Source organism: Flexivirga alba (assembly GCF_042661025.1).
GTDB lineage: Bacteria > Actinomycetota > Actinomycetes > Actinomycetales > Dermatophilaceae > Flexivirga > Flexivirga alba.
The window spans coordinates 341,400-397,780 of record NZ_JBHSWH010000001.1 but is presented as its reverse complement, the minus strand read 5'-3'; the positions used below and the strand labels follow the sequence as shown (position 1 = coordinate 397,780).

Annotated in this window: 52 protein-coding genes and 1 pseudogene (2 of these 53 cut by a window edge); 19 read left to right on the top strand and 34 right to left on the bottom strand. The window is 67.1% G+C overall.

Annotation, left to right across the window (positions count from 1 at the left end):
* The 3 genes from ACFQDH_RS01905 to ACFQDH_RS01895 form a co-directional block, all read left to right on the top strand.
* On the top strand, positions 1 to 308 hold the 3' portion of the coding sequence (locus ACFQDH_RS01905; protein WP_382397945.1) for a cold-shock protein. Its footprint begins 76 nt before the window's first position; the window shows 308 of its 384 coding nt (coding positions 77–384); its start codon lies off the left edge, out of view; it ends in the stop codon at positions 306 to 308.
* A 3-nt stretch (positions 309 to 311) separates the two neighbouring features.
* The gene (locus ACFQDH_RS01900) at positions 312 to 1,064 is read left to right on the top strand and encodes a DUF3027 domain-containing protein (RefSeq protein ID WP_382397943.1); all 753 of its coding nucleotides are present in this window, start codon (positions 312 to 314) and stop codon (positions 1,062 to 1,064) included.
* Positions 1,065 to 1,288: 224 nt separating this feature from the next.
* Positions 1,289 to 2,428 (top strand): hypothetical protein, encoded by a 1,140-nt coding sequence (locus tag ACFQDH_RS01895; RefSeq protein WP_382397941.1) that lies wholly within the window; start codon positions 1,289 to 1,291, stop codon positions 2,426 to 2,428.
* Here ACFQDH_RS01895 and ACFQDH_RS01890 read toward each other — a convergent pair.
* The 4 genes from ACFQDH_RS01890 to ACFQDH_RS01875 all read right to left on the bottom strand — a co-directional run bounded on the left by ACFQDH_RS01890 (position 2,409) and on the right by ACFQDH_RS01875 (position 6,094).
* The gene (locus tag ACFQDH_RS01890; protein WP_382397939.1) at positions 2,409 to 3,569 is read right to left on the bottom strand and encodes a sensor histidine kinase; all 1,161 of its coding nucleotides are present in this window, start codon (positions 3,567 to 3,569) and stop codon (positions 2,409 to 2,411) included. The genes ACFQDH_RS01895 and ACFQDH_RS01890 overlap by 20 nt on opposite strands.
* Position 3,570: 1 nt before the next feature.
* Positions 3,571 to 4,263 (bottom strand): response regulator transcription factor, encoded by a 693-nt coding sequence (locus ACFQDH_RS01885; RefSeq protein ID WP_382397937.1) that lies wholly within the window; start codon positions 4,261 to 4,263, stop codon positions 3,571 to 3,573.
* 69 nt (positions 4,264 to 4,332) lie between these two features.
* Positions 4,333 to 5,775, bottom strand: a complete 1,443-nt coding sequence (zwf, locus tag ACFQDH_RS01880) for a glucose-6-phosphate dehydrogenase (RefSeq protein WP_382397935.1) — start codon at positions 5,773 to 5,775, stop codon at positions 4,333 to 4,335.
* A gap of 64 nt (positions 5,776 to 5,839) precedes the next feature.
* Positions 5,840 to 6,094 carry a DUF2530 domain-containing protein gene (locus ACFQDH_RS01875; RefSeq protein ID WP_382397933.1) on the bottom strand — a complete coding sequence of 85 codons (255 nt, stop codon included), beginning with the start codon at positions 6,092 to 6,094 and terminating at the stop codon, positions 5,840 to 5,842.
* 56 nt (positions 6,095 to 6,150) lie between these two features.
* Here ACFQDH_RS01875 and ACFQDH_RS01870 point away from each other — a divergent pair, with 56 nt between their 5' ends.
* The 3 genes from ACFQDH_RS01870 to ACFQDH_RS01860 all read left to right on the top strand — a co-directional run bounded on the left by ACFQDH_RS01870 (position 6,151) and on the right by ACFQDH_RS01860 (position 9,990).
* Positions 6,151 to 7,614, top strand: a complete 1,464-nt coding sequence (locus ACFQDH_RS01870; protein ID WP_382397931.1) for an NCS2 family permease — start codon at positions 6,151 to 6,153, stop codon at positions 7,612 to 7,614.
* Between the two features lie 424 nt (positions 7,615 to 8,038).
* Positions 8,039 to 9,343, top strand: a complete 1,305-nt coding sequence (locus ACFQDH_RS01865; RefSeq protein ID WP_382397929.1) for a sensor histidine kinase — start codon at positions 8,039 to 8,041, stop codon at positions 9,341 to 9,343.
* Between the two features lie 5 nt (positions 9,344 to 9,348).
* Entirely contained in the window at positions 9,349 to 9,990 is a 642-nt protein-coding gene (locus ACFQDH_RS01860) for a response regulator (protein ID WP_382397927.1), read from the top strand.
* Positions 9,991 to 9,997: 7 nt separating this feature from the next.
* Here the strand turns inward: ACFQDH_RS01860 and ACFQDH_RS01855 are convergent, their stop codons facing one another.
* The 4 genes from ACFQDH_RS01855 to ACFQDH_RS01840 form a co-directional block, all read right to left on the bottom strand.
* Complete coding sequence (locus ACFQDH_RS01855) at positions 9,998 to 10,126, bottom strand: hypothetical protein (RefSeq protein WP_382397925.1); 129 nt, start codon at positions 10,124 to 10,126, stop codon at positions 9,998 to 10,000.
* Between the two features lie 21 nt (positions 10,127 to 10,147).
* Positions 10,148 to 10,768 carry a vWA domain-containing protein gene (locus ACFQDH_RS01850; protein ID WP_382397923.1) on the bottom strand — a complete coding sequence of 207 codons (621 nt, stop codon included), beginning with the start codon at positions 10,766 to 10,768 and terminating at the stop codon, positions 10,148 to 10,150.
* 212 nt (positions 10,769 to 10,980) lie between these two features.
* On the bottom strand, positions 10,981 to 12,630 hold the full coding sequence (locus ACFQDH_RS01845) for a DNA repair helicase XPB (RefSeq protein ID WP_382397921.1): 1,650 nt from the start codon (positions 12,628 to 12,630) through the stop codon (positions 10,981 to 10,983).
* Between the two features lie 119 nt (positions 12,631 to 12,749).
* The gene (locus ACFQDH_RS01840) at positions 12,750 to 13,289 is read right to left on the bottom strand and encodes a YbaK/EbsC family protein (RefSeq protein WP_382397919.1); all 540 of its coding nucleotides are present in this window, start codon (positions 13,287 to 13,289) and stop codon (positions 12,750 to 12,752) included.
* A gap of 293 nt (positions 13,290 to 13,582) precedes the next feature.
* Here ACFQDH_RS01840 and ACFQDH_RS01835 point away from each other — a divergent pair, with 293 nt between their 5' ends.
* From ACFQDH_RS01835 to ACFQDH_RS01825, 3 genes are all read left to right on the top strand, one after another.
* Positions 13,583 to 14,512 carry a hydroxymethylglutaryl-CoA lyase gene (locus tag ACFQDH_RS01835; RefSeq protein ID WP_382397917.1) on the top strand — a complete coding sequence of 310 codons (930 nt, stop codon included), beginning with the start codon at positions 13,583 to 13,585 and terminating at the stop codon, positions 14,510 to 14,512.
* 90 nt (positions 14,513 to 14,602) lie between these two features.
* Positions 14,603 to 16,549, top strand: coding sequence for a M13 family metallopeptidase (locus ACFQDH_RS01830; protein WP_382397915.1), 1,947 nt, complete (start codon positions 14,603 to 14,605; stop codon positions 16,547 to 16,549).
* 251 nt (positions 16,550 to 16,800) lie between these two features.
* Positions 16,801 to 17,388: a GNAT family N-acetyltransferase gene (locus ACFQDH_RS01825; protein WP_382397913.1), complete on the top strand. Its 588-nt coding sequence runs from the start codon at positions 16,801 to 16,803 to the stop codon at positions 17,386 to 17,388.
* Positions 17,389 to 17,483: 95 nt separating this feature from the next.
* Here ACFQDH_RS01825 and ACFQDH_RS01820 read toward each other — a convergent pair whose 3' ends face one another.
* Entirely contained in the window at positions 17,484 to 19,550 is a 2,067-nt protein-coding gene (locus tag ACFQDH_RS01820) for a putative Ig domain-containing protein (RefSeq protein WP_382397911.1), read from the bottom strand.
* A 144-nt stretch (positions 19,551 to 19,694) separates the two neighbouring features.
* Between ACFQDH_RS01820 and ACFQDH_RS01815 the strand changes: the two genes are divergently transcribed.
* Positions 19,695 to 19,892, top strand: a complete 198-nt coding sequence (locus tag ACFQDH_RS01815; protein WP_382397909.1) for a helix-turn-helix domain-containing protein — start codon at positions 19,695 to 19,697, stop codon at positions 19,890 to 19,892.
* On the top strand, positions 19,889 to 20,527 hold the full coding sequence (locus tag ACFQDH_RS01810; protein WP_382397907.1) for a hypothetical protein: 639 nt from the start codon (positions 19,889 to 19,891) through the stop codon (positions 20,525 to 20,527). The genes ACFQDH_RS01815 and ACFQDH_RS01810 overlap by 4 nt, the downstream gene beginning before the upstream one ends.
* Positions 20,528 to 20,740: 213 nt before the next feature.
* Here ACFQDH_RS01810 and ACFQDH_RS01805 read toward each other — a convergent pair whose 3' ends face one another.
* The 3 genes from ACFQDH_RS01805 to ACFQDH_RS01795 form a co-directional block, all read right to left on the bottom strand.
* On the bottom strand, positions 20,741 to 21,031 hold the full coding sequence (locus tag ACFQDH_RS01805) for a hypothetical protein (RefSeq protein ID WP_382397905.1): 291 nt from the start codon (positions 21,029 to 21,031) through the stop codon (positions 20,741 to 20,743).
* 8 nt (positions 21,032 to 21,039) lie between these two features.
* Entirely contained in the window at positions 21,040 to 21,624 is a 585-nt protein-coding gene (locus tag ACFQDH_RS01800; protein WP_382404793.1) for a helicase-associated domain-containing protein, read from the bottom strand.
* Between the two features lie 341 nt (positions 21,625 to 21,965).
* Positions 21,966 to 22,940: a hypothetical protein gene (locus ACFQDH_RS01795; protein WP_382397903.1), complete on the bottom strand. Its 975-nt coding sequence runs from the start codon at positions 22,938 to 22,940 to the stop codon at positions 21,966 to 21,968.
* A 140-nt stretch (positions 22,941 to 23,080) separates the two neighbouring features.
* Here ACFQDH_RS01795 and ACFQDH_RS01790 point away from each other — a divergent pair, with 140 nt between their 5' ends.
* Positions 23,081 to 24,718, top strand: coding sequence for an AMP-binding protein (locus tag ACFQDH_RS01790; RefSeq protein WP_382397901.1), 1,638 nt, complete (start codon positions 23,081 to 23,083; stop codon positions 24,716 to 24,718).
* Positions 24,711 to 25,640, top strand: coding sequence for an aldose 1-epimerase family protein (locus ACFQDH_RS01785; RefSeq protein WP_382397899.1), 930 nt, complete (start codon positions 24,711 to 24,713; stop codon positions 25,638 to 25,640). The genes ACFQDH_RS01790 and ACFQDH_RS01785 overlap by 8 nt, the downstream gene beginning before the upstream one ends.
* A gap of 52 nt (positions 25,641 to 25,692) precedes the next feature.
* On the opposite strand, the gene ACFQDH_RS01780 is transcribed toward ACFQDH_RS01785, so the two are convergent.
* The 14 genes from ACFQDH_RS01780 to ACFQDH_RS01715 form a co-directional block, all read right to left on the bottom strand.
* Positions 25,693 to 26,460: a 3-hydroxybutyrate dehydrogenase gene (locus ACFQDH_RS01780; protein ID WP_382397897.1), complete on the bottom strand. Its 768-nt coding sequence runs from the start codon at positions 26,458 to 26,460 to the stop codon at positions 25,693 to 25,695.
* Positions 26,453 to 27,160 carry an ABC transporter ATP-binding protein gene (locus tag ACFQDH_RS01775; RefSeq protein ID WP_382397895.1) on the bottom strand — a complete coding sequence of 236 codons (708 nt, stop codon included), beginning with the start codon at positions 27,158 to 27,160 and terminating at the stop codon, positions 26,453 to 26,455. Before ACFQDH_RS01775 ends, ACFQDH_RS01780 begins: the two co-directional genes overlap by 8 nt.
* Positions 27,157 to 27,909 (bottom strand): ABC transporter ATP-binding protein, encoded by a 753-nt coding sequence (locus ACFQDH_RS01770; RefSeq protein WP_382397893.1) that lies wholly within the window; start codon positions 27,907 to 27,909, stop codon positions 27,157 to 27,159. Before ACFQDH_RS01770 ends, ACFQDH_RS01775 begins: the two co-directional genes overlap by 4 nt.
* On the bottom strand, positions 27,902 to 28,951 hold the full coding sequence (locus ACFQDH_RS01765; protein ID WP_382397891.1) for a branched-chain amino acid ABC transporter permease: 1,050 nt from the start codon (positions 28,949 to 28,951) through the stop codon (positions 27,902 to 27,904). The genes ACFQDH_RS01770 and ACFQDH_RS01765 overlap by 8 nt, the downstream gene beginning before the upstream one ends.
* On the bottom strand, positions 28,948 to 29,817 hold the full coding sequence (locus tag ACFQDH_RS01760; protein WP_382397889.1) for a branched-chain amino acid ABC transporter permease: 870 nt from the start codon (positions 29,815 to 29,817) through the stop codon (positions 28,948 to 28,950). The genes ACFQDH_RS01765 and ACFQDH_RS01760 overlap by 4 nt, the downstream gene beginning before the upstream one ends.
* A 38-nt stretch (positions 29,818 to 29,855) precedes the next feature.
* Positions 29,856 to 31,085 (bottom strand): ABC transporter substrate-binding protein, encoded by a 1,230-nt coding sequence (locus ACFQDH_RS01755; RefSeq protein WP_382397887.1) that lies wholly within the window; start codon positions 31,083 to 31,085, stop codon positions 29,856 to 29,858.
* 23 nt (positions 31,086 to 31,108) lie between these two features.
* Positions 31,109 to 32,524, bottom strand: a complete 1,416-nt coding sequence (locus tag ACFQDH_RS01750) for a PucR family transcriptional regulator (protein ID WP_382397885.1) — start codon at positions 32,522 to 32,524, stop codon at positions 31,109 to 31,111.
* Positions 32,525 to 32,777: 253 nt separating this feature from the next.
* Positions 32,778 to 34,529, bottom strand: a complete 1,752-nt coding sequence (gene menD, locus ACFQDH_RS01745) for a 2-succinyl-5-enolpyruvyl-6-hydroxy-3-cyclohexene-1-carboxylic-acid synthase (protein WP_382397883.1) — start codon at positions 34,527 to 34,529, stop codon at positions 32,778 to 32,780.
* Positions 34,530 to 34,555: 26 nt separating this feature from the next.
* Positions 34,556 to 35,884: an MFS transporter gene (locus ACFQDH_RS01740; RefSeq protein WP_382397881.1), complete on the bottom strand. Its 1,329-nt coding sequence runs from the start codon at positions 35,882 to 35,884 to the stop codon at positions 34,556 to 34,558.
* A gap of 33 nt (positions 35,885 to 35,917) precedes the next feature.
* A complete protein-coding gene (locus ACFQDH_RS01735; protein ID WP_382397879.1) occupies positions 35,918 to 36,394 on the bottom strand; it encodes a flavodoxin family protein in 477 nt (158 codons plus the stop codon).
* Entirely contained in the window at positions 36,391 to 37,740 is a 1,350-nt protein-coding gene (gene treZ, locus ACFQDH_RS01730) for a malto-oligosyltrehalose trehalohydrolase (RefSeq protein WP_382404792.1), read from the bottom strand. Before treZ ends, ACFQDH_RS01735 begins: the two co-directional genes overlap by 4 nt.
* Positions 37,725 to 38,105 (bottom strand): hypothetical protein, encoded by a 381-nt coding sequence (locus ACFQDH_RS01725; RefSeq protein WP_382397877.1) that lies wholly within the window; start codon positions 38,103 to 38,105, stop codon positions 37,725 to 37,727. Before ACFQDH_RS01725 ends, treZ begins: the two co-directional genes overlap by 16 nt.
* Entirely contained in the window at positions 38,102 to 40,510 is a 2,409-nt protein-coding gene (gene treY, locus ACFQDH_RS01720) for a malto-oligosyltrehalose synthase (RefSeq protein ID WP_382397875.1), read from the bottom strand. Before treY ends, ACFQDH_RS01725 begins: the two co-directional genes overlap by 4 nt.
* A gap of 114 nt (positions 40,511 to 40,624) precedes the next feature.
* On the bottom strand, positions 40,625 to 41,398 hold the full coding sequence (locus ACFQDH_RS01715) for an NAD(P)H-dependent oxidoreductase (RefSeq protein WP_382397873.1): 774 nt from the start codon (positions 41,396 to 41,398) through the stop codon (positions 40,625 to 40,627).
* 83 nt (positions 41,399 to 41,481) lie between these two features.
* Between ACFQDH_RS01715 and ACFQDH_RS01710 the strand changes: the two genes are divergently transcribed.
* Complete coding sequence (locus ACFQDH_RS01710; protein WP_382397871.1) at positions 41,482 to 41,835, top strand: winged helix-turn-helix transcriptional regulator; 354 nt, start codon at positions 41,482 to 41,484, stop codon at positions 41,833 to 41,835.
* Between the two features lie 3 nt (positions 41,836 to 41,838).
* Here ACFQDH_RS01710 and ACFQDH_RS01705 read toward each other — a convergent pair whose 3' ends face one another.
* From ACFQDH_RS01705 to ACFQDH_RS01690, 4 genes and pseudogenes are all read right to left on the bottom strand, one after another.
* Positions 41,839 to 42,864, bottom strand: a complete 1,026-nt coding sequence (locus ACFQDH_RS01705; protein ID WP_382397869.1) for a GNAT family N-acetyltransferase — start codon at positions 42,862 to 42,864, stop codon at positions 41,839 to 41,841.
* On the bottom strand, positions 42,861 to 43,274 hold the full coding sequence (locus ACFQDH_RS01700) for a VOC family protein (protein ID WP_382397867.1): 414 nt from the start codon (positions 43,272 to 43,274) through the stop codon (positions 42,861 to 42,863). Before ACFQDH_RS01700 ends, ACFQDH_RS01705 begins: the two co-directional genes overlap by 4 nt.
* Positions 43,275 to 43,417: 143 nt before the next feature.
* The gene (locus ACFQDH_RS01695) at positions 43,418 to 43,930 is read right to left on the bottom strand and encodes a CapA family protein (protein ID WP_382404791.1); all 513 of its coding nucleotides are present in this window, start codon (positions 43,928 to 43,930) and stop codon (positions 43,418 to 43,420) included.
* 44 nt (positions 43,931 to 43,974) lie between these two features.
* Positions 43,975 to 44,424 (bottom strand): annotated as a pseudogene (locus ACFQDH_RS01690) (CapA family protein); the annotation flags it as partial.
* A 22-nt stretch (positions 44,425 to 44,446) separates the two neighbouring features.
* On the opposite strand from ACFQDH_RS01690, the gene ACFQDH_RS01685 reads away from it, so the two are divergent.
* Positions 44,447 to 44,842: a hypothetical protein gene (locus tag ACFQDH_RS01685; protein ID WP_382404939.1), complete on the top strand. Its 396-nt coding sequence runs from the start codon at positions 44,447 to 44,449 to the stop codon at positions 44,840 to 44,842.
* 54 nt (positions 44,843 to 44,896) lie between these two features.
* On the opposite strand, the gene katG is transcribed toward ACFQDH_RS01685, so the two are convergent.
* Both katG and ACFQDH_RS01675 read right to left on the bottom strand, forming a co-directional pair.
* A complete protein-coding gene (gene katG / locus ACFQDH_RS01680; protein ID WP_382397865.1) occupies positions 44,897 to 47,095 on the bottom strand; it encodes a catalase/peroxidase HPI in 2,199 nt (732 codons plus the stop codon).
* A 24-nt stretch (positions 47,096 to 47,119) separates the two neighbouring features.
* Positions 47,120 to 47,557: a Fur family transcriptional regulator gene (locus ACFQDH_RS01675; RefSeq protein WP_382397863.1), complete on the bottom strand. Its 438-nt coding sequence runs from the start codon at positions 47,555 to 47,557 to the stop codon at positions 47,120 to 47,122.
* Positions 47,558 to 47,738: 181 nt separating this feature from the next.
* Between ACFQDH_RS01675 and ACFQDH_RS01670 the strand changes: the two genes are divergently transcribed.
* From ACFQDH_RS01670 to ACFQDH_RS01655, 4 genes are read left to right on the top strand one after another with little or no spacing between them, the layout of a single operon-like run.
* Positions 47,739 to 50,318, top strand: coding sequence for an FtsX-like permease family protein (locus ACFQDH_RS01670; protein WP_382397861.1), 2,580 nt, complete (start codon positions 47,739 to 47,741; stop codon positions 50,316 to 50,318).
* Positions 50,315 to 52,987 (top strand): FtsX-like permease family protein, encoded by a 2,673-nt coding sequence (locus tag ACFQDH_RS01665; RefSeq protein ID WP_382397859.1) that lies wholly within the window; start codon positions 50,315 to 50,317, stop codon positions 52,985 to 52,987. Before ACFQDH_RS01670 ends, ACFQDH_RS01665 begins: the two co-directional genes overlap by 4 nt.
* Positions 52,984 to 53,889, top strand: a complete 906-nt coding sequence (locus ACFQDH_RS01660) for an ABC transporter ATP-binding protein (RefSeq protein WP_382397857.1) — start codon at positions 52,984 to 52,986, stop codon at positions 53,887 to 53,889. Before ACFQDH_RS01665 ends, ACFQDH_RS01660 begins: the two co-directional genes overlap by 4 nt.
* Positions 53,886 to 54,488 (top strand): ATP-binding cassette domain-containing protein, encoded by a 603-nt coding sequence (locus ACFQDH_RS01655; RefSeq protein ID WP_382397855.1) that lies wholly within the window; start codon positions 53,886 to 53,888, stop codon positions 54,486 to 54,488. Before ACFQDH_RS01660 ends, ACFQDH_RS01655 begins: the two co-directional genes overlap by 4 nt.
* Positions 54,489 to 54,644: 156 nt before the next feature.
* Here ACFQDH_RS01655 and ACFQDH_RS01650 read toward each other — a convergent pair whose 3' ends face one another.
* Positions 54,645 to 55,907: a cytochrome P450 gene (locus tag ACFQDH_RS01650; RefSeq protein ID WP_382397853.1), complete on the bottom strand. Its 1,263-nt coding sequence runs from the start codon at positions 55,905 to 55,907 to the stop codon at positions 54,645 to 54,647.
* Between the two features lie 138 nt (positions 55,908 to 56,045).
* Positions 56,046 to 56,381, bottom strand: partial view of a bifunctional phosphatase PAP2/diacylglycerol kinase family protein gene (locus ACFQDH_RS01645; protein ID WP_382397851.1) — the 3' portion only. Its footprint extends 1,086 nt past the window's final position; the window shows 336 of its 1,422 coding nt (coding positions 1,087–1,422); its start codon lies off the right edge, out of view; its stop codon occupies positions 56,046 to 56,048.

The following is a 56,381-nucleotide window of genomic DNA, read 5'->3' as shown; positions in this document are numbered from 1 at the left end:
TCTTCCTGCCCTCCAGTGCGCTGCCGGCCGGCGTGACCACAGTCAAGAGCGGCACCCGCATCGACTACTCGGTCGCCGAGGGCCGACGCGGCGCGCAGGCGCTCAGCGCCACCCTGCGCGACTCCTCGCCCTCGCTGGCTGCTCGACACCGCAAGCCGGCCGACGACATGGCGATCATCGTCGAGGACGTGATCAAGTTGCTGGACGACCTGGGCAACGGCTTGCGCCGCGGCCGCTACCCCGACAAGCGCCACGCGGAGAAGGTCGCCTCCGTGCTGCGCGCCGTCGCCGACGATCTCGAAGGCTGACTCATGGCAGTGAAGAAGGACAGCAAGCCCAAGGCCGACAAGGTCGCGCTGGCCGCGATCGAGCCGGCGCGGGAGGCGGCCATCTCGATCGCCGAGCCCGGCACCGTCGGTGAGCACGTGGGCTCGGTCATGATCGGTGACCGCCTCGCGATGCAGTACTTCGCCTGCCTGTCACCGGGTTACGTCGGTTGGCACTGGGCGGTTTCGGTCGCGCGAGCGCCGCGTCAGAAGTTCGCCACCGTGTGCGACACCAACCTGCTGCCGACCGATGAGGCCGTGCTGGCTCCCGACTGGCTCCCGTATGTCGACCGCATCGCGCCCGGAGACATCGGCGCCGGCGACGAGCGCCCGTATGTCGAGGACGACGACTACCTCGAGGCCGGTTTCGAGGCGACCGGCGACGAGGACGTCGACCAGGTGGGTTTCTTCGAGCTCGGCCTCGGTCGCCCGCGTGTGCTGTCCGCGGAGGGTCGCGACGCTGCCGCACAGCGCTGGTATGACGGTGACGCCGGCCCCAACACCGCAGTCGCGATGCAGGCCAAGGCGCACTGCTCGACCTGTGGCTTCTTCGTGCCGATGCCGGGTGTGCTGCGCCAGGTCTTCGGTGTCTGCGCCGGCGAATGGTCGCCGTCCGACGGCAAGGTCGTCTCACTGGACCACGGCTGTGGCGCGCACAGCGAGACCGAGGCGCCGGCTACTCCGCCCGAGGTTCTGGACGCTCCCGTCCTCGACGAGTTGGCTCTCGACTTTTCCTAATTCTTAGTCCTAGGCGCCCTACGACTAACGACGAGTCGGCTCTCGATTTCTCGTAAACCTTGGTCCTAGACCCCCTACGACTGTGGCGTGTTTGCGCCCGAAACCATTGTCGCAGAGGGGTTTTCGCGGTTGAGTCTCCGTCAGGGGGACGAGCTGTTCCGACCGCCCGGCATACGCCGAGTGGGCAGTCCGTCACAAAGCCCCACCTGACATAGGGGATCAAAATGTCTCGTACACGACGCGCTGCGGCGCTGCTCGCCATTGCCGCCACCGCCACCGGTGTCGCCACCACCGTTGCCGCATCGCCGCGTGCGACGGCGGTCACCACGGCCGGCATACACACTCGGGCCCAGGTGCCGTGGTCGCAGGTGGGCGACGGCTGGACGGCAGTCTCGGTCACCAAGAACGGTCACACCAACCTCGTGCTGGTCTCGCCGGCCGGCCAGTCCTACCAGATCGCGACGCTCGCAGCGTCCGAACGTGTCGACAGCATCTCGCACGACGGCAAGCACGTCCTGACCGACTATTCGGTCAGCGGCAGCTGGCGGATGCGGGCGTGGGACCTGCGCGCCGGCAAGGTCTCCACGACCCTGCCCGTCAACGCCTGGGCCAACTTCACCCGGCCGACCGGGTCAGCGCTGAACGTCCAGCTGTCCAGCAACACCTTCCAGCGGGTGACGGTCACCGGCAGAAAGGAACTGAGCCTTGCGCACCGCCCCGATCTTGCGGACCTCCTGCCGCACCCCGGCGGCCTGTATGACGCAGCGACGGCACTCGCCGGCAAGCCCGTCACGCTCTACAGCCACGTGACGATGCGGGCGATCCGCACCTACGGGATGCCCAAGGGCGCCAAAGGTTGCTCCCCGGTCGGCTGGGCGAACTCGTCGACGTTGTTGGAGGCGTGCACGATGAAGCAATTGGGGGAGATCAGCCAGCTGGAGGTATATCGGCAGAACATCAAGGGTGGGGCACCGCAGGCGGTCACCACGGGCAGCTGGGCGGGGGACATCACCAACCCGTTCGGACAGGGCTTCCTGGACGCGGACCAGACCGTGCTGGGGACGGTCGCGACGGCGCATAACGACGACATTGCCGGAAAGCGAAGCACGGTCTACCGGGTGAAGTCCGGCCGCGTCGTCGGGTCCATCAAGGCGCCGCTGGCCGCGGATGTCGCGCGGAGCGTCGACACCGCGAAAGTCGTTGGTAACACGGTCTTCTACACGCACACCAATCCGCCGATGGGTGACAACGGTGCCGTCGCGGCATACAACCTGGCGACCAAGAAGGTCACTTACCTGGTCGGCCCGCACTCGCAGTATGCCGGCAAGGCGACCAGCTCCGCCGTCATCGACCCGGCGTACTGACCTGCGGCTCCGGCTCAGCGATCGGGAGGGTGACGCTGAGCCGGAAGCCGTCGGGCACATGCTCCGCGTGGATCTCGCCGCCATGCGCCTCGACGATGCCACGCACGATCGCCAGGCCCAGCCCGGCGCCGTGCGTGCCGTGGTCGGTGGTGCGGGCGGCGTTCGCGCGCCAGCCCACGTCGAACATCCGGCCCAGGTCCTCGACATCGACACCGCTGCCGTGGTCCATGATGCTCAGCACCAGGTGCTTCTCGTCGCTCGTGTGGGCCGAGACGACGATCTCGGAGTTGTCCGGGGCGTGGCGCACCCCGTTGACCAACAGGTTGCCGATCGCGCGGGTGAGCTCGCGCGGATCGGCCCACAGCAGATGCCCCTCGACACCGCGTTCGACGATCGAGACCCCGCGCTCCGCGGCGGTCGGCTGTATGTCGGAGACGGCGTCCGAGACCAGGTCGAGCAACTCGACCAGCTCGCGCTGCAGCCGGAGCGTGCCGCTCTGCAGGGTGGACAGCTCGAAGAGGTCGTCGACCATGCCGGTCATCGTGTCCACCTTCGCCCGGATGGTGCGGATGTAGGCGTCCCGGTCCGGAGCGATCCCATCGTCCAAAGCCTCTGTCATGGCACGCATTCCGGCCAACGGAGTGCGCAGGTCGTGCGAGATCCAGGCGAAGAACTGTCGGCGGGCAGCGTCCAGTTTGTCGACCTCCGCGCGTGCGCCGGCAAGCCGGGTGGAGGACTCGGCGAGCTGGGAGTGCAGCTCGTTGAATTCCTTCAGACCAGGTGTCTGCGGCTGGAGGACGTCGCCGTCGCCGATCCGCCGGGCCGACTCGACGAGGGTGCGCACAGACCGGCCCACCGTGTGGTTCATCGTCACCCAGGCGGCGGTGAGGCTGACCACCGCGGAGACACCGACGACCCAGCACAGCACGGTCAGGTCGTGGGTCGAGACGAACATCTCGATCACGACCGCCACGACGGACGCGACGATCGACAGCACTGCCGCGGCGACGACGACCGTGACCTGCGAGGCGACCGAACCCCTTGAAGTCCAACGCAATACCGCCAGGGCCAGCGCGGTGACCACGGCCGTGCAGATGGCAGCGGTGAGCACGATCAGTGCAAGATTCGGCACGGTGAGCATGTCAGCCCTTTCCGTATGGCGTGAAGCGGTAGCCCGCACCCCACTCGGTACGCAGGTAGACGGGGGAGCGAGGTTCCGGTTCGATCTTCTCCCTGAGCCGCCGGACGTGAACGGTGACCGTCGAGGCGTCGCCGAAGGTCCAGCCCCAGACCTCGCCGAGGATGTCGTTGCGGGTCAGGACTTCGCCCGGTCGCTGCACGCAGAACAGCAGAAGCTCGTATTCCCTTGTGGTGAGTGCGATTTCGTCGTTGTCCCGCCATACGCGACGGTGGCCGGGGTCGATCCGGAAGGCTCCGACGGTGAACGGGTCGGCGGGTGCCGACGGAGAGTGGCGGCGTAGCTGCGCGGCCACCCGGAGCTGAAGCTCCTTCATCGAGAAGGGTTTTGCGATGTAGTCGTCGGCTCCGAATTCGAGACCGGCGATGCGGTGGTCGACAGCGCCCAACGCCGTCAGCATGATCACGGGTATGTCGGACCGGCGGCGCACATCCCGGCACAGGTCGTCGCCGCTAACGCCGGGCAGCATCCGGTCGACGATCAGCACGTCGGGCAGGTTCTCCTCGAGCGCGCTGCGTGCGCGAGCGCCGTCGCTGAACGACGAGACGTCATAGCCGCTGGAGCGCAAGTAGTCGCCGACGACCCCGCGCACCGTCGGGTCGTCCTCGACGATCATCACCCGCGCCCGGCTGTCCATACCGATGACGGTACCTACCACCTGGTCCGGCGCCCGATTTCCTTACGGAGCTGAAACAACCGAGAGCGGTCAGGCCGTCGGCTCGCGCCACTTGCGCTCGAAGGGGAGTCGCCACGCGCTTGGTGCGACGAGCTGGTGGATCTGGTTGGGACCCCACGATCCGGGCGCGTAGGGCCGCACCGGCGGCGGGTTCTCCAGCAGCGGCTGGCTGATCTCCCAGAGGCGTTCGATGCCGTCGGCCGTGGTGAAGAGGGTGTGGTCGCCGCGGACGGCGTCGTAGATGAGGCGCTCGTAGGCTTCGAGCACCGACCCTGCCCAGTCGGTGTCTTGCACCGCGAACTGCATCGAGACCTTGTCCATCCGGAAACCAGGTCCGGGGCGTTTTCCATAGAACGACAACGAAACTCGCGCCTCGTCGGCGAGGTCGAAGGTCAGGTGGTCCGGACCTTGCTGGCCGACGCCGGACCCGGACGGGAACATCGACTTCGGCGGCTCCTTGAACGCGATCGAGATGATGCGCTGTCCCTCGGCGAGCTTCTTGCCGGTGCGCAGGTAGAACGGCACGCCGGCCCAGCGCCAGTTGTCGATGCGGCATTTCAGTGCGACGAAGGTCTCGGTCTCTGACTCCGGGTGGACTCCCTTCTCGTCGCGGTAGCCCTGGTATTGACCGCGCACCACTTCGGTGGGCACCAGCGGCACCATCGAGCGGAAGACCTTGTTCTTCTCCTCGGTGATCGACTCCGGGTCGAGCGAGGTCGGCGGCTCCATGGCGGTGAACGCCAGCACCTGGAAGAGGTGCGTCACGACCATGTCGCGGTAGGCGCCGGTGCCCTCGTAGAAACCTGCGCGGCCCTCGAGGCTGAGCTCCTCGGGCACGTCGATCTGGACGTGATCGATGAAGTTGCGGTGCCAGATGGGCTCGAACAGGCCGTTGGCGAAGCGGAACGCCAGGATGTTGAGCGCCGCTTCCTTTCCGAGGAAGTGGTCGATGCGGTAGATCTGCGACTCGTCGAAGACTCGGTGCAGGGCGGCATTCAGTGTCACTGCGCTGGACAGGTCGGTGCCGAACGGCTTCTCCATGATGACGCGGGAACCCTCGACGAGGCCGGCCGCTTCGAGGGTATGGATGACGTCCAGCGCCGCCTTGGGCGGGACGCTCAAGTAGTGCAGGTGTCGGATCGGCGGCGCCATGTCCTTCTCCGCCTCGGTGACGCAGTTACGAAGCGCAGCCGGGCCCTCGGAGCCGGGCACGTAGTGCAGCCGCTTGGCGAAGGCGTTCCAGACCTTCGGCTCGATGGGGTGCTTGCTGAACTCCTGGATCGCCTTCTTGGCGAAGTCGACGAACTCCTCGCGCGACATTGCCTCCAGTGAGGTGCCGATCACTCGCAGGTCGGCGAGCAGATGCGTGTCGAAGAGATGGAACAGTCCGGGGAGCAGCTTGCGCCGGGACAGGTCACCGGTCGCACCGAATAGGACGAATGTGGTCGAATCCTGCATGGCGTCTGGCGTCATACCCCCACCTTCTACCCTTGTGCGACTTTGAGGAAAGTCGCCCCGAACATTTGAGTGCTCCGTTTCATGCTGCGCTGGCGTTGCCACGGCCGCGCTTGATGTAGGCCCAGCCGGTGCCGCCCAGCACGGCGCCCGCCACGCAGGTCCACGGCCACCAGTCTCGTCCGTCACCGTGCAGCGCCGGTATGACGAGGGTCAGCACCAGTGCGAGCACCCACAGGCCGACGCCGATCTCCACCACGCGCAAGACATCGACCTTCACCGGCAGCAGGTCATCGGCAGAGAGCTCGGTGGCGTCGTCGGGCTCGGAATCGGTCACGGGAGTAAGCGTAGTGCGGTCACCGCCCCGTGGCCGATACCCCTACGCTGCTGCCCATGAGTTCACCCGCCATGGCGCCGAATGCGCTGGACCGGTACTTCAAGATCACCGAGCGAGGCTCGACCATCAGTCGGGAGATCCGTGGTGGGTTGGTCACCTTCTTCGCGATGGCCTACATCATCGTGCTCAACCCGCTGATCATCGGCACCGTCAAGGACGACGGCGGTCACGGGTCGTTCCTCGGCGGCGGGTCGGACCCGCAACTGGCCAAGATCGCCGCGGCGACCTCGCTGGTGGCCGGAGTGATGACGATCCTGATGGGCGCCATCGCCAACTTCCCGATGGCCATCGCAACGGGCTTGGGGCTCAATGCCTTTGTGACCTTCTCGATCGCGGCGCTGCCTGGCATGACGTGGGCCGACGCAATGGGTCTGGTTGTCCTCGAAGGCATCGTGATGCTCGTGCTGGTGCTGTCCGGATTCCGGGTCGCGGCGTTCAAGGCGCTGCCACCGCCGATGAAGATCGCGATCAGCGTGGGCATCGGCCTGTTCATCACCTTGGTCGCATTCTTCGACTCCGGCTTCATCCGCGCCGGGGCCGGTACGCCGGTGCAGTTGGGCGTCAACGGCGAGCTCAACGGTTGGCCGCTGCTGGTCTTCTGCGTCGGACTGATCCTGGTGATCGGGCTCTACGTGCGAAAGCTCAAGGGCGCCATACTGATTGCGATTCTGGCGACCACGGTGCTGGCAGTGATCGTGGAGGCGATCGGCCACCAGGGCGCGCAGGGCGCCAAGAACCCGACCGGGTGGGCCCTGAGCGTCCCGAAGCTTCCGTCGCACTGGGTGGCGACGCCGGATTTCGGGCTGATTGGTCACATCAGCCTCTTCGGCTCGTTCGGCAAGATCAGCGTGATCACCGCGCTGCTGTTGATCTTCTCGCTGGTGCTCGCCGATTTCTTCGACACGATGGGCACGATGGTCGCGATCGGCAGCAAGGCCGACCTGCTCGATGAGGAGGGCACGCCGGAGGGTGCGCAGACGATCCTGGTGGTCGACTCGATCGCGGCCGCAGCCGGAGGTATGGCGTCAGTCAGCTCCAACACCGGCTACATCGAGTCGTCGGCCGGTGTCAGCGAAGGCGCGCGTACCGGCTTGGCGGCGATTGTGACCGGCGTGCTCTTCCTGCTCGCGACATTCCTGTCGCCTCTCGTCGCGGTCGTCCCCTATGAGGCTGCGACACCGGCGCTGGTGCTGGTCGGCTTCCTGATGATGCAGCAGGTCGGCGGAATCGACTGGCACGACTGGGATATCGCGATCCCAGCGTTCCTGACCATCGTGCTGATGCCGTTCTCCTACTCGATCACCGTCGGCATCGGCGCCGGTTGCATCGCGTTCGTCGTCGTGAAGCTCGCGCGCGGACGGGTGAAGCAGGTGCCGCCGCTGATGTGGCTGATCGCCGGACTCTTCGTGATCTATTTCGCGATCGCCCCGGTCCAGGACATCCTGCACAAGATCTTCTGACCCCAAGTTGGTTGAGTAGGGCGGGGGAGCGCAGCGGAGGAGCCTGTATCGAAACCCGTCAAGGTGATCGAGTGCATGAGGGACGAGCAGTGTTGTGACGTCAAGGTGATCGAGTGCCGTGAGGGACGAGCGGCGTATCGAGATCTCGGCGTCGATTCGGTAGGTCTCGATACGCGGCTCGTTCCTCGCCCTGCTCGACCACCTTGGGGTGGGTGTCACCAAGGTGGTCGAGTGCCAGAGGAGCGCAGCGGGGGAGGTGTATCGAGACCAGGTGTATCAAGATCCCGGCGTCGATTCGGTAGGTCTCGATGCGCGGCTCGTTCCTCGCCCCTGCTCGACCAGCTTTGAGGTGGGGGTAGCCCGACATACCTTTGGCCGGTTCACGGGATCGGTTTCCTGACGCTGCATTCCTAACGTTGTGGGCATGGCATATTCACAGGTGATGAGTGACGACGCGCAGGCCGGAACGCACCCGGTCGGGCAGCTCGGCAACGGCCGGCCCGGGCTGGTCCGCCGCACTCTGACCAGCTCCCTCTATCTACTGCTCGCGTGGCCGTTCCAGCTCACGGTTTTCATCGTCAACGTCACGCTGGTGTCGACAGCGTTCTCGATCCTGTTGGCACCATTGTCGATCCCGCTCGCCATCGGCTGCGCCTCCGGTGCCGCCGCTGTCGAGCGTCGGATGGTGTCTCGCTGGGTCGGGCTCGACGCTCCGCCAGCACACCGGCTGGCACGCGCACCGCAGGAGCGTTGGGCGAACTATTTCGTGCGCGTGGTCAGCAGTCCGAGTGTCTGGCTCGAGGTTGTATGGACCCTCGTGTCGTGGATCGTCTCCACCATCACGTGGGTGCTCGCCATCACCTGGTGGTCGATCGCGATCGCGGCGACGACCTGGCCGGCATACGGGTGGATCATCCACGGGCGCAACGGAAACCAGGACCTGGCGGACATCGTTGGGGCGCACTCTTTCGCGGCCGCGGCCGCCCTGAACGTCCTGATCGGGCTGATCTTCCTCGTCACGCTGCCGGTAGTGATGATCGGGCTGGCGCGCGCGCAGGGCCTGATGTCGACGGCCCTGCTGGGCCGGGCCCAGCAGGAGGCGAAGATCGTCGAGCTGACGCAGTCGCGCGCCGCCGGTCGGGTGGCGGAGTCCACGCAACTGGCGCGCCTGGAGCGCGACATCCACGACGGCCCGCAGCAGCGGCTGGTCCGGCTCAAGATGGACCTGGCCCGGATGGAGCGACAGGTGGGCGACGACTCGCACGCCATACTCGGGCTGCGTGCGGCGATTGCCTCGACCCAGGAGACGCTGGACGAGCTGCGCGCACTCTCCAAGGGCATCGCGCCGCCGGTGCTCTCCGACCGCGGGTTGGTCGCCGCGGTCCGCGAAGCTGCCGGGCGCGCGACGATCCCGGTCACGGTGGAGGCGGAGCTGCACGAGGTGATCCTGCCGCCGCACCTGGAGCAGGCGGCATACTTCGTCGTCTCCGAGGCGCTGACCAACACCGCCAAGCACAGCGAGGCGCGTAGCGGGCTGGTTTCGTTGCAGGTCAACGGTATTGACCTGGTGGTGTCGGTCACCGACGACGGGCAGGGCGGTGCCCACTTGTCGAAGGGCAGCGGCCTGGTCGGCCTGCAGAACCGGGTGCGTTCGGTGGGCGGCACGTTGACGATTGACTCTCCGGTTGGTGGACCGACCACGGTGCTGGCGGTAATTCCCCTAACCTGAGCTTTGTGCGAATTGTGGTGGCCGACGACTCGACGCTGCTGCGAGAGGGAGTGCAGCTGATCCTCGGCGACGCCGGACACCAAGTGGTGGCCGGCGTCGGTGACGGAACCACACTGGTCGAAGCCGCACTGCGCGAGCGCCCCGACCTGATCATCACCGACGTGCGGATGCCGCCGAGCGGCACCGACGAGGGTCTGCGTGCGGCGGTGCGGATTCGGCAGGAGTGGCCGGACGCCCCGATCCTGGTGCTGTCGCAGTATGTCGTCGAGGCGTATGCCGACGAGCTGCTCGCAGCCGGCACCGGGGGCATCGGCTACCTGCTCAAGGACCGTGTCGGCGACATCGACGAGTTCCTGGCCGCAGTCGATTCCGTTGCCAGTGGTGGCACGGTGCTTGACCCGCAGGTCGTCGCTCAGCTGATGACCAGGCGACGGGATCCGTTGGCATCGTTGACACCTCGCGAGCGCGAGGTGTTGTCCCGTATGGCGCAGGGGATGTCCAACGCAGCGATCGCTGCGCGGCTGGTCGTCACCTCTGGTGCTGTCGAGAAGCACACCCAGCGGATCTTCGCCAAGCTGCAGCTCTCGCCCGACGACACCGCCGGCCACCGACGAGTGTTGGCCGTGCTGGCGTTCTTGCGCGACTGACGGCCGCTCAGCCGAACAACGCCTTCTGGAAGACGTTAGGTGCTTCTGACATGGTCCGGAGCGTCGTCGCGCTGCCCTTGGTCACGGCGGCCACTTGCTCCAGTCCCTTGTAGTTCTGTCCCGGGTTGAGCAGCACCATGCTGAGCGTGACGGGCTTCTAGGGGTCGAATCGCTTGGCGACATACGCCTTGACCTGGGCGAGGGTGACTTTGTTGCCGGTGTCCTCGTTGGCGCCGTCGGACAACACGAGCACCCGATTGACCCGGCCCGGCACGTAGTGCTCGACGGCGTAGCCGTACGCGCGCTCGATGGCCAGATAGACGGGGGCGCCGCCGCCCGGTTTGGCATGGTCGAGTGCCGCGTTGATCGCCTTGATGTGCGCCGGACTGCCAAGTGCGAGTGGCACATCGTCGAAGACTGGCCCACCTGGCCGGTTGGCGAAGAACCACATGGTGGATCGCTGCTGCGGCGAGGCGAGGGTGAAGGCGAGGGTGAAGGCGAGCTTGAGTAGCTGCTGCATCATCGCCACCTTCGGCGTCTTGGTGCCCGGGAAGTCCTCGGTCATTGATCCGGACAGATCCAGCATCGCCACCGTGGAGTTGCGTTGGTGTGCCGTCTGCCATGCGGTGCGGCTCGCTTTGAACGAGTCCGCTGTGACAGCAACGGGTTTCGCGAGATCGGTGCCTCCGGTGGTCTCCGGTCGCGCTCCGGTGATGCCCCGATAGCCGCTCGCACGCAGAGCCTCTTGGTCGGCTGCCGCCCCGCCGAGCAGTGGCACCCCGACGAGCTGGTCGGCGCCGGCTCCCGAGTTGTGGTCGACGACGGCCCGCTCCGTGGTTGAGCACTGCGCTCGCGGTCTTGGCGAATGCCGTGACCTCGGGTGCGTCCAGCAGGGTACGTGCCGCGGAGTCGGACTTCTCCACTACCGCGCGTTGTTCGACATGGACCATGGCGTACGTCGAAGGCGTTCGTCCCGAGCAGGCCGCGGTTTCAGCTGGATTGTGCGCCCATCTGGTCGGCGTCGACGATCCGATAGGCGTAACCCTGCTCGGCCAGGAAGCGCTGGCGGTGCGCGGCGAATTCGGCGTCGACGGTGTCGCGGGTGACCACGGTGTAGAAGTGCGCGGTGCGGCCGTCGCCCTTGGGACGCAGGACGCGGCCGAGACGCTGGGCTTCCTCCTGGCGCGAACCGAAGGTGCCGGAGACCTGGATCGCGACGCTCGCCTCGGGCAGGTCGATCGAGAAGTTGGCGACCTTGCTGACCACCAACTTGTTGATCTCACCGTCGCGGAACTGCTGAAAGAGCTTCTGCCGCTGGGTGACTCGCGTCTGGCCGGTGATCAGGTCCGCGCCGAGCCGCTCGGAGAGTGACTCGAGCTGGTCGAGGTACTGCCCGATGACCAGCGTCGGCTGACCGTCGTGTTGGCGCACCAACTCCTCGACCACCGATTCCTTCACCGGCGCGCAGGACGCGAAGCGGTAGCGGTCCTCGGGCTCGGTCGTGGCGTAGGCCATCCGCTCACCGTCGGAGAGGGTCACCCGCACCTCGACGCAATCGGCCGGTGCGATGTAGCCCTGAGTCTCGATGTCTTTCCACGGGGCGTCATACCGCTTGGGCCCGATCAGCGAGAAGACGTCGGACTCGCGGCCGTCCTCACGCACGAGGGTCGCAGTCAGCCCGAGGCGGCGGCGGGCCTGCAGGTCGGCCGTCATCCGGAAGATCGGTGCCGGGAGGAGGTGCACCTCGTCATACAGGATGAGGCCCCAGTCGCGAGCGTCGAGCAGCTCCAGGTGCGGGAAGACGCCCTTGCGCTTGTGCGTGAGGACTTGGTATGTCGCGATCGTGACCGGGCGGATCTCCTTGCGGGCGCCGGAGTATTCGCCGATCTCGTCCTCGGTGAGGGTCGTGCGGGCGAGCAGTTCGTCGCGCCACTGACGAGCCGAGACGGTGTTGGTGACCAGGATGAGAGTGGTCGCCTTCGCCTCGGCCATGGCGCCCGCGCCGACGAGGGTTTTGCCTGCGCCACAAGGGAGTACGACGACACCGGACCCGCCGTGCCAGAAGCCGTCGACCGCCTGCTGCTGGTAGGGACGCAGCGACCAGCCGTCCTCCCTGAGCGCGATCGCGTGGGCCTCGCCGTCGACATACCCGGCCTCGTCCTCGGCCGGCCAGCCGACCTTGATCAGCTGCTGCTTGATCGCACCGCGCTCGGACGGGTGCACGATGACGGTCGAGTCGTCGATCCGGTCGCCGATCATCGGCGCAATCTTCTTGTGCCGCAACACTTCTGTGAGGACGGCGGTGTCTGTCGTGGTCAGCACGAGGTTGCCCTCGTCGTCCTTGCTCAGCCGCAGGCGGCCGTAGCGGTCCATCGTCTCGGCGATGTCGATGAGCAGCGGATTGGGCACCGGGTAGCGGCTGTAGCGGATCAGCGCGTCGACGACCTGCTCGGCGTCGTGGCCGGCGGCGCGGGCGTTCCACAGGCCGAGCGGGGTCACCCGATAGGTGTGCATGTGCTCGGGTGCGCGTTCCAGCTCGGCGAAGGGTGCGATGGCGCGCCGTGCCTCCGTCGCCAGGGGATGGTCAACCTCCAGCAGCACGGTCTTGTCGCTCTGGACGATCAGTGGTCCGTCGGTCACGCGGGTGTCCCTTCGAGAAGTAGCCAACTAACCGTAACGACCGGAGTGGGCCACTTCTTCCGCCATACCCCGGGCCCTTTCGGCGTGGGTGCGGCCGCGGCGCCTTGGCTCCGTTGGGGTCAGTTGGCGAACGTGCCGACCTCTGCAGTCGGCAGCGCAGCGAGCTCGGCGGGCGAGACCAGGCATTTGCTGGCCCGTAACCCGGAGCCGATGACGACCGTTGCAGGTGCGTTCGCTACCCGTTCGTCGATCAGCACCGGCCAGTCGGCAGGCAACCCGATCGGCGTGATTCCGCCATACTCCATGCCACTGAGTCGGACTGCGTCGTCCATCGGCGCGAAGGAGCACTTGCGTACGTCGAGGAATTTGCGGACCGCTTTGTTGACGTCGGCGCGGGTGGTGGCGAGCACGACGACGGCGGCATACCGGGTGATCTCGCCGCGGCGACCCGCCACGACGACGCAGTTGCCCGACAGCTCAGGCGCCGAGCCGTATGCCGAGCAGAAGGCCGCCGTGTCGGCGAGTTCCGGGTCGATCTCGCTGACCTCCAGGCTCGGCACAGCGCCGAGTATGGCGGCGACCGGCGCGGCCAGCAGCTCTGTGCGATCAGCGGCCGCGTGCCAGGTGAGCGTGCCGCGTCCATCGGGTGTGTCAGGCATGGCGCGAGCCTAGGACGACGCGTCGAGTGTGGTACCGCCAACCCCGCGCCCCCTTTGCCGAGAGGACAGGCGATGCATCGACAGGACAGGGGATTTGCGCCGAAATCGGCTGAATCGCCTGTCCTGTCGATAAACGGGTGTCCTGTCGGTGAATGGGTGGGCGGGTTGGGGGTGAATGGGTGGGCGGGGTGTGCGCGGAGGGTGGTGGGTGTCGGCGGGGTGGGGCGTGGGGTGGATCGGCGTGGGTCGAGGCGCCATACGTGCGCCGGATCACACGGTGCGACCATGGAGCCATGGAGCTGCCACAGGTTGCGTCGATGCCGTCGATGCCCGACTCGATCACGATCTACGAGGTCGGAGCACGGGACGGCTTGCAGAACGAGAAGACCGTCGTGCCGACCGAAGCGAAGGCGCAGTTCATCGAGCGGCTGATCGACGCCGGGCTCGAGACCGTCGAGCTGACGTCGTTCGTGCCGCCCTCGTGGATCCCGCAGCTCGCGGACGCACCTGCGCTGCTGGAGCGGCTGGGCGACCTCAGCAAGGGCGCGAAGCGTCCGGTGCTCGTGCCCAACGAGCGCGGCCTGGACAACGCGCTCGCCGCCGGCGTCGGTGCGGTCGCGGTCTTCGGGTCGGCGACCGAGACCTTCGCGCGCAAGAACCTCAACCGATCGGTCGACGAGTCGCTGGCGATGTTCGCGCCCGTGGTGTCCCGGGCGCAGGACGCCGGCCTGTGGGTGCGCGGCTACGTCTCGATGTGCTTCGGCGACCCCTGGGAGGGGCCGGTGCCGATCGAGCAGGTCGTCGACGTATGCCGCAAGCTGATGGACCTCGGGTGTGACCAGCTGAGCCTGGGTGACACCATCGGGGTCGGGACGCCCGGCCACGTGACGGCCCTGCTGGCGGCGCTCGATGCAGGGGGCATCGGCACCGACCGGATCGGCGTCCATTTCCACGACACTTACGGTCAGGCGCTGTCCAACACGGTGACCGCGCTCGGCCACGGCGTCCGCGTCGTCGACGCCTCGACCGGCGGCCTGGGCGGTTGCCCCTACGCCAAATCGGCCACCGGCAACCTCGCCACCGAGGACCTGGTCTGGATGTGCCGTGGTCTCGGCATCGAGACCGGCGTCGACCTGGAGAAGCTGGTCGAGACGTCGGTGTGGATGGCGCAGCAGCTCGGTCGGCCGTCGCCCTCGCGTGTCGTGAAGGCGCTCGCAAGTTGATCGGACCCGGCCACAGACCGCGCTCGGCCGCGTAGGTTGAGCATCAGTCAGCCATCCGCGGGGGCGGAGCAAGATATGAGGAGTGCACACATGAAGTCTGGTCTCACCACCGACAACTTCGACCGATCGGTGCGGCCACAGGACGACCTGTTCGGCCACGTCAACGGCGCCTGGATCGAGAAGACCGAGATCCCTTCGGACAGAGGGCGATACGGCACCTTCGACCAGCTGCGGGAGGACGCCGAGGCGGCTGTCCACGCGTTGATCGAGGAGGCCGCCGAGTCCGCGTCGGAGCCCGGCACCCCGCGCCGTCAGGTGGGGGACCTCTTCGCCTCCTTCATGGACACTGATCGCATCGAGAAGGCCGGCGCAAGCGCACTCGCCGAGGACCTGGCGATCATCGACAAGGTGGCGTCGGCGTCCGACCTGCTCCGCGCCTGCGGCCAGCTGAGCCGCCGCGGTGTCGACACCTTCATCGGCTTCTATTCCATTGCGGACGCAAAGGATTCGGCGCACAACATCCTCTACGTCATGCAGGCTGGCATCGGTTTGCCGGACGAGTCCTACTACCGCGAGGACGAGCACGCCGAGGTTCGTGAGCAATATGTCGCCCACGTCGGGCGACTGCTCGGGCTGGCCGGTCTGGACGTGTCGCAGGCCGACACGATCATGGCGCTCGAGACGCGTTTGGCGAAGGCGCACTGGGATCGGGTTGCCGCACGGGACGCGGTCAAGACCTACAACAAGCTCACTCGCGCGGAGTTGGAGGCGCTCACCCCTGGCGTCGACTGGGACGCCTGGCTCGACGGTGTCGGCGGCGAGGCCCGCATCCTCGACCCGGTCAACGTCGAACAGCCTTCATTCCTCACCGGATTCGCGGAGGCACTGACCGACGAGCCGCTCGACGCCTGGAAGTCGTGGCTGACCTGGCGGCTCGTTTCGGACCGGGCGCCATACCTGAACCAGGCGATGGTCGAGGAGCGCTTCGACTTCGCGGGACGCACCCTGTCCGGCATACCCGAGAACCGTGAGCGCTGGAAGCGCGGCGTGTCCCTGGTCGAGTCACTGATCGGCGAAGCCGCCGGCCAGCTGTATGTCGAGCGGCATTTCCCGCCGCACGCGAAGGCGCGCATGGAGAAGCTGGTCGCCAATCTTGTCGAGGCATACCGTCGCGACTTCGAGACGTTGTCCTGGATGAGCGAGACTACGCGGGCCAAGGCGCTGGAGAAGCTGGCGAAGTTCACGCCCAAGATCGGCTACCCGGAGCGATGGAAGGACTACTCCGACATCGAGATTCGCCCCGACGACCTGATCGGCAACCTCGCTGCGGGCACCGCGTGGGAAGTCGACCGGATGCTGCGTCGCGTCGGCGACGAGGTCGACAGCAAGGAGTGGTTCATGACTCCGCAGACGGTCAACGCCTACTACATGCCGGTGATGAACGAGATCGTCTTCCCGGCAGCGATCCTGCAGCCGCCGTTCTTCGACGTCGACGCCGAGGACGCCGTCAACTACGGCGGCATCGGTGGTGTCATCGGTCACGAGATCGGGCACGGCTTCGACGACCAGGGTTCGCGGTATGACGGCGACGGCAACCTCGTCGACTGGTGGACCGACGAGGACCGGGAGCGCTTCGATGCGTTGTCGCAGAAGCTGATTGAGCAGTTCAACGGTCTCGAGGGGCGCGACGCACCGGGTAACAAGATCAACGGTGCGCTGACGATCGGCGAGAACATCGGTGACCTCGGCGGCCTGACGATCGGCTACCAGGCGCTGCAGATCGCCCAGGAGACGCAGAAGTCGCCCGAGCTGGACGGGTTCACGCCCGAGCAGCGGTTCTTCCTCGGCTGGTCGCAGGTCTGGTGTGGCAAGGCGCGTGAGGCGGAGGCCAAGCGGCTGCTCACGATCGACCCGCACGCGCCTGCCGACGCACGCGCCAACGTCGCTCGCAACCTGCACGAGTTCTTCGAGGCGTTCGACGTTTCGGCGGACGACGGCATGTACCTGCCCGAGGACGAGCGAGTCCGCATCTTCTGAGCCCTGGAGCTGGCGGAGGAGCCGGCGGCGGCGCATTGAGGAGCTCGTGAGGCACGAGCGAGCGTCTCGAAATGAGCGAAGCGGGGGAGGCGTCTCGAGGTCAAAGCAATCGGGTTGGGTTGTGGTGTCGAGGAAGCCGCTCTGCCGGTCTCACTCCACTGCGCTCCGCTAGCGCTCCGCTCCGCTGCATAGGCCCGGCAGAGCGACCACCTCGACACCGCGTGGACCTCACCTTTTCGTCAGGATGAGATATGAGCCAGCCTGTGTTGCGGACCGAGCGGTTGCTGATGCTCCCGCTTGCCGACGAGCACTTCGAGCTCGAAGTCGAACTCGACTCCGACGCAGAGGTATTGCGATACCTCTGGGGTCGGGCACGAACTCGCGACGAGGTCGTTTCGTCGCACGCGGAGCGGATGGAGCTTGGCCGCCAGGTGGACGGGCTCGGCTACTGGATGGCGTTCCTGCATGATGGCGAAAACAGCAGTGCCGCAGGAGAATTCGTCGGACTGATGATGCTCCCGCCGGACCATGCGGATGGCCGGGACTGCGACCCGGGCGACGCGGCGCTGGGTTACCGGATCATGCGCAAGCACTGGCGTCGGGGCTACGCGAGCGAGGCATCCGCTGAGTTGCTGCGGCATGCCTTCGAGGGCGTCGGTGTCGCGAAGGTCGTCGCGGACACGATGGCGGTGAACACCGGATCACGTGCGGTCATGGAGAAGGTCGGGATGCGTTATGCCCGAACGTATTTCGTGGACTTCGACTTTCCGTTGCCTGGCGCTGAGCAGGGCGAGGTGCTCTACGAGATCACCCGCAAGGACTGGTTGCGCGGCGCGTGAAACCGGCCCGACCAGCAATGCTGGCCGGGCCGGTCTTCATGTGCGATCCGGCGCAAGTGGGGGCAGGCGCCGAATCACGTTTCAGGACAACGCGATCAGGAGAGCGTTGTCGTGACGTCATCCAGCACGAAGGACGTCTGCAGTGAGGAGTCCTCGGTGCCGGTGAAGGTGAGCGTCACGGTCTGGCCGGCGTATGCCGACAGGTTGATCGTGTGCTTGGTGTAACCGCTGGCCGCGTTGGCGTTGGAGTAGGTCGCCAGCGTGGTCGAGCCTGCCTTCACTGCCAACTTGTCGTATGCCGTGGAGCCGTACTCGTCGGTGTCGATGTGCAGGTAGAACGACAGGCTCGCGGTGCAGCCGGACGGGATCGCGATGCTCTGCGACAGGGTGTCCGTGTGCGACTGGCCGTAACCGTCGAGCCAGGCGTCATACGAGCCGGCGTGCGTGGCCTCGTAAGAACCCCACTGGCCGATGATCTGGTTGTTGCTCTGGGTCCAGCTGGTCGTGCCCGACTCGAAGCCGGGGTTCTTCACGATCTGCCCGGAGCAGGAGCCACCGGTACTGCCGGTGATCGTCCAGGTGAAGGTCGCCGTGCCGGTCTTGCCCGCGGAGTCCTTCGCAGTTGCGGTCACTGAGTAGCTACCGGCCGCAGTCGGAGTGCCCGAGATCAGACCGGCGCTGCTGATCGACAGGCCTGTGGGCAGGCCGGTCGCGCTCCAGCTGTATGGCGAAGTGCCGCCACTCGCCGCAAGTTGCAGCGACGCCGCGGTGTTGACCGGGCTGCTCTTGCTGCCCGGATTCGTCACGGACACACCGGAAGTGGTGCCGGCGCCGAAGCCCGCGACGCCGTTCGGGGTGCCGTTTCCGCTCGGACCGTCCCAACCGACTCCGGCGTTGCACAGCACGGTGCCGCAGCTGCCGTTGTTGCCGCTGGTGACGTCGTTGAAGTCACCGGTGTGCGAGTAGGACAGGTCGTTTCCGTAGGTCGAGTTGCCTGCCGCGCCGGCGACTGCCGCGGTCGCGGCCAGCAGCGGGGAGGCGAGGCTGGTGCCGCCATACACGCTCCAGCCGCTGCCGCCGTACGTCTGGTAGACGGCCAGACCGGTGGCGGGGTCGGCGTCCATCGACACATCGGCCTCGGCGCGGTTGCTGCAGCTGGTGCTGACGCCGCTCTGGAAGGACGGCTTGGCGACATACGCCGAGCAACCGGAGCCGGTGCCCTCGGTCGTGCTTGTCTTCCAGACCGTTTCACTCCAGCCACGGCTGGTGCCGCTGTTGCGGGAGAGCGCCGTGCCGCCGACCGCGGTCACGTACGCCGACGTCGCCGGGTATGCCGCGCCGTAGTCGCTGTCACCGGTGCTCGCGGTGATGAACGTCCCGGCGTGCTTGAAGTACTGGTTGTCGGCCGTGGTGGTGGTGCTGTCCTCGCTGCCGCCGTAGCTGTTCGACACGTATTTCGCGCCCTGGGCGACCGCTTGGTTCACCGCTGCGCCGAGGTCGTTCATGCTGGCGGTGTTGGCCTCCACGAGCAGGATGTGGCAGGCGGGGCACGCTGCGCTGACCGCGTCGAGGTCCAGGGAGATCTCGCCGGCCCAGCCCTGGTCGGGTGCCGGGAAGCTGTTCGTCGAGCCGCTCTGGCTCATCTTGGTGAAGCAGCCGTTCGCGGTGGTGCAGGCCGGCAGACCGTACTGCTGACGGTAGGCCGCCAGGTCCGACTCGGCGTTCGGGTCGTCGTTCGCATCGACGATCGCAACCGTCGTACCGGCACCTGCGGCCGGCAGGTTGTATGCCGACTGGATGTCGCTCGGGCCGTAGCCGGACGGGGTCGCGTTCGGGGTGACTGCGTGGGGCACGATGCGGTTGGGCTCAACCGGATTGGTCTGTTTCAGCGCGAAGCAGGTGGCCCAACCCTTCGAAACCTTCTGGGAACACACGTGTTCCGACTTCACCGCCGCCTTGATCGGCGATCCGGTCATGGTGGAGGTCGGCGCCGCCGCCGTCTTCTTGGATTGAGCGTGCGCAAGGTGATGCGCGGCCGTCCCGTGGTTCGGGTGTGCGTAGGCCGTACCGCCGGTCATCGCGAGCGGTAGCGCCGCGACGACCCCGAAAAGTGCGACCCCGGCGGCTTTTCGCCGCGGGTGGCGCAGCTTGGATGACGACATCAGGTGTCCTTTCAGATAACATTCAGAGTTGTCACCACTAGCAGGTGGTGGCAACCGGCGAACTTACTCCGGTGTGTCACCAGCACGGGGTCAAGAAATGGCAATAGTTTGGTCAATTACGCGAGCGGCCCGATGATGGACGGCATGTCACCTGACCTCGAGGACATCTGCCGCGTCTTGCGAGATCTGGGCCTCACGTCATACGAAGCCAAGGCGTATGCCGTTCTGGTGCAACGCAATACGTCGACCGCGGTCGAGCTCGCACGGGGGCCCGGATCCCTCGACAGCGCATCTATGACGTCGTCGACGGCCTGGTGCAGCGAGGGCTGGCGCGACCGGTGAGCGGGGAGGTGGTGTCGTTCGCTGCCACCGATCCCCGGGTCGCGATCTCCGGGTTGGTGGCCGAGCACCGGCAGCGGTTCAGCGCTCTGACCGTGCACGCCGACAACGTCTCCGAGGAGCTCTCAGGGCTCTGGAACAGCGGCCAGCAGGAGCAGGCGCCGTTGGCCTTCGTGGAGTTCCTACGTGACCCGGCGAGCCTCGGCACCCGGTTCCTGGAGCTGCAGCGGCGCGCGACCGACTCGATGCTGCTGTTCACCCGCAAGCCGTACGTCGTCGACAACAACGAACCCGGCTTGGACGCGACCCGGCGGATCGCCGAGTCGGGCGGTGATGTGCGCTGTTGCTACGAGAAGGAAGTCCTGGATTCGACCGAATCTGTCGAGACGCTCAAGGAATTCGCCGCAGCGGGCGAGCAGGGCCGCATCGTCGACAGGGTGCCGATGAAGCTGTGCCTGGTCAACGGAACGCATGCGCTGTTCTCGCTGACCGATCCGGTCGCCGGTGGCCTGACCGCTACGAACGTGCTGGTCGAGCACCCAGACCTCGCGGCGTCGTTGACCTACGCCTTCGAAGCGCTGTGGGACTCCGGTCGCCCGGTGCTCGAAGTCGCGCGCGAGGCCGGCTTCGACGTCTGAGGAGAACGCTGGTCGAGTGCCGGGGGCGGCGCATTGAGGAGTTCGTGAGGCACGAGCGAGCGTCTCGAAATGAGCGAAGCGGAGGAGGCGTATCGAGACCGAGTGCGCAATTCACCTGGTCTCGATACGCGGCTCGTACACTTCGATACGTTCGTTCGTCCCTCGCGAACTACTCAGCACGACGCCTCGCCGCTACTCGACCCGCTTGGGTCGCTATGCCGGGGCTACGCCGGTGATGCGGTGGATCGAGAAGGTGCGCGACTCGGAGCCGTCGCTTACGACGCCGGTGACCCGGCCGCCGTCGGCCCGGCGGGGCTGGAAGAGCGTCCGGTGCAGCGCACCGTCGATGTCGGAGTAGCCGATCCACACGCTCGACCGGTCTGCAGCCGCGTCCTGAAGCATCGCCAGAGTCACGGTGGGGTCGGTCGAGGGGATGCGTGGCCCAGAGTTGTTCGCGGCACGACCGGCGGACGCCTGCTCGCCGCGGCGGGCGTGCGCGATCACCTGCTCAATCACCTCATCGGTGACGGCATCGAGCCGTGGCGGCTGATTGATGCGTGGGGCCGGAGCGCGTGTGCGCTCACTTCCGACATGCACGACGTGCCCGTCCTGTCCCTCGGCAACCGGCGAATACCCGTGCTGGCGCAGCATTTCCAGCACCGTGGCCGGGTGCGCGGGGAAATCACGACGGTGGGCGCGATCTTTCGCAGTTGCAGAGCCGACAGGTTCCGGTCGCCGCTCATCGCGTCGAGCATGGCCGTGTCGTCGTTGCGTAGATAGCAGCCGGCCGTGCCGACCCGGGTCTGGCCGTGCCGCCTGGCGACATCCGAGATCAGGTATTCCAGCGGCTGGGGCAACGGCGTCGGACTGGCGACGTTGAGCTGTTCGATCAGCTCGGTCGCCGACCTGCCGGTATCCAAGGCTCGCCGGATGCTCTTGTCCGTGAATCGGTAAACCGTTGCGCCACCACGGGATTCGACATCGGCGGCCGCCTGCATCAGCGCATGCAGCTCGTCGGTCAACGGGCCGGGAGCCACGGCCGTGAGGTCGGCCTGCAGCAACAAGTGGTCGACCGGTGCCGGTAGGGCGGTGGTCATCGCCGCTGCGGCATCCTGCCCGGCGAGGAGCGCACGGCCCGGTGTCGACAGCACGCCACGGCCGGTCACTCCGAGCCAGGCCGCCTCGCGCAGCACCTCGCCGGCCCGAGTTGGCGCACCGGCGGGCAGCCTCAGCGGCCGCTGCCAGTGCAGCATTGCCTCGACGTATTCCGTTGGCACTGCGGTCGATTGGTCGACATCCGCCATGACCGTCAGAACATCTTGTCGCCGGGATCGCATCATCGGCCAGTCCACTTCGGTGCTCAGCACGTTGATCGTGCCCTGACCGGTGGACGTGCCGGCGAGCGACGGGGCGCGGGAGCTGTCCAGCCACGCGGAAGCTATCGCGGCCCAGCGCGCCGCGGTGTCCGAGTCGGCCCAGTCGTCATACGCCGTAGTTGGCAGCCAACTGGGTTCGAAGTCGCCGTCATTGGCGATGAGGCGGGCGGCATACGCGATCTCGATGACGAACGCTGCCCGCTCGAGATCGGCATCGAGCGCCGTCGCCGCGGCGCGGTGGTCGCGGACACTGAGTCCACCGGATCGCAGCACCCGCGGCGGGCTCCGGTCCCAGAGGCGTACCAGGGCGTCGACCCGCCAGAGGATGTCGAGGGCAGCTCCGGCGGCATCCGCGTCGACGTCGTGCGCGACGAGCCGCTGGGTAGGTGGTGCCGGAGGGTGATGCCGTCCGCGTAGAGCCGGCCGCCGCGCAGCGCGAGGCCCACCTCGCGCGGGATCACGCCGCCGTCTTCGGTGCGGACCACCAGCCCGGCGGTCACCAGCTCGTCCAGCACACCAGTCGCCGACGCCCCCTCGAAACTGGCACGTGGGTGCCGCCACATCAGCCGATCGATCGCGGATCGCGCTGCGGCACTGAGCTTTTCGTATGCCGCGGGGGCTTCCGCGCTGCGGTCGGTCGCGCCGAGATCACGCGCGGTCGGACCGAGCCGGGCGGGGTTGCTGAGGATCTCCGAGACCGCCCGCGACGCGCGGTAACCCTCCGGGCTGCGCCAGAGCAGGCCGCGGTCCCACAAGAAGCGGCAGGACGCCTGAACAGCGCGTTTTGTGGTCGACAGGAGCTTCGGTGCCGCATCGGCGCCATCGACGAGAACCGCTTCAAGCACCCGCAGGTGGTCCGCCGACAGACTGTCCAGGGCACGCTGCGCGCTGCCTCTGGTGGCCGCACGGGCAGCGAGCGAGGTCAGGTCCGCCGGCGCCGGGCGGGTCAGGTCGGGGCGCGCAGCCAACAACACGCGCAGCTGCTCGTCGCTGCGCGCGCGCATGTCGTCTGCGAAGCTACGGGCGGATTTCGGCACCGGCCCAGGATATGCCGCCGCCAGAGCCGACTCTGCAACACCGCAACCGGGTTCGGAGTCGATTGCGCAACACCTCGTCACCGCACAGAGCGCTGACCTAATGTGAGAGACGTCACGATGCCAGCCCGCAGGAGGTCCCGATGCCCGTTGCAAGCCACCCGTCATACGCCAGTGGCACCTCCGAGGTGCCACTGCTCGGTGACACGATCGGCGACAACCTGCGCCGCACCGCCGAGCGTTTCGCCGACCGGGACGCGATGGTCGACCTGCCGAGCGGTCGCCGCTGGACGTATGCCGAGTTCGACGCCGCTGTTGACGAGGTTGCACGCGGCCTGATGGCCGCAGGCATCGACAAGGGTGACCGGGTCGGCATCTGGTCGCCGAACTGCCCCGAGTGGACGCTGGTGCAATACGCCACCGCCCGTATCGGGGCGCTCATGGTCTGTGTCAACCCGGCATACCGCTCGCACGAGCTGTCGTACGTCCTGAAGCAGTCCGGCATGCGGATGATCGTCAGCGCGCAGACCCACAAGACGTCTGACTACCGATCGATGGTCGAGCAGGTCCGCGATGAGTGTCGGGAGCTGCAGCAGGTGGTCTACATCGGTGACCCGTCCTGGGACGACCTGGTCGCCGGTGCGACTCGCGTCACGACCGACGAGCTGGTGCGTCGCTCCGACGGGCTCTCCACCGACAACCCGATCAACATCCAATACACTTCGGGGACAACGGGATTCCCCAAGGGCGCGACCCTTTCGCACCACAACATCCTCAACAACGGCTACTTCGTCGGCGAGTTGATCAACTACACGGAGCATGACCGCATCTGTCTTCCGGTGCCTTTCTACCACTGCTTCGGGATGGTGATGGGCAATCTCGCAGCGACCTCGCACGGCGCGTGCATGGTGATCCCGGCGCCGTCCTTCGAGGCCGAGGCGACGCTGAAAGCCGTTGAAGCAGAACGCTGCACGTCACTGTATGGCGTCCCCACGATGTTCATCGCCGAGCTGGCGCTGATAGACAAGGGCGAGCAGACCTTCGACCTCAGCAGCCTGCGCACGGGCATCATGGCCGGCTCACCGTGCCCGGTCGAGGTGATGAAGCGAGTGATCGCGGAGATGAACATGAGCGAGGTCGCGATCTCCTACGGCATGACCGAGACCTCGCCGGTGTCGACGATGACGCGAACCGACGACACCCTCGCCCGGCGCACCGAGACGACAGGTCGTGTCATGCCGCACTTGGAGGTCAAGATCGTCGACCCCGCAACAGGTTTGACGGTTCCGCAAGGCGGGACCGGGGAGCTTTGCACGCGCGGTTACAGCGTGATGCTGGGATACTGGGAGCAACCGGAGAAGACCGCCGAGGCGATCGACAGCGCGCGTTGGATGCACACGGGTGACCTGGCGATCATGGACGATGCCGGCTACGTCAACGTCGTGGGGCGCATGAAGGACCTGGTCATCCGCGGCGGCGAGAACATCTACCCGCGCGAGGTCGAGGAGTTCCTCTACACGCACCCGAAGATCGCCGACGTGCAGGTGATCGGTGTGCCGGACGAGAAGTATGGCGAGGAACTCATGGCCTGGATCGTGATGCGTTCGGGGGAGGACCCGCTGGACGCCGGCGCCATACAGGAGTTCTGCAAGGGTCGGCTCGCGCACTACAAGATCCCGCGCTACGTGCACGTCACCGAGGCCTTCCCGATGACGGTGACCGGCAAGATCCGCAAGGTGGAGATGCGGGAAGCTGCGCGTAAGATCCTCGGCAATGACTGAGACAGAACAGATTTCACCGTCCGGGCAGCAGTGGGAGATCAGCCACGGCGACCAGCGGCTCACCGTCGTCGGAGTCGGCGGTGGCATACGTTCGTATGACGCAAACGGACGTCCCGTGCTTTTCGGCTACCCACCGGATGCCAAGGCGGACGCCGGCCGCGGCCAGCTGCTCATGCCGTGGCCGAACCGCATCGCCGACGGTCGCTACACCTTCGACGGTGCCACGCAGCAGTTGCCGCTGACCGAGCCGGCGCGACTCAACGCGTCGCACGGGCTGGTCCGCTGGGAGCAGTGGTCGCTCGTCGAGCGGACGGATTCGACTGTGACTGTTGGCTTTCGGCTGATGCCCAGCCCGGGGTGGGGCGCCATACTCGACCTGCGCGTTCGTTACGAGGTCGGCGACGACGGCCTGACTGTGACGCCGAGTGCGACGAATGTCGGGTCGACGCGTGCGCCGTTCGGCTTCGGTGCACACCCCTACCTGACCGTCGGTGAGGAGACGGTCGACGAGTTGACGCTGACGCTGCCGGCCATCGACTACCTGACGGTCGACGACCGCCTGCTGCCGACCGGGACGAAGCCGGTGGACGGCACCGACTACGACTTCCGCGAGCCGCAGGCAATCGGAAACACCGTGCTGGACACAGCTTTCACCGGGCTCGGTGCGGACGAGGATGGCCGCTGGCGGATCACTCTGGGCAACGGCGAACGCAGCACCACACTCTGGGCGGAGGCCGAACACTTCGGTTACACACAGGTTTTCACCGGCGACTCACTGCCGGCAGGGCGTGCGCGTCGCACCGGCGTCGCGGTCGAGCCGATGAGCTGCCCGGCCGGAGCCTTCGCCACCGGTGAGGCGCTCGTCGTCCTGGAGCCCGGTGACACCTGGTCGGCGTCCTGGGGCATCACCCACGAGGGATAGCGGGGGAGACCGCCCCAAAGCACCGACGGCCGTGCCGTTGGGGCGCCGGTCGTCAGTGCGCGAGCCAGCCCGCGTCAAGGGTGAGCGCTGAACCGCTCATCGACCACGCACCGTCCCGACACACATAGCGGACGGCCTCGGCGACCTCCTCGGGTTCGATGAGCCGGCGTACGGCGTTCGACGAGAGCATGACCCGCTCGAGCACCTCGGACTCGGTCACCCCGTGCGCCCGAGCCTGGTCGGCAATCTGCCTCTCCACCAGCGGTGTCCGAACATAGCTCGGACAGATGGCGTGGGTCGTGACGTCCGGGCAGCGGCCTCCCGCCTCGAGCGCCAGCGTCTTGGTGAAGCCGACCAGCGCATGTTTGCACGCGACGTAACAACTCTTGTACGGCGACGCCACCAGGCCGTGCGCAGAGGCCACGTTGATCACCCGGCCCCAACCGCGTTCATACATGCCCGGCAGGCACAGCTTGGTGAGCAGGTATGGCGCCGTCAGCATGATCGCCACCATGGTGTTCCACTCGTCCTCGGGAAACTCCTCCACCGGGTGGACCCGTTGGATGCCGGCATTGTTGACGAGGATGTCGACGTCGTTTACCCGTTCGACGAGCTGGTGGATCTGCTCCGGAAGGCCCAGGTCGCACGCCTCGATCCGGATCTCTGGGTGACTCGCGGCCAGGCCCGCCAATGGTGGGCCGGTGAGGTCGACCGCAATCACCGAGCAGCCGTCGTGCGCGAGTCGTTGCGCCACGGCCAGCCCGATGCCCGAGGCGGCGCCGGTGACAACGGCCCGCTTGCCCTGCAACGTGTCAGACACCGGCGGACACGCCCAAGTAACGCTGGATCTCCGCGCTCTCGCGCAGCTGTGCCGCCGGTGCCTCGTGCCGGACGAGGCCCTTCTCGATGATGTAGCCGCGGTCGGCGTATTTCAGTGCGAACAAAGCGTTCTGCTCGGTTATCAGCACGGTGATGCGCTCCTCCTTCAGAATGGCGAGCCACCGGCCGAGGTCCGACACGATGGCGGGCGAGAGGCCCTCGGTCGGCTCGTCCAGCAGCAGGATCCTGGGTGCGCTGAGCAACGCCCGGCCGAGCTTCAGCATCTGCTGCTCACCACCGGAGAGGTGCCCGGCACGACGGTCGCTGAGTTCGTTGAGTTTGGGGAACGTCGTCAGCACCCGGTCGAGGGACCAGCCCTTCGGGTCGTTGCCGCGCGTAGCGAGCGCGAGGTTCTGTCGGACCGTGAGTGACGCGTAGGCCCGGCGACCGCTCGGCACGAAGGCGATCCCGCGCCGCGCGATCCGGTGGGCAGGCAGACCGCTGATGTCGGTGCCGTCCCACTCGACGCGACCGCGGCGGGCAGGTGTCAGCCCGACGATGCTGCGCATCGTCGTTGTCTTGCCCGCCCCGTTGCGACCGAGCAGTGCGACTGTCTCGCCGTCCTCCACCTCCAGTGAGATTCCTTGCAGCACATGGCTTCTCCCGTAGTAGGTGTGTATGTCGTGCACGGACAGCGTCATGCTTCGCTCCCGAGGTAGATGGCCATCACTTCGTCATTCGCCCGGACATCGGCCGCAGGGCCGTCGGCGATGACCCGTCCCTGATGCATGACGGTCACCTCGTCGGAGATCCCGAACACGGTGTCCATGTCGTGTTCCGAGAGGATGACGGTCAGCCCCATGTCGCGCGACAGCCCTTGGACCAGGGACACCATTCGCCGTGACTCGAAGGGCGACATACCTGCGGTCGGCTCGTCGAGCAGCAACAGGCGTGGCCGCATCGCCAGGGCGAGTGCGACCTCCAGGGCGCGCTGATCGCCGTGCGACAGCGTCTGCGACTCGACGTCGGCGAGATCGGATAGGCCCACTCGATCGATCACCTCCATCGCCTCGTCCGTCAGGCGCGAGTGGAACCAGCTGAACATGTCGCGAGTGCGGTGATGTCTGCTGACCAGCGCGGCACGGACCGACTCCAGCACGCTCATCCGGGGGAAGATGTTCGTGGTCTGGAAGGCTTGCGCCAAGCCGAGTCGCGCGACGACGTCGGGCCGCTTGCCGCCGATCTGGTCGCCGTCGAACACCAGCGTGCCCGACGTCGGCCGCAGGATGCCGGTCAGCAACCGGAAGAGCGTCGTCTTGCCGGCGCCGTTCGGCCCGATCACTGAGTGGATCGTGCCCTCGGTGACCGTTAGGTCGACGCCGTCGACCGCCCGGAACGCGCCGAAGCTGCGCACGAGGCCCGATGCGACCAGCAGATCCCTGTCAGTCATCGGAGTCACTTCCCTTCGACCCGAACGACTTTCGCCACTCGGACCACTTGACCTTGGTGAGCGATCCGAGAATGCCGTCGGGCCAGAACATGACGATCAGCAACAGCACGCCGCCCAGCACCAGCTGCCAGTCGCTGACATAGCGGACGAGTTCGTCGTGACCGAACTGGTAGATGAACGCCCCGAGCGCGGGGCCGAGGAACGTGCCCATGCCACCGATCACCGCCATGAAGATCGGTGAGCCTGAACTGGTCCAGTCCAGCAGCTCCGGGTAGGCGGACTGGCTGTAGACAACGAACATGGCGCCCGCAAGACCGCAGAAGAATCCCGACACGACGAATGCCATCAGTTGGTGCCAGTAGACGTTCACACCCAGCGCCTGAGCGCGCTCGCGGTTCTCTCGGATCGACCGCAGCACCAATCCGAAGGGCGACCGGGTCACCTTCCACATCAGCAGCAGGCTGATCACGGTCACCGTCAGTAGGAAGAGGTAGCCGTTGATCGGGATGGTCAGCCTGCTCGGGATGAACGGCCCGAAGACACCGTTGGCGCCCTGGGTGAAGTTGTACCTCGATTCGGCCAACTGGTAGGCGAGCTCGGAGAACGCCAGTGTCGAGAGGGCGAAGTAGAGCTTGCGGGCCCGCAACGCCACTAGCCCGACGGGTATGGCGACGAGCGCGCTGACCACCGGGGCGAGGAAGAACGTCAGCCAGAAGGACAGGTGCCAGTGCAGCCAGCCCAACCCGACCGTGTACGCGCCGATTCCGTAGAACACCGCCTGTCCGAAGCTGACCAGACCACCTTGCCCGAGAAGGAGGTTGGTGGCGGTGGCGAAGACCACCAGGGCCAGCACCTCTTCGAGTGTCGTGAGTGTGTTGCCACCGACGACGAAACCGAGCACGACCATGAAGATTGTCAGGACGACCGGTATCGCGATGTTGCGCAGCAGTTGCGGACGAGCCTTGGTCGCAACGGATTCGGAGCTCACGGGGGCCTTCTCCTCGGGTGGCGCGGTGGATGTCGGCGTGCCGTTGCTGCTCATCGCTCGGCCTCCCCGAACAGGCCCCACGGGCGAACGGCGAGGACAAGGATCATCAGGGCGTAGATGAACGTGGATGCCCAGCTCGGCGTCCACACGGCGCCCAGCGTCTCCACGATGCCGATCACCACGGATCCCACTGCGGCTCCGACGATGGACCCCAGGCCGCCGATGACCGCGACGATGAATGCCGCGACGATGATCTCGGCGTCCATCCCCGGCTGCACCGCCTGCTGCGGAGCGATCACGACGCCGCTCAGCCCGGCGAGCAGGGCGCCGAGCGCGAAGACCCCGGTGAGGATCAGCGGAACGTTCGTGCCCGACGACGCAAGCACCTCCGGGTCGTCGACGACGGCCCGGATGCGCCAGCCCAACCGGGTCCGGCTCATCAGCGCCCAGAGGCCGACGGCCACCAGGACGGCGACGCCGATCACGAACAGGTTGTAGGCCGGGACTGCGGCGCCGCCGACCTGGAAGCGTCCGCTGAGTTCGTTCGGTGGCTTGATGCTGCGAACATCCTTGCCCCACAAGCGAAGTGCGACATCCGCGAAGATGAGTAACAGAGCGAATGTTGCCAGCAGCTGGGTGAGATGCTCGCGCCGGTAGAGCCGGCGCAGGACCAGCACTTCCACGAGCACCCCCATCACCGCGACGGCAAGTGGACACACCACAAGAGCCACCCAGAAGCCGGCACCCGCCAGGTGGGTGGTCAGGGTCGTGGCGAAGTAGGCGCCATACATGTAGAAGCTGCCGTGCGCGATGTTGATCAGCCGCAGTGCGCCGAAGACGAGTGTGAGCCCGGCGGCGACCATGAAGAGGGTGCCTGCGGTCGTCAGGATGCCGATCAGGTTGGTGATGATCGATGACATCGGTCAGGATGCTCCTTCGGCAACGTCGTGACGAGGGTTCACTTCTGCAGCGCCTTCGCCTCGTCACAGCTGAGCGAGATGTCCTTGAACGGTGCCTTGAACACGTCGTCGTAGAGGTGCACCCCGCCGTACTTCGGGTTCGCCGTCTTGCTGATCGTGCCGACATACTCGGGCACCTCGGCCTGGTGGTCGCACGCGCGGATCTTCATGTCGCCGATGATCGTTGGCACCGTCGCACCGGGAATGGCCTTGATGACCTTGTCGGAATCGAAGCTGTTCGCCTTCTTCACGCCGTAGGCCCACTCCTGCGCGGAGGCGTATGCCAGGATCGCCCACTCCGTCGGATACTTCTTGTACTTCGCCTGGTAGGCCTTGACGAAGGTCGACATCGCGGGGTTGTCGATCGCCCAGAACGCAGCGCGATCGAAACCGATGGCACCCGCGGGTGCGGAGCTGCCGAGCGCATCGAGCGGCGCATAGGCGTACATCGCAATCACCTTGGTGTCCTTGAAGAATCCGAACTGTTCGGCCTGCTTGGTGAACGCGACGAGGTCACCGCCGTATTGCGCGTTGAACACGTATTGCGGGTGGGAGGAGACCAACGCGGAAAGGTAGGAGCTGATGTTGCTCGCACCCAACGGCGGGAACTCCTGCTTGACCAGTTTGTAGTTGACGTGCAGCTTCTGCAGCGCCTGCAGGAAGCCGTCGACGGTGTCGTGCCCGAAGCTGTAGTCGGGAGCGAACGTCGCGATGGTGATCTGTTTGTCGCCGACCTTCTTGGCGAGATAGTCCGCAACGGCGCGTGGCTCCATCGTCGTACTCGGCACGTTCTGGAAGGCGTATGGCGTGAAGGTCTTGGTCATCAGGCTGACGTCGTTGGAGGTGTGGAAGAAGATCGGCACCTTGTACTGCTCAGCCACTTGCTGCTCGGCAGACGCGACCGCGCTCGAGACCGGGCCGAAAAGTGCGACTGCCTTGTTCTTGGTGATCATCGACCGCGCGTTGGCGGCACCGGTCGCCGGCTGCGTGCTGTCGTCGGCGCTGACGACCTTGACCTTCTTGCCGAGGAGGCCGCCCTTGGCGTTGATGTCGGCGACCGCCATCTGCAGGCCCTGCAGACCGGTCTGCCCGAGGTTGGCGATGGAGCCGCTGAGGGAGGTCGACTCTCCGACCGTGACAGTCCCACCGCCCCCACTGCCACCGGAGCCACCGGCTCCGCCGCTGCTCGCGCACGCGGCGAGGGGTCCGACGAACAGTGTTGTGGCCATCGCGATAGTGAGGTTCTTGCGGATCATGATCTGTGCCTTGTCTTGTTGGCGGGTTGCGGGACGTGCGGGATCGCCGCTCGGCAGAAGGAGTTCGGCAGCGGTTGGTGCGCGGGTGTGGTGGGGAGCAGTGGCCAACTGGGCGTTGGATGCACCGCACTAGGGGAGGTGTCGTGCTCCTCGGCGAGGATCTGTTGGAGCCGTATGGCGAGCAGCAGATTGCCCGCTTGCCGCCCGTCCTCGAGCTGCACGGGACATGACCCGCGTATCTCTCCGAGGCGGTACTTGACAGTGCTCACGTGCACCGACAGCGCATCGGCAATCTCGCGTTGCCGGCCGTTGTGCACGAGGTAGGCCTCCAGGGTCGGCAACATCCATGTTCGATGAGTGAGCAGCCCGAACGGTTCGAGCACTGCCGCCGTGAAGCGTCTGGCCCGCTCCGGCTGTCGCAGCATCTCGACGAGGGGTGCCAGCTCGAGGTAGTCGTAGACCCGGCGTGGCGACGTGTCTGCCGCGCGTCCGACCCGGATGGCGTCGATGGCCTCGACGTAGCTGCTGCGCGAGTCCCGTCCACTGCAAGCACTTCCGCCCAACCCGGCGGTCAGTGAATCATCTTGCGAGACAATGTGTTCCAGTTGCTCGCGTAGCGTGTTTCGGTGCACGACCGAAGTCATCGGGACGGCGGCGACCACACTTGTATGTCGCACGGTCCACAGCATCGCGCCAGCGGAGCGCTCCAAGAGGTGACCCAGCTGTTCGAGCCGGGGCAGGCTGCGATCGGTGGATACTTCCACAACGGCGAGCACGTGGGGCCGGGACAGCTCGGAATGTCGGTTCTCGGACTCACCGCTGCTGGTGAGGATCGCGTTGAGCAGAGCCGACCGGCGATATTCGCGCTGCTGGGCGACGCGGTGAGCTTCTTCGAGATAGCAGGATTCGACCTGGGTGCACAGCAGATCGCTGTAGTCCAACACCCATGCCGTCACGCGATCAGCGGACTTGCGCAGGCTCGAGGACGACCGCCAGTCCGGGCTCTCGGTCATCTGGGTCCACATCGACCGGACCCCTAGCCGGTAGGCGCGCAGCAGCGCGCTCAGGTCCATCCCCTGTGCTGCGCGGCGACGGGCGCCGTCCTGGATCAGATCCATCAAGTCCGGGTCGGCCGGGCTTCCGGTGCGCAGCATGCGCAGCCAGCAGCGGACGAGGGCCGACGAGACCGAGTGAACGTCGGCCAGCAGGCCCTCGTCCGTGATCGTCGCGTACTGCGGGATCTCGCGAACGTATCCGACCACCATGACGCCGGCGATCTCGTCGCTGCTCTGCTCGAGGTGCCCGGCGATCGCCACCAGAGCACGTCGGGCCGCCGGGGACAGCGTGGCGTAGGTGTCGATCATCCGACCGAGCGCCGGTTGTGGCTCCGGATAGGAGTGCGCGGCTGTCACGGATGACCCTTTCTGTGTGATGTGAATCACGTCTCAGTCAACGTCCCAGGTCAGGTGGTTCAAATCAAGCCGCCAGGGCGGCGAAAACTGGGCTCAAACTTGTCTCAAACGGACAACTGCATGACTCAACGGACTATCCGCCCACCAGACAACAAGAGTGCCGGGATGACACGAAGTTCACGGCTCTGGAGCCGGTGTTCCGTGTCATCCCGACACTGTTCTGAGGCTCTCGGCGCGTCGGTGTGCGCGTTCCTCAGGTGTTCGACACCGGCGCGAGGGCGGCTGCTGCGGCGGCGCCGAGCTCGGCCCGGAACTCCCGCTGGCCGTCGCGCGAGATGCGCACCTCGCAAACACGAATTCCCTTGCCCGGCTTGGAGATCCGCTCTGCAAGCACGTCGGAATCACCGACATACTCGTGCTCGATGCCGTGTGCGGCGCACAGCTCGCTGATATTGGTGTCGGTCGGGGTGGCGAAGATCCGCTCGTAGGGCCCGGAGAGTGAGTCACGGCCCGGCTCGAGGGTGCCGAAGATGCCGCCGCCGTTGTCGTTCATGACGACGATCGTCAGGTCCGGGCGGGCCTCGTGCGGGCCGATCAGCAGGGCGTTCGTGTCGTGCAGGAAGGTCAGGTCGCCGACCAGCGCGACAGCGGGGTGCGGTGCCCGGGCGAGGGCGAACCCGATCGCTGACGACACGACACCGTCGATGCCGGCGAGCCCGCGGTTGCCGACCGCTACGACGCCGTGCGTGATCTCGCGGGGGTCACGGGCGAGGTCGACGTCGCGCGCGGTGTTGGACGATCCGATGTACATGCCGGAGTCGGCCGGCAGGTTGTGCACGACCGTGCGCGCGACGGCCGGCCCGCTCGGCCAGCTGGACTCGATCAGCGGCACGGCCGCCGCAGCCACGACCTGTCCCGCGGTGCGCCACTGCGACGCCCAGGCGCGATCGACACAGGAGGCGACGGCCTGGTGGCTGCGCTCGATGTCGTCCCAGTCATGCACCCGGCGCACGACGTGACCCGGGTCGGCCCACGACGTGAGGGGCGTGACCGCCTCGACGGTGACGGCCGGATTGCTCAGCAGCCGAGCGACTTCGCGGTCGAGCGTGACGCGTCCGCCGATGAGCACCCGCTCGGGCAGGTGGTCCTCGACCCATTCGTGTGCGCGCAGCAGCAGCGGCCCGTTGGGGGTGACGCGGCCGCGGCGGTAGGCGCCGAACGGCTCGGCCATGATCGGCCAGCCGGCTGCGTCGGCGAGCTCGGCCAGCTCGGAGGAGTGGTGCGCAGCGGGTAGGTCACCCAACAGCACGAGGGTCCGCGGGACCGGTGCGATGCCGGATCCAGTCACGGCTCCGCGACCGTGCGAGTCGGGTTGGCGCAGGCTGAGCCAGGCTTCGCCGTGCGGCCGGCCGGTCAGGCTCTCGGGCCAGTCGGCGCCGGTGTCGTCGAGTTGGTCCGGCACGAGCGGGTCGCGTAGCGGCACGTTCAGATGCACTGGGCCGGGGTCGCCGGAAGGATAACCACGCGACTCTGCGACCGCGCGTCCGATCACCGATCGCCAGATCGCCTGCTGGCCGGATCGCCGCTCGGGAGTGCCGAATTCGTGGAACCACCTGGTCGACCCGGCGAAGAACTTCACCTGGTCGGTGGTCTGGTTGGCGCCGGTGCCGCGCAGTTCTTGCGGGCGATCGGCGGTCAGCAGGATCATCGGGACGTAGCCGTGCGAGGCCTCGAGCACGGCCGGGTAGAGGTTCGCGACGGCCGTGCCGCTGGTGGTGATGACCGGGACCGGCATACGGGATGCCTTGGCCAGGCCGAGCGCGAGGTATGCCGCGGACCGCTCGTCCACCCGCACGTGCAGGCGCAGGCGTCCGGCTCGCTCGGCCGCCTCTGCGGCATACGCGAGAGGCGCGGAACGCGACCCGGGTGCGAGGACAACTTCGCGCACACCCTGGCGGATGAGCTCGTCCAGCAGCACGGTTGCGATGGCAGCGGAGGGATTCACCGAACCATCTTCCCGCACCGCCGGCGTCAGCCGACGGTCGCTGCCGCCTCCTCGGGCGCCGGCCGGTCTCGTGCGAGGACATCGGCAGGCACTTCTCGCACCAAGAACGCCTCCGCCGCCCGGACGGCCGGATGCATCCCGGCCGTGGCCAGCACGACGATCGCCGCGATGACCAGCCACCCGGGACCGTGCCAACTGAGCGCGAGGAAGGTGTATGCCGCAGGCGCCCATCGACCCCCGAGCGTGGCGAACACCTCCTGGACTCCACCGTATTCACCACGTCGACGCGGGTCCATCAGCTCGGCCTGGAAGGCCCAACTGCTCGCCGAGAAGGCGAGCTCGGCGCCGGTCACGGTGACGTGACCGAGCCAGACGAGCGTGACGGTGAGCAGCCCCGAGGTGCTGTGCGTGCCCATCGTGATCAGGCAGGAGAGCACGAAGAATGCGCCGGAGATGCGCACGGCCTTGAGTGCGTCCTGCAGGGTGTGTATGCCGCGAGTCGTGTATGCCGGCAGGAAGATGCACATCACGGTGTTGGTGCCGAAGAGCCACGCCAGCAGCCAGTGCGGCGAGTCCGTGGCTTCGACCAGCCACAGCGGAATGACCACGTTGAGCAGCACCTGGTTGGTCCACATCGTGCCGCTGCAGAAGCTGACGCCCATCCAGCCGAAGTTGCGCAGCGGGCCCTTGCCGGGGATCGGCACAGGTTTGACCTTGCGGTCCCGCTTTGCGGCGCGTTCGTCGTGCGAGGCCCGCGGCAACCGAGCGATCCAGAAGGCGTTGAGCAGCCCAATTGCCAATGTCACCAACGGCATCCAGCGCAGCACGGTGAGGTTGTCGAAGGCGAGCGCGATGCCGCCGATGATCGCACCGAGGGTGAAGCCGACGTTGAGCGCGGAATACATGTAGGCCTGCGTGCGGACCCGCTCCTGCTCCGGCATCACATCCAGGATGTAAGCGTTGCGGCCGGCGCCGGCGGCGTTCTCGATGATCTCGAAGACCACCACCATCAGCAGGTATGCCGAGAAGCCGGTCATGAACGGCCACAGCCCGAACATCAGCGCCGCGAGCAACGCACCGGCGGACCACATCCGCTTCGGGCCGAGGACGTCGACCACCCGACCGGCCGGGTAGGCGACCAGGAACGACACCACGCCGGCGATGGTCAGGCCGAGTCCGACCTGGGCCGCGGACAGCCCGACGACCTGGGTGAAGAAGACCGCGCTGCCGGTCAGGAAGGTGCCCTCGGCAGTCGCGAAAAGCAAGGACTGCAGCGACAACCGACGCGACAGGGGCGTCGGCGGAATCAGCTGGCCGAGTCCCGTCGTGAGGCGGGCGAACGTCGGTTTTGGCACGTCGGACAGTCGACCACGACGCACCGACACGCGTCACCCGATTTTCGGGCCGCCCTCCGCGACGACTGCGGCGAGGGTGGCGCCGAGTTCGGTGAGCGCCTCGCGCTGCTCGTCGGACTCGACGCGCAGGATCTCGACCGGCTCGGCCGCGAGGCGCCACTCGAGCCCGGTCGTGATGGATTCCAGCGACCGCCGCGCACCGGTGGTGTCCGAGCGGCCGTGGATCCAGAACGAGAAGGGCCGGCGCGACACCTTGCCGCGGGTGTCGTCATACGTGGAGTCGAAGGCGTGCTTCATCGCGCCCGACATGTAGCCGAAGTTGGCGGGGGTGCCCAGCAGGTAGCCGTCGGCGGCCAGGAAGTCATCGATCGTCACCGACAGCGCTTCGACGACGTGTATGTCGACCTCGGGCAGGTCCTCGTGCCGAGTGCCGGCCAGCACCGAGTCCAGCAGGGACCGCAGTCGCGGCGTCGGGGAATGATGCAGGACCAGCAGGCGCGGTGCACTCACCGGGACGTCTTCAGGATCGCGACCGATTCGGCACCGACGGTCACCGGTTCAGTGTCACCACCGCGGACTGCGCCGAAGGCGAGCACCACGTGCCCCGGCATCGCCGCGTCGTACGAGCCGAGGTTGACCAGCACGACGTAATCGCCGCGGTGGACCCGGATAGTGGCGCCGTTGCGGAAGAACTGTGGTGCGTCGGCGAAGGTGAAGGCCGGGACCTCGCGTCGGAGGCGGATCAGCGCGGCATACCAGTCGAACAGCTCGGCGTGCTGACCCTTGGCCACCTCGGACCAATCGAGCGTCGAGTCTCTGAGCGTCGAAACCGACTGGGGATCAGGGACATTCACCGACCAACCATGGGCGGAGAACTCTCGGGCGCGTCCATCGGAGACTGCCTTCGCCAGCTCCGGCTCCTGGTGATCGGTGAAGTATTGCCACGGCGTCGACGCGCCCCACTCCTCGCCCATGAAGAGCATCGGGGTGTAGGGGCTGGTGAGCAGCAGCGCGGCCGCGCCGGCGAGACGTCCGGGACTGATCAGCTGCGAAAGGCGTTCCCCGGTCGCGCGATTGCCGACCTGGTCATGCGTCTGCAGCGACGCCACGTAACGCCACGGCGGAGTGCGGTCGAGGTCGACGGGTCGACCGTGATGTCTGCCGCGGAAGCTGGACCACGTGCCGTCGTGGAAGAACGGCGTGTGCATGACCTTCTCCAGCGCTGCCGGATCGGCGAAATCCGCGTAATAGCCTTGGGTTTCGCCGGTCAGGGCGACGTGCAATGCGTGATGTATGTCGTCCGCCCACTGACCCGTCAGGCCGAGGCCGGCACCGGAGTCGTCGCGCGGGACCACCGTGCGCGGGTCGTTTCGGTCCGACTCGGCGACGAGCGTCAACGGCCGGCCGAGTTCGGCCGACAGGTCGTCGACGTGATGGGCGAGCTCTTCCAGGAAGTGCACAGCCCGTCCGTCGTGCAACTCGTGCACCGCGTCCAGTCGCAGGCCGTCGAAATGGAAGTCCCGCAACCACATTCGCGCGTTGTCGAGGAAGTAGCGACGCACCTCGTCACTGCCTGCGCCGTCCAGGTTGATGGCACTGCCCCAGGGCGTGGCGTAGTGGTCGGTGAAATACGGCGCGAACTGCGGCAGGTAGTTGCCGCTCGGTCCGAGATGGTTGTAGACGACATCGAGCAGGACTCCGAGACCGCGCTGGTGGCACGCGTCGACGAACCGCTGGCAGGCGGCAGCACCGCCATACACCTCATGCACGGCGTATGGCGCCACCCCGTCGTAGCCCCACCCACGCTCGCCTGGGAAGGCGGCGATCGGCATGATCTCGATCAGTGAAACACCCAGTGCGGCAAGGTGATCCAGCTTCCCGATGGCGGCATCGAAGGTGCCCCCGGAGTGAAAGTGCCGATGTGCAGCTCGTAGATCACCGAGCCGTCGAGCTGCCGTCCCGCCCAATCCTCATCGTGCCACTCGTGTGCGCGCAGGTCGACCACTGCCGAGCGTGCGTGCGGACCGTCGGGTTGAGCGAGTGACCGTGGATCGGGGCGCTCATCACCACCGTCGATGCGGAACGCGTAACGGTCGCCCGGAGCGGCCTCGGTGGTTAGGTGCCACCAGTCTCCGTCGCGCATCATCGGCAGACTGCGGTCGTCGAGCGCGAGCTCGATGCTGTTGCGGGCCAACGGTGCCCATACCGAGAATCCGGTCACGACAGCCTCTCCAGCAGGGCCACCGGCCAGCCGTCGAGCAACTCGGCGACCTCGACCTTGCCCTCGCTGGTCAGGGTGGCATCGGAGATGTGATCGTGCCACTCGCCGCGCTGCAGCTCGACGGTTGCGTTCTTCCAGCCGCCGGACCGTTCGAGCACTGACGGTGCCCTCGTGGCGAGCGTCATGAAGGTCTCCCGGCCGTTGCGACCGATCGCGCCGGACAAGCGGCTGGGGGACACCGATCGGCTGAACCCGAGGAGGTGGTCCGAGGTGGAGACCGCTGGCAGGTATGACGATTCGCTGCCGAAGACGCGAGGGTGATCGCGTCGGACGTGCAGGGCAGTCGTGACCAGGTGCAGCTTCTCGGCGTCCAAGCCGGTGCCCTCCTCGGCGGTCAGCAGCTCCGCGCGTCGCTCGAAGTCGACCGGACGCCGGTTGTCCGGATCGACGAGTGAGAGGTCGACCAGCTCGGTGCCCTGATAGGTGTCCGGGATGCCCGGCATGGTCAGCTGCAGCAACTTTGCACCGAGGGTGATCGCACGAATCGCGTTGGTGTTGGCGGCAACTGCCGCATCGAGTGCTTCTCGGACCGGACCGTCTGCAGCGATGCTGCGTGCGAAGTCGATGACCCGCCGCTCATAGTCGGCGTTGACGTCGAGCCAGGACGTCTGCAGCGCGGCTTCACGCAAAGCCTTCTGCAGGTAGGTGGTGAGCCGTTCGTCGGGCATCTCCCCGGTGCCGAGCAGGGTCTGCCACACGAAGTGGGCGGTGCGTCCGTCGACCCGGGCGCGCTTCGCAGCCTTGCGGGTGGCATCCGAAATCACTTGCCACGCTTTCGGGTCCCCGCTGACGGCGATGAGCCGGGCACGCACGTCCTCACTGCGTTTGGTGTCGTGCGTCGACAGCGTCGTCATGGTGCCCGCTCGGGCTCCCCGATGCTGCTTCGCCCAGTCGTGGAACTCGTTGGGCGTGGACTGTGCGACGAGGTGCGGGTCGCTGCCGACTTCGTTCATGGCGATGAATTCGCCCCAGCGGTAGAACGTCGTGTCCTCGATGCTCTTGGCCATCACCGGGCCCCACGTCTGCTGCAGTCGCACGCCGAAGTCGATAGCCGTGGGCCGGTCGTCGGTGAGCAGCGCGAGCGGTAACAGGGCGTCGAGCTCTTGCTGCAGGTCCGGGCGTGCTTCGAGTGCGCGCTCGTGAGCAGCTTGCAACTGCTGCTGCTCGTGCTCCGTGGGCTTGTGCGCCGGACGGACATAGACGCGGTAAACGTCACTGGCGACGAGCAATTCGACGACTGCGGCCCGCAGATTGTCGGTCGGGAGGTCGGGGAGTGCTTCCCGCGCTCTCCGGGTCAGTCGCTCCACCTCGGGCTGCAGCGACCGTGCGATGACCTGGCGCTTGGCGACCTCGACCGCGTGTGCGTAGTCGGGATCGCCACCGGTCGCGGCCCACGTCGAGGCCAACGTGCTTGCCGGCATTGGGTCGGTCAATGCGGACTGTATGACGCGCAGCGCGTCATACCCCGTGGTGCCGGAGCACTTCCAGGATCGCGGGAGTGACTCGTCGGGCTCAAGGATCTTCTCTACCCAGACCGGGGTTCCTCGGGCTGCCTTGTCGCGCAGTCGGTTCAGGTACCCGATCGGGTCGGCGAGGCCGTCCGGGTGGTCGATGCGGAAGGCGTCGATCAGGCCGTTGTCGTTCAACTCCAGCAGCAGTGCATGCGAAGCGTCGAAGACCTCCGGCTCCTCCACGCGTATGGCGATGAGCGTGTCGACCTCGAAGAACCGTCGGTAGTTGAGAACGCTGTCCGACTCGCGCCAGTGCGCGAGCCGATAGTGCTGGCGGGCAAGGAGTTCCGCGACATCGTCGGTGCCGTCCGTGCCGAGCGCAAGCGGCCACGAATGGTCGAAGTAGCGCAACACCGGCTCGTCACCGGACCGGTCGAGAGTGATCTCGCCATCGGCCAGCACCTCGTCCAACGGTTTGCCGAGGCACGGCAGCCCGATTCGACCGCCGCCGGCCTTCCAGTCGATGTCGAACCACGAAGCAGTGCTCGCGTCGCGGCCGTCCCGAAGCAGTTCCCACAGTTGGGAATTCAGTGACTCGGGCGCCGGGATCGCCATGTGGTTGGGGACGACGTCGACGACGATGCCGAGCCCGCGGCTGTGCGCGGCAGTGACCAGCTCGTCGAACGCCGCACGGCCACCGAGCTCCTCGCTGATCCGTGAGTGGTCGACGACGTCATACCCATGCATCGAGCCGGGCGCCGCCTGCAGGATCGGCGACAGATAGAGGTGGGAGACACCCAGCGTCGCCAGGTAGTCCAGTTGGGTGGCAGCGTCGGCGAAGGTGAACCCCGCGTGCAGCTGCAGCCGGTAGGTGCTGGTGACGTCACGAGCCATGGCACCCATCATGCCTGGGTGCGTTGTCCCCGCGGTGGTGCCTCCCGCCGTCATGGTGGCCGAGGAGCCGGAGGAGCGCAGCGGGGGAGGCGTCTCGAGGTCCGACCAGCCGGACTACGAAGCGCGGTCGGACTGCAGGTGTATCGCCAGGTCCGTTCGCCCGGTCGCGTGCTGCTCGCGCAGTTGCCGGTCGGAGTCGTAGTCCTCGAGCATCCGCCGGTAGGGGATCGGGTCTTCGGTGTCGAGCGATGCCAGGCGCCGCCGGACCTGATCGCGGGCGTCTTCGATGCCGGGCCAGGTAGGCGTGTCGACGCCGAGGATGGCCAGCGACTCCAGCGGCGCGATGCCGGTGTACCAGAGGATGCCGTGGGTGATCGGGAAGAGCAGATCGTGGATGTTGCCGTTGAGGCCGCGCTCGCCGAAGGCCGACTCCCGGTCGCCGGTCGTGGTGATCACGAGCCCGCGTTTCCCGGCGAAGGCGCCGTCGCCATACTTGCGCGAATTGCCTGCGGCGTCGTGCAGTCCATAGGCGAAGCCCTGCGTGAAGACGCGGTCGAACCACCCCTTCATGACGGCCGGCATGCCCGCCCACCACAGGGGGAAGATCAGCACGATCAGGTCGGCGCGCTCGACGAAGCGCTGGTGTTGCCCGACGAGCGAGTCGATGGTCCCCTCGCAGCGGGCGTCGACCGCGTGGTCGCCCACCGGCCGGTCGAACTCCGCGATGCCGTAGTCCGTTGGTCGAACCACCGCGTCCCATTGCAAATCATTGAGATTCAGCACGTCGACGGCATGCTCTTGCCCACGCAGCGCGGCGCTCGCGGTGCGGGTGAGGTCGTCGGTCAGCGACTGCGCGGACGGAGCCGCAGAGATGAGTAGTGCTCGCATACGAAGAACGCTACGAGCATGGTGCGAGTTTGGGTAGTACGGTCATTCGTGTCACTAATGGACATCAAGGGAACGAGGTCGGCATGCGTGCTGCGGTGCGCCGGGCACTGGAGATCTGCCCGGTCGAGGTCGGAGTCGCGGTCGCCGGTGGCGACTGGAAGCTGACAGCCGTTTACCAACTTGCCTCCGGCGCAAAACGATTCGGGGAGTTGCAACGTGCGGTCGGCTCAGTCTCGGCCAAGACCCTGACCCGCCAGCTGCGCGCGCTCGAGGAGGACGGGGTCGTCATACGCACCGTGTATGCCGAGGTGCCTCCGCGTGTCACCTACGAGCTCACTGAAGCCGGTATGGCGCTCGCCGACATCGCCGATCAGCTCGGCAGCTGGGGCAAGAAGTATGTCGGTGACGCAGACCAGCTCGGACTTCGTTCGGGCTGAAAGCTATTCGGGTTGCGGGCGGGTGAACTGGTGCGCGCAGGTGCTGGCCGTGCGCTGATAGCCGAGGTTCTCGTAGAGGCGCAACGCACCGGACGCGTTGGCCGCGTCGACGCCGAGCCCGGCCGCGTCCATGCCGGATTCGCTGAAACGGCGCATGGATTCGCGCAGCAGCGCCACCGCGATGCCGCGTCCGCGGTGGCTGCGTAACACGCCCAACTGGTCCGTGTAGCCCTCGGTGTAGCCCTGCGGCTCCCAGTCCTGCTCCCAGGCGTAGTTCATCGCGGCACCGATCACCCGATCGGTGTTGTCATCGATCGCCAGCACGGTCCACGCCGGACGGAATCCGTGCGAGTCGATACCCTCCTGCCACATCTCGGCCGTCGCGTCAGTGTGGCCCCAGTGCTCCCGGAACGCCTCGTCCATCACCTGATGGACCTCGTCGTTGCGCGCGACGTCCCAGTCGACAAGCCGCACGCCGTCGATCGACGGCACCGCGATTGGCTCGTCGAGGCGACGCGACATCTCGAAAAAGTAGCGCTCCGTGGGCAATTCGTGCCGCGTCGCCAGGTCACGCACGTCCGCCTGGTCAGTCGGCACGAACATCCGCATCACCAGCGGACCGTAGCCCGGGCGGCGAGTCGCATCGTCCCAGGCGAGGCCGTGCGCCAGCTCCCACTGCAGCACCGCCCGGCCAATGCCCTCGCCGCGCCGGTCCTGTCGAACCGCTCCGGCGAGGCGGACACCCCGACGCTCGGTGATCGCCCGGTTGCACCCGGCCCAGGCCGTGGCGACGACGCGCCCGTCCGCCTCGCGTCCGACGAGGGTGTCCTCCTCGGGCACGGACCGCGGCGAGTCCCAGAACTCCTCGAGATCGGCGAGCGAGGAGCGCTCGGGGTTCTCGTCATACGCCTCGCACTCGGTGTAGAACGCGGCGATTGCGGGAAGGTCCTCCCTGCCGAACGGCTGCCAGCTGATGCCGCGGAGTTCGTCCAGCGTATGGCGGGCCGTGGCCTCGGAGGGGAGCGTCATGCGTTGTCCTTGTTGGAGATTCGCGCCGGCTCGTCGGACGTCAGCAGCACCACGTTGCCGTCCGGGTCGTCGACCATCGCGGCATACGGGCCCTGGGTCTGCGTGGGCGCCATCCGACCTTCGTAACCGGCGGCGGTGAGCTTCTCCCACATCGCGTCGACCTCGGCGTCCTCGCCGGCGAAGAACTCCATCAGCTGCTGATAACCGCCGGTCGGGCGGCTCCAGGTCGGGTCGTTGGTGCTCGCAAAGTCCTCGGTCAGGACGAGGCTGACTCCGCTGCTCATGCGCAGGATCGACACCGGCCGGTCGGTACGCGGGTCGGGCATCGCCAGGCCAAGCGTCCGATAGAACTCCACGGACCTGGTCACGTCACGGACTTCGAGCACGACCATGCTCAGTTGCATCTCCATCAGGCCATTCTGTGTCGCTCGGCTCGCGAGGGACACCGAATTTGTCGTGCCTGGTGTTCACGAGCCTCCCCGGTGTCGAGGTATGGCCGGGTATCGCGTCAAGACTGTGCACGGGCTGACACTGGGGAGACGGATGACCGGGGTCAGGACCGCGGCATCGCTCCACAGGTGTTGCCGCCGGACGTGATGACCGACGAAGTGCGTTGCCACGACGCAGGATCGGACGCCTTGGTCACCGGTCGTATGACGTACCCGTGCGCCCGGTCGACCCGGGTCGGCTGGAACTTCTCGGTGGACGTCACCTTCCCAGCGGCATCACGGTGGAACGTCACGAGCGCGATCATGCCGTCCTGCGCAGCTTCGGTCGACTTCGCGCCGCCGTACGCGACGATGCCCGCCGTCTGGTCCGACAACGCGTTGCCGAGGCTGTAGTTGACCATCCGCCCGTCGATGCGTTCGCACGGCTGCACGACGTGCGGGTGGTTGCCGATGATGTAGTCGACGGCGCCGGACGAGAGCAATTCCGTTGCGAAACGACGTTGTTCGGAGGTCGGTTTCTGGTCCTGCTCCTCGCCCCAATGCATCGATACCAGAACGAGATCCGCACCACGAGCGCGCGCGGCACGGGCGTCCGCCTCGATCCCGGAGACGCCGATGACGTCATACAGGGAGCTTGCGGCCCAGGGGCCTCTGCCGGCACGTGCTTGGTGTTCCCCACGGTGTTGTCGAGCGTGTAGGAGTAGGAGAGCTGGGCGATCGTGAAGCCGTTCGCGCGGTAGATCGCCGGCTGCCCGGTGTGTGAGGCGTCGGGTCCTGGTCCCGCGGCCCGGAGCCCGACCTGCGCCATGATGCGGCGCGTGTCCTGCACTCCGGCCAGGTTCTGGTCGAAGGTGTGGTTGTTCGCAGTGCTACAGCCGTCGAACCCGGCCCGGCGTAGGCCGGTCGCAAAAGCTGCCGGCGCGCCCATGATGAAGCCGTGGCTCAGGCCCGCACCCAACGGCGTCTCCAACTGACAGATCGCGACGTCGGCGCCGCGGATCGTCGGCGCCACCTGGGCGAACATCGGGTCGAAGTCCCAACCGGAGCCGCGACGGGCAGCCGCCAGCACCGCGGCGTGCGGGATCTCGTCGCCTGAGACGGCGACGGTCACCGAGCCGGCCGGTTTCGGCGCCGTGGAAGGAGCCGAGCGGGTCGGCGGCGCGACCGAGGTTGTCGTTCCGGTCGGTGTATGGCGGCTCGTGGCCGGCGTGGTTGTCGTGCGGCCTGCGGCCGTCGTCGCGGGCGCGCGGCTCGGCGGGACATTCGACGACGAGTTCGACCCGCCCGAGCAACCGGCGAGCGTGACGATCGCTGTCGCCACCGCGAGGAGCGACAGCTTGTTGCGAGACGGCCACATGCGGCGAGAGCGTAACCGACATCCCCGGCCGATCTACCGTAGCTTCCCAGTAAGTACCCGCCAGTGCGGTCGACCTCTTCGAGGAGTGCAACCCATGGGTGAGTTCGATTCACCGGTCAAAGCAGCCCCGGGCTCGGACCTGAACGCCAAGCAGGAGGGCCTCTTCGTATGACGAAAGGCCCCCGGCGAACAACTCGCCGGAGGCCCTCGTTCTTTACGGACTAGCTCAACGCCTGACGTCGAAGCGGTCGTTGTCCATGACCTTCACCCACGCGGCGACGAAGTCATTGACGAACTTCTCTGCTGCATCGTCGGAGGCGTAGACCTCGGCGAGAGCGCGCAGCTCGGAGTTGGCGCTGAACGCCAGGTCCGCACGCGTGCCGGTCCAGGTCTGACCTTCGGGGCCGCTGCCGGCATACGTGCCCGGCTGCTCGCCGGGCTTCCACTCGGCCGTGATGTCCAGCAGGTTGACGAAGAAGTCGGTCGTCAGCTGGCCCTCGCGGTCGGTGAAGACACCGGCCTTGTTGTCGCCGGTGTTGGCGCCGAGCACTCGCAGGCCGCCGATCAGGGCGGTCGTCTCCGGGGCCGACAGGTTGAGCAGGTTGGCCCGGTCGAGCAGGTGGTACTCGAACGGCGCCTTCGGCTCGTTCTCGACGTAGTTGCGGAACGCGTCGATCTTCGGCTCGAGGTAGCTGAACGAGTCGACGTCCGTCTGCTCCTGGGTCGCGTCACCGCGGCCCGGGGTGAACGGCACCTGCACGTCGTGGCCGGCAGCCTTTGCGGCCTGCTCCACACCGATGTTGCCGGCGAGGACGATCGCGTCCGCGACGGAAACGCCTGTGGCAGAAGCGATCTGCTCCAGCTTGGCGACGACCGGGCCGGTGACTGCCGGGTCGTTGACGGCCCAGCTCTTCTGTGGCTCGAGGCGCAGGCGGGCACCGTTGGCGCCACCACGCTTGTCGGAGTTGCGGTAGCAACCCGCAGCGGCCCACGCGGTCTTGACCAGCTCGGAGACCGAGAAGCCGGCGTCGGTGATCTGCTGCTTGGCTGCAGCGATCGACTGGGCACTCGGAGCCTCGGTGGCGGGGATCGGGTCCTGCCAGATGAGCTCCTCGGTCGGCACCTCGGCGCCGCGGTAGCGGGTCACCGGACCCATGTCGCGGTGGGTCAGCTTGAACCACGCGCGGGCGTAGGCGTCGGCGAAGGCCTCCGGGTCCTCCAGGAATTTCTTGGAGACCTTGGCGTATTCCGGGTCGAAGCGCAGTGAGAGGTCGGTGGTGAGCATGCGCGGCTCACGTCGGCCGGTGCCCTGTGCCTCCGGGACCATGTCGGCGCCGCCGTTGTTGACCGGACGCCACTGGTTGGCACCTGCTGCGGACTTGAAGAGCTCCCACTCGTAGCCGTAGAGGATGTGGAAGAACTCGTTGTCCCAGCGGGTCGGGTGGTAGGTCCAGGTGACCTCGAGGCCCGAGCCGATGGCGTCGTTGCCCTTACCGCTCTTGTATGACGACTTCCAGCCCAGGCCGTTCTGCTCGAACGGAGCGGCCTCCGGCTCGGGGCCGACCTGCTCGGCGTCGCCGGCACCGTGCGTCTTGCCGAAGGTGTGACCACCGGCGATCAGCGCGACGGTCTCTTCGTCATTCATCGCCATACGGGCAAAGGTCTCGCGGATGTCGTGTGCAGCCGCCAGCGGGTCGGGGTTGCCTTCCGGGCCTTCCGGGTTGACGTAAATCAGGCCCATTTGCGTTGCGGCCAGGGGGTTTTCGAGGTCGCGCTCGCCGGAGTAGCGGTGGCTGTCAGCCAGCCACTCGGTCTCGGCGCCCCAGTAGATGTCGTCGTCGGGCTCCCACGCGTCGACGCGGCCGCCGGCGAAGCCGAAGGTCTTGAAGCCCATGTCCTCCATGGCGGCGTTGCCGGCGAGGACCATCAGGTCACCCCAGGACAGCGACTTGCCGTACTTCTTCTTGACCGGCCACAACACGCGGCGGGCACGGTCGAGCAGGACGTTGTCCGGCCAGGAGCTCAGCGGCGCGAAGCGCTGCTGCCCGGTGCCGGCGCCACCGCGACCGTCGCCAACCCGGTAGGTGCCGGCGGCGTGCCACGCCATACGGACGATCAGCGGGCCGTAATGGTCGAAGTCGGCCGGCCACCACTCCTGCGAGGTCTTGAGAGTGCCGATGATGTCGGCCTTGACCTCGGCGAGGTCGAGAGCCTCGAACGCACTCGCGTAGTCGAAGTCCTCGCCGAGCGGGTTCGCGACCGCGGGGTTCTTGGCCAGGATCTTCAGGTTCAGGCGCTGCGGCCACCACTGCTGGTTGGCGTCGCCCTGCGCCGGCTGCACGAGCTCGTGCATGACCGGGCACTTGCCGTTGTCACTGCCGCTGTCATTGATCTCTGCCAGCGGCTGGTCGTCTGTGGTGCTCATGACATCCTTTCGTAGCGGCGGGTGTCAGGCCCGCGCGGGTGAAATCTGTTGGGAAGCAACGCAATCGGGGCAGTAGCCCCAGTAGATGACCTCGGCTTCATCGATGACGAAACCGTGATCGTTCGAAGCGTGCAGGCAGGGTGCCTCGCCGACGGCGCACTCGACGTCGACGACCATGCCGCACGAGCGACATACCAGGTGGTGGTGGTTGTCGTTGCGCTTGAGCTCGTAACGCGCGGGTGAGCCGGACGGCCGGATGCGGCGGACGAGGCCGGTCTCGGTGAAGGTGTTGAGGCAGTCGAAGATCGCCTGGCGCGAGACACTCGGCAGCGCGTCGTGGACGGTCTCGGCCAGCAGCGCCGAGTCGGCGTGCGGGTTGTCGCGCACCGACTCGAGCACCGCGACCCGCGGGCGCGTCACGCGCAGCCCCGCTTCGCGCAAGGTGTCCTCGAAGTCCGGCATGCCGCCACCCTTGTGCATTGTTTGGACTTAGTCAAGTCTTCGTCCAGATAACGATTCGGCACGGATCGCTCAGCTATGCGCACTGCTCGGGCACACGCCGATAGCGTGCCGAAGGGGTTTTGGGAGCTGTTGCGCGGGCAGCGGCGAAGGGGCTGAAGGGGCTTTCAGTGGGTATGGCGGCATGACGCGGCTGGCAGCGATCGCTCGACGCCACCGGTTCGGTCACGCGATTCTCTTCGCGCTGACGGTGTGCCTGCTGGTCGGCACCGCAGCCGTCGATCCGCTGTTGACCCGATCGTTCAGCCATGCGGTGGTCAGTTTCCACGCGGACGCCGAAGGTGTGATCGGCAGCCAGGTCCAGATCACGGCCAACGGGGCCGGCGCGACGACCCCGGCGGAATTCGAGCAGCGCGTCTCGGTCCCGCGACTGGAGAAGCTCCTGGACCCGCGGGTGAAAGCGGTCGTCGGCGCCCCGATCGTGAGCCGCTTCGGCACCACCCAATGGCTCCAGGCGACGGTGCCCGTGACCGTGCGATCGAGCGAGGGTCAGTGCGAGCACGTCAAGCTTCTGCAAGGACACTGCCCGACCGCGCTGGGCCAGGTGCTCGTCTCCGAGGCGACGCTGCGACAGGCGTCGAACGGTCTGCACCTCGGCTCGGTGGTCACGCTGGGCGACGACATCAAGGGCGCTCTGAAGGGACAGATCGTCGGGGTCTACACGATGTCGGCCAAGGATCCGTTCTGGGGCGGCGTCGACATCACCGCGTTCGACGAGCGCTCAATCACCTCGGCCGCAACGCTGCTCGCCACGGTCGAAACGGTCCAGCGCACCGTTTCCCTGACGGCCTCGGTCAGCTATCCGGTCCGGGCATCGGCGCTGACTCCTGCCACTCTCGCCAGGACGGCCGCAGGCGGGCAGGCCATGGCGAAGTCGAACAGCTCAACTGTTTTCGAGAGTCTCAGCCAGGTCTATGCGTCGACCAAGAGCGACGTGCACCAGGTCGGTCGGATCCTTCCCTACCTGTTGCTGCAGTTGGGACTGGTCCTGCTGATCCTCCTGGTGCAGGTGACCAGCTTCTGCGCGACCGTGCGTCGGGGCGAGGCGGCGGTGCTGAAGATGCGCGGCAACGGGACCGCCGGCGTCGTGCGTTTCGGGGCGCGAGAGTTCCTCCCGGCATACCTCGTGGGTGCGGTGGGCGGAGTCGGGCTGGCGTATGTCGTGGACGGTCTCGTTCGCCACGTGTGGCTGCCCGGAAGCGTTGGTGCGTCGTGGAATTGGACATCGCTGTGGGTAGCGGTCGCCACCTCGCTGCTCATCGCGATGGTGTGGTTGTTGTGCTGGTGGCTGACGGCTCGCGAGTCGATCAGCGCGCTGCTGCGGTCGCGTCCGCAGCGTCGTCGCGGCGGGCAACTGTCGATGCCGGCCGCGGTGCTCGGAGTGGTGTGCCTCGTCGGCGTGATCCTCACTGCGACAAGGAATCTGACCGGTGCGCCGGTGCAAGTGACGCCGGTGCTGCTGGCCGGCCTGGTCGCGATCATCGTCGGCGTCCTCCTGGCACCGCTCACTGCCCGGTTGGTACGGCGGTTGCTGTCCCGTCGCAACGCGGCCGGCGGCCTCGCCGTCGCGCAGTTGGGTCGGCGCGCCGGCGTCGTGACGGCAGCGTCGACGCTCATCATCACCTCGGCGCTGCTCACCTTGAGTGTCAGCGTCGTCGCCCGGGGAGGGGCCAATCGAGAGGCGCGAGCGGCCGCGGACGTAGGAGCCCAGGCGTTGGTGGACGTGACGGTCGGGGAAGCGCGGACGACGCCGGAAAGCCTTCTGCAGGCAGTGCATTCGGTGGATCCGCAACACCGGCAGTTCAGCCCGGTCGTGGGGATCAACGCATCGTCGCCGCAGGGTCTGAGCACTCTCGGGGTAATCCCCGCGGACTTGGCGCGCATCGGAGTCCGCACGGGGCTGAAACAGCCCGTTCCGTGGAGTGCCCTGGAAGGCGGCGGATCCGCTTCTGCGCCAAGCGCTTTGGTGTCGACGTGGTCCATGAAATCGGCCAGGGGATCGACGGTGACTGCGCCCACGATGGCGGACGTGGACGGGTCGTTCAGGGTGGCAGGCACCGCGCCATACATCCCGGGCGTCGGTGCACGAACGATCGTGGTCGACCTGCCGACGATGCTCAAAGCGGGTAACCGGCCGGACAACCTGTTCTACCAAGTGTTTTCGTCGACGCAAGACCCCAAGAGACTCGCAGCGCTCACGGCTGCCGTGCAGCGAGCCGGGTTCGGTGGCACCGACGTGCAGACGCTCGACAAGACGAGGGCGGGGTATGACGCAACGGCCACGGCCTGGGCGATGAACCTCAGCATCGTGGTGTCTGTGCTGTCGGTCTTCGCAGCCCTGACCAGCGTGGTGTTGGTGGCGCTGGCGTCGAGAGACGACCGCCGGCGTGACCTGCGGGCGCTGCGGACCGGTGGGGTGCCGCACGCGGTGTTGCGACGCGCGACGGTGGGTGAGTTCGTGCTGCTCGCACTGGTCGGCAGCGTGATCGGGGCGCTGACCGCGCCGGTGGCGGCGTGGCTGACCGGGCGCAGCATGTTGTGGTGGTCTGACCCACCGGCGATGCCCGTCACGCGGACCGGCTTTCAGTGGGCTGCCGGCTCGACCGCCGCGGTTTGTCTCGCGGCGCTTCTGGTGCTGGTCGCGGCCGCATTCGGCACGCGACTGGCGGCGAAGTCGAGTCAACGCAAGGGATTTGGCGTATGACGAAGCTGGCCTCGATTGCCCGGCGCCACCGTTTAGGCCATGCCATTCTCTTCGCCGTGACGGTGTGCCTGCTGGTCGCGACCGCGGCGGTCGACCCGCTGCTGACTCGCTCATTCAGCCAGTCGCTGGTGGTTTTTCACGAGCAGGCGCAGAGGGTCATCGGCAGCCAGGTGTCGCTCCAATCGGGCGGGCAGACGATCACCCCGCTGCAGCAGATGGAGCGGGCGGTCGATCCGCGGGTGCGTGCCGTGGTGGGGTCGCCGACCGAGTCGACCAGCGTCCGGATCAACGATGTGATCGATGGCGAGTTGGTCCTGCTGCAGTCCACACACGGTCAGTGCCGGCACGTGCACCTGGTGCGCGGACGCTGCCCGACGGCGCGCAACGAGGTCATCGTCTCGACCGCAGCCGTCGCGCACTCGTCCCATTTGAAGGTCGGTGCCCAGCTGCGCGTGACGTCAAACCCGCCGCAGGAAATTTACGACGACAAAGGCCGCCCGCTGCCCCCGCCGCACCTGACGATGAACGTGGTGGGCATCTTCACCGCGCCCCAGTCGGATCGGTTCTGGGGCGGTGCCGCAGTCGGCGCCTACACCCCGCCGCCTGCACCACCGGGCATCCCCGGCCCTTCGGAGTATTGGCTGACCGCCGACGCGAGCTTTCTCCGGAATCCACCGATGGTCCCGCCGCCCCTGAAACAGGGTGAGGAGCCGAACGGGATCGTGCCGTGGCCCGGGATCACGCACACGGTGTCCTATCCGGTGGACGCCGGCATGTTGACCCCGGACACCTTGCGGGCAGCGGTGGCCGGACTGCGGCCCACCCAACAGAAGGCGGGCGACAACGTCGCCATCACCGAGTCGCTGTCGGCTGTCTACGCGGCGACGCACGTCGACCTGGGCCAGGTCGGTCAGATCCTGCCGTTCCTGTTGGTGCAACTCGGGATCGTGCTGCTGATCCTGCTGGTGCAAGTGACGTCGTTCTTCGCGACCGTGCGGCGGGGTGAGGCAGCCGTGCTCAAGATGCGCGGCAACGGCACCGCGGGTGTGGTGCGGCTGGGCGCGCGGGAGTTCCTGCCGTCATACATCGTCGGAACCTTGGCCGGGCTCTGCCTGGCGTATGTCGTGGACGGTCTCGTGCGACATCTGTGGTTGCCGGGAAACGTTGGGGCGTCTTGGAATTGGACGGCGCTGCTCGTCCTGCCGGTGATAGCAGTGCTGGTCGCGGTGGTCTGGTTCCTGTGCTGGTTGGTGATGGCTCGAGAGTCGATCAGCGCGCTGCTACGGGCACGTCCGCAGCGCCGGCGTGGCGCGCGGCTGTCGATGCCGGCTGCCGTGGTCGCGGTGGTCTGCCTGGTCGGTGTCGTGCTCACGGCGACCAAGAGCCTGACCGGTGCGCCGGTGCAAGTGACGCCGGTGCTGCTGGCCGGTCTGGTCGCGACGGTCGTGGCAGCGCTTCTCGCGCCGGTGGCGGCCCGGCTGGTGCGGCGGCTGCTGGCGCGCGGGCGTCCGGCAGGCGCGTTGGCCGTGGCTCAGCTGGGACGGCGCTCCGGAGTGGCCACCGCACTGGCCACTCTGATCATCACCTCAGCGCTGTTCGCGCTCAGCGTCAGCGTGTTCGCGCGGGGTGCGGAGAACCGCGCCGCGCGTGCGGCCGCGGATCTCGGGGCGCCCGCTCTGGTGCATGCGACCGTTGGTCCCGGCGCCGTCAATGGACAGTCGCTGATGAATGCCGTGAGCTCCGTCGATCCGCATCATCAGGTCTTCACTCCGTCGGTCGAGATCAACGCATCCAGCCCGATCAGCAATGCCGTCGTTGGGGTGATCCCGGCCGACATGGAGCGGATCGGCACCCGCACCGGCCTGGCGGACTCCGTGCCATGGGCAGCACTCGGGAACGGCGGCTCCGCGTCGGCCCCGAATGCCGTGGTCGGGACGTGGACCACGAAAAGTGCTGTGGGGTCGACGGTTTCGGGGCCGACCATGGCTGATGTGGACGGCGACTTCCGGGTGGCCGGCAGTGCGCCATACATCCCGGGCGTGCCTGCCCGGACGATCGTCGTGGACCTGGCGACCATGCTCAAGGCGGGGGACCGGCAGGACAACCTGTCGTACCAAGTGTTTTCGAAGACGCAGGATCCGAAGCAGCTGGCCCGGTTGGATGCGGCGCTGCACAAGGCAGGCTTCGCGTCCGCCGACGTGCGGACGATCCACGGCGTGCGTGCCGGGTATGACGCGACGGCAACCGCATGGGCGATGAACCTGAGCATCGTGGTCTCTGCACTGTCCGTGCTCGCCGCGCTCACCAGCGTGGTGCTGGTGGCAGTGGCATCGCGCAGTGATCGGCGGCGTGATCTGCGGGCGCTGCGGACCGGTGGTGTGCCGCACACGGTGTTGCGGCGTGCGACGGTGGGTGAGTTCGTGCTGCTGGCGTTCGTGGGCAGTGCGATCGGGGCAGCGACCGCGCCGGTCGCGGCCTGGCTGACCGGGCGAACGATGCTGTGGTGGTCGACGCCGCCCGACGAACCGTTGACGCGGACCGGGTTCCAATGGCAGGTGGGATCGACGGCCGCGGTGGGGTTGATCGTGCTGCTGATGCTCGTCGGGGCAGGATTCGGAACGCGGTTGGCTCAAGCAGCCGGCCGCAATGGAGGAAGGTGGTCGGCATGACGGTCACGGAGCAGCCGAAAGGACCAGGCGGAGGGTCGGGCCCGACGGAGGAGGGGACGACCCACAGCACGCCCGTCGTGAATGTCGAGGGCCTGGTGCAGATCTATCGGATGGAGGGCCAGGACGTCGCGGCTCTGTCCGGCGTCAATCTGATCGTGCAGCCGGGCGAGGTCGTTGCGTTGGTCGGGCCGTCAGGTGCGGGCAAATCGACGCTGCTGAGCGTGCTCGCCGGCTTGACGACGCCCAGCGCCGGCCGAGTCCGGGTCGCCGGGCATGAGCTGAGCGGCAACGATGTCGGGCTGCTGGACGACGTGCGCGGGACAGACCTGGCGGTGTTGCTGCAGGACGTGTCCAAGAATCTGCTGCCCTATCTGACCGTCCGGCAGAATGTCGAGCTCGGCTGGCCGTCGCAGCTCCGGGAGCGCATCGACGTCGACGAGGCACTGGACATCGTCGGGCTCGCGCCGGAGCTGAGACCCCAGCCGGTGCAGTCGATTTCGGCCGAAGCACGGCAACTCACGGCGATCGCCGCAACCATAGTGACCAAGCCGGCCGTGCTGCTCGCCGACGAGCCGACCAGCAGCCTTGCCGGCCCGGCGGTGCGGGCCGTCACCGACGCCATCCTGAGAGCCAACGAGGAACTGGGTACGACGGTGATCGCCGTGACTCACGATCTGGACGTGGCAACCGCGCTCAAGGCCCGCGTCATCACGATCCGCGACGGCCGGATCCGGATGGACGCGCGGGGCGGCAACACGCACGTGATGGTGCGCGACGACGGCATCCCGCTGCCGGACGACATCCTCAAGCAGTTCCCGAACGGCACTGCCGTGACGATTCGGCCGGGCGACGACGCGGACACGTTCATTGTGCGACGTGCGACAGGTGGTGAGCAGGCATGATCCGACTGGACCGGGTGACTGCCGAGACCGATGACGGCACAGTCATCTTCGAAGAGCTCGACCTCGAGGCACGTGACGGGCAGGTGGTGATCGTCACGGGTCACGCCGGCAGTGGGAAGTCGGCGTTGATCGACGTATGTCGCGGAGTCTTGGTCCCCGTGGCGGGCACGGTCAAGGTAGAGCCTGCGGGCACGTGCGCCGTGGTCACTCAGGAGTACGAGCTGTGCGAGTCGCTCACGGTGGCCGAGAACATCGTGCTGCCGCTCATCGCCCGCGGCGTGGAGCATGCGCAGGCAGCGGAGTTGACCTCGAAGGCGTTGCAGCGCTTCGGGATTGACGCGATCGCCGATCACCTCATCGACGAGATCTCCGGTGGTCAACGGCAGCGGGTCGCCGTCGCGCGGGCGATCGCCGACGGCCCGACCGTCATCGTCGCCGACGAGCCGACCTCTGCGCTCGACGCGGAGAACCGCGAGATCGTGCTCGCCGAGTTGCGCCGTTGCGCCGACGAGGGCGCGTCGGTGCTGATCACCACCAACGACACCCAGCTCGCCGAGAATGCCGACGCGTCATACGTCCTCGGCGTCGCGCACGTCTGAGCAGACCGCCTCCGTCCGCTCGCGACTCACCCCCGGGCCACCCCTTACCGAGAGGACACCCGTTGATCGACAGGACAGGGATTTGGCCGATTACACGCCTGTTTTGGCCACTATCGCCTGTCCTCTCGGTATTTGGGTGTCCTCTCGGTGAGAGGGTCAAGGCGCGGTGACGGGGAGGTGCAGCGGCCCTCGGATCAGCGTGGTGCGCCGCATGGTGACCGGTCCGGCACGCCGTATGCCGGGCAGCCGAATCGCGAGCTGTTCCAACGCGATCGTCGCTTCGAGGCGTGCGAGGGGAGCGCCCAGGCAGTAGTGGATGCCGCTGGAGAACGCCAGGTGTTCGGTGCCGTGCGACCGGGTGATGTCGAAACGGTCCGGGTCGGGAAAGGCCGACGGGTCGCGTCCGGTTCCGCCGAGTAGCAACAGGATCCACTGATCCTTGCGGACTCGCGTGCCGGCGACCTCTTGGTCCTCGAACGCGACTCGCTCGGTTCGCTGCACCGGCGGATTCCAGCGCAGCGTCTCCTCGATCGCCTGTCCCGCGAGCTCCGGCTGCTCGGTCAGCAGGCGCCACTGTTCCGGGTGGTCCTGCAGAGCGAGCAGGGCGTTGCCCAGCAGGTTGACCGTCGTCTCGAAGCCGGCGACGAGCAGCAGGATGCACATCGACATGAGCTCCTCGGACCGCACCTGGTCGTCGCGCTCGGCGGCCAGCACGCTGGTCAGGTCATCGCGCGGATCGACCGCTCGCAAGCGGAGCAGCCGGTCGAACATCGTCCCCAGCGCCGTCGCCGCCTCCATCAGCTCCCGTGCGTGCCGCAGCGAATGTATGCCGTCCAGCGAGCCGCCGAGCGCGGCGCCGTACCTGGCGAATGCGGTGGTGTCGATGCCTGCGTCCTCATCGATCCCGAACATCCGGGTGATGACACCGATCGGCAGCGGCGCTGCGAACGACGACACGAAGTCGGTGGTCTCCCCGCCGTGCACTTCGTCGATGAGACCAGAGACGAGTTCTTCGATGCGAGAGCGGTATCCACGCACCATGCGAGGGCTGAAGGCTGGCGCGGCGACGCGTCGCAAGCGGCTGTGATCCGGTTCGTTGCGGTCCAGGAAAGACAGGTCGAACTGTTCGCTGGTGGTTGAAGGACCTTCGAGCGGGCGAACCCCGAACGCCCGGCTCGTCAGCACCGATCGCGCCACCGAGTGGTCCACCGTGGCGAGGTTGCCCAGCCGGGTCGGCACCAGCGGACCCTGCGGGCGCAGCTCGGCATACACCGCATAGGGGTTGTCGCGACCTTCGCCCATCCGCAGTCGCGCGAACGGATCGTGACGCACCTTGCCGTGATAGGCCGTCGACAGTTTCGAGCGATAGAGCTCCTGGCTGAACGCCACGGCCGCCCGCGCGTCCTGAACGATGCTCATGTCAACCATCCTGCGTCAGTTGTATGACGGATCGCAGGAAACGACGTCGCTCAGTAGGCGCCGTCGTGGCGGTAGACCGTCAGCGCCCGCCGGTCGACGTGCAGGTTCAACACGTCGGCTTCTTCGCCCAGCTCGCCGTCACGTGCGATCCGCACCGGACCGCCCTGCAGCACTTCGATCTTCAGCGACGGCGCGTGGATCTCGTGGTACCGCTTGTGGCGGCCCAGCTGGCCGGTGAGTAGGGACGCCAGGATCGTCAGCGTCGCGCCGAAGCCGGACGCGTCGAGCATGCGCAGGTCCAGCAGGCCGTCGTCCATGCGCTCGCGGAAACTCGGTGCGAAGCCGTGCGGTTGGTATTCGCCGTTGCCCAGGAAGGAGCAGGTCGACCTCGGCGGTGCGGTCGTCGACGCGGACGGTGATCGGCTTCGAGCGCAGCAGGGTGCGGACTCCGGCATACAGCGCGGCCAGTGGTTT

Excerpts from the sequence above, each read along its gene's own strand:
- ACFQDH_RS01900 (WP_382397943.1), top strand. The coding sequence starts at position 312 with ATGGCAGTGAAGAAGGACAGCAAGCCCAAGGCCGACAAGGTCGCGCTG.
- ACFQDH_RS01895 (WP_382397941.1), top strand. The coding sequence starts at position 1,289 with ATGTCTCGTACACGACGCGCTGCGGCGCTGCTCGCCATTGCCGCCACC.
- ACFQDH_RS01890 (WP_382397939.1), bottom strand. The coding sequence starts at position 3,569 with ATGCTCACCGTGCCGAATCTTGCACTGATCGTGCTCACCGCTGCCATC.
- ACFQDH_RS01885 (WP_382397937.1), bottom strand. The coding sequence starts at position 4,263 with ATGGACAGCCGGGCGCGGGTGATGATCGTCGAGGACGACCCGACGGTG.
- zwf (WP_382397935.1), bottom strand. The coding sequence starts at position 5,775 with ATGACGCCAGACGCCATGCAGGATTCGACCACATTCGTCCTATTCGGT.
- ACFQDH_RS01870 (WP_382397931.1), top strand. The coding sequence starts at position 6,151 with ATGAGTTCACCCGCCATGGCGCCGAATGCGCTGGACCGGTACTTCAAG.
- ACFQDH_RS01865 (WP_382397929.1), top strand. The coding sequence starts at position 8,039 with ATGGCATATTCACAGGTGATGAGTGACGACGCGCAGGCCGGAACGCAC.
- ACFQDH_RS01840 (WP_382397919.1), bottom strand. The coding sequence starts at position 13,289 with ATGCCTGACACACCCGATGGACGCGGCACGCTCACCTGGCACGCGGCC.
- ACFQDH_RS01835 (WP_382397917.1), top strand. The coding sequence starts at position 13,583 with ATGGAGCTGCCACAGGTTGCGTCGATGCCGTCGATGCCCGACTCGATC.
- ACFQDH_RS01830 (WP_382397915.1), top strand. The coding sequence starts at position 14,603 with ATGAAGTCTGGTCTCACCACCGACAACTTCGACCGATCGGTGCGGCCA.
- ACFQDH_RS01825 (WP_382397913.1), top strand. The coding sequence starts at position 16,801 with ATGAGCCAGCCTGTGTTGCGGACCGAGCGGTTGCTGATGCTCCCGCTT.
- ACFQDH_RS01820 (WP_382397911.1), bottom strand. The coding sequence starts at position 19,550 with ATGTCGTCATCCAAGCTGCGCCACCCGCGGCGAAAAGCCGCCGGGGTC.
- ACFQDH_RS01815 (WP_382397909.1), top strand. The coding sequence starts at position 19,695 with ATGTCACCTGACCTCGAGGACATCTGCCGCGTCTTGCGAGATCTGGGC.
- ACFQDH_RS01800 (WP_382404793.1), bottom strand. The coding sequence starts at position 21,624 with ATGACCACCGCCCTACCGGCACCGGTCGACCACTTGTTGCTGCAGGCC.
- ACFQDH_RS01790 (WP_382397901.1), top strand. The coding sequence starts at position 23,081 with ATGCCCGTTGCAAGCCACCCGTCATACGCCAGTGGCACCTCCGAGGTG.
- ACFQDH_RS01785 (WP_382397899.1), top strand. The coding sequence starts at position 24,711 with ATGACTGAGACAGAACAGATTTCACCGTCCGGGCAGCAGTGGGAGATC.
- ACFQDH_RS01775 (WP_382397895.1), bottom strand. The coding sequence starts at position 27,160 with ATGACGCTGTCCGTGCACGACATACACACCTACTACGGGAGAAGCCAT.
- ACFQDH_RS01770 (WP_382397893.1), bottom strand. The coding sequence starts at position 27,909 with ATGACTGACAGGGATCTGCTGGTCGCATCGGGCCTCGTGCGCAGCTTC.
- ACFQDH_RS01765 (WP_382397891.1), bottom strand. The coding sequence starts at position 28,951 with ATGAGCAGCAACGGCACGCCGACATCCACCGCGCCACCCGAGGAGAAG.
- ACFQDH_RS01760 (WP_382397889.1), bottom strand. The coding sequence starts at position 29,817 with ATGTCATCGATCATCACCAACCTGATCGGCATCCTGACGACCGCAGGC.
- ACFQDH_RS01755 (WP_382397887.1), bottom strand. The coding sequence starts at position 31,085 with ATGGCCACAACACTGTTCGTCGGACCCCTCGCCGCGTGCGCGAGCAGC.
- treY (WP_382397875.1), bottom strand. The coding sequence starts at position 40,510 with ATGGCTCGTGACGTCACCAGCACCTACCGGCTGCAGCTGCACGCGGGG.
- ACFQDH_RS01715 (WP_382397873.1), bottom strand. The coding sequence starts at position 41,398 with ATGCGAGCACTACTCATCTCTGCGGCTCCGTCCGCGCAGTCGCTGACC.
- ACFQDH_RS01710 (WP_382397871.1), top strand. The coding sequence starts at position 41,482 with ATGCGTGCTGCGGTGCGCCGGGCACTGGAGATCTGCCCGGTCGAGGTC.
- ACFQDH_RS01705 (WP_382397869.1), bottom strand. The coding sequence starts at position 42,864 with ATGACGCTCCCCTCCGAGGCCACGGCCCGCCATACGCTGGACGAACTC.
- ACFQDH_RS01700 (WP_382397867.1), bottom strand. The coding sequence starts at position 43,274 with ATGGAGATGCAACTGAGCATGGTCGTGCTCGAAGTCCGTGACGTGACC.
- katG (WP_382397865.1), bottom strand. The coding sequence starts at position 47,095 with ATGAGCACCACAGACGACCAGCCGCTGGCAGAGATCAATGACAGCGGC.
- ACFQDH_RS01675 (WP_382397863.1), bottom strand. The coding sequence starts at position 47,557 with ATGCCGGACTTCGAGGACACCTTGCGCGAAGCGGGGCTGCGCGTGACG.
- ACFQDH_RS01670 (WP_382397861.1), top strand. The coding sequence starts at position 47,739 with ATGACGCGGCTGGCAGCGATCGCTCGACGCCACCGGTTCGGTCACGCG.
- ACFQDH_RS01665 (WP_382397859.1), top strand. The coding sequence starts at position 50,315 with ATGACGAAGCTGGCCTCGATTGCCCGGCGCCACCGTTTAGGCCATGCC.
- ACFQDH_RS01660 (WP_382397857.1), top strand. The coding sequence starts at position 52,984 with ATGACGGTCACGGAGCAGCCGAAAGGACCAGGCGGAGGGTCGGGCCCG.
- ACFQDH_RS01655 (WP_382397855.1), top strand. The coding sequence starts at position 53,886 with ATGATCCGACTGGACCGGGTGACTGCCGAGACCGATGACGGCACAGTC.
- ACFQDH_RS01650 (WP_382397853.1), bottom strand. The coding sequence starts at position 55,907 with ATGAGCATCGTTCAGGACGCGCGGGCGGCCGTGGCGTTCAGCCAGGAG.